This is a genomic window from Afipia sp. MLSD5-FHT05B12, from assembly GCF_058793355.1.
Genome location: NZ_JBXAFS010000020.1, coordinates 1 through 56,013 on the forward strand (window position 1 = coordinate 1; position 56,013 = coordinate 56,013).

General features: G+C 62.2%; 53 protein-coding genes and 1 pseudogene (1 of these 54 only partly in view). 29 read left to right on the top strand and 25 right to left on the bottom strand.

Annotated features, from left to right (window positions below):
• Nucleotides 1-126: 126 nt before the first annotated feature.
• Nucleotides 127-987, bottom strand: coding sequence for a methyltransferase domain-containing protein (locus AC1Q6J_RS19555; protein WP_492280851.1), 861 nt, complete (start codon nt 985-987; stop codon nt 127-129).
• A gap of 120 nt (nt 988-1,107) precedes the next feature.
• Here AC1Q6J_RS19555 and AC1Q6J_RS19560 point away from each other — a divergent pair, with 120 nt between their 5' ends.
• From AC1Q6J_RS19560 to AC1Q6J_RS19575, 4 genes are read left to right on the top strand one after another with little or no spacing between them, the layout of a single operon-like run.
• Nucleotides 1,108-1,908 carry a ComF family protein gene (locus AC1Q6J_RS19560; protein WP_492280852.1) on the top strand — a complete coding sequence of 267 codons (801 nt, stop codon included), beginning with the start codon at nt 1,108-1,110 and terminating at the stop codon, nt 1,906-1,908.
• Between the two features lie 45 nt (nt 1,909-1,953).
• On the top strand, nt 1,954-2,229 hold the full coding sequence (gene grxC / locus AC1Q6J_RS19565; RefSeq protein ID WP_492280853.1) for a glutaredoxin 3: 276 nt from the start codon (nt 1,954-1,956) through the stop codon (nt 2,227-2,229).
• Nucleotides 2,226-3,116 carry a carbon-nitrogen hydrolase family protein gene (locus tag AC1Q6J_RS19570; protein ID WP_492280854.1) on the top strand — a complete coding sequence of 297 codons (891 nt, stop codon included), beginning with the start codon at nt 2,226-2,228 and terminating at the stop codon, nt 3,114-3,116. The genes grxC and AC1Q6J_RS19570 overlap by 4 nt, the downstream gene beginning before the upstream one ends.
• Complete coding sequence (locus AC1Q6J_RS19575; RefSeq protein WP_492280855.1) at nt 3,113-3,580, top strand: DUF1178 family protein; 468 nt, start codon at nt 3,113-3,115, stop codon at nt 3,578-3,580. The genes AC1Q6J_RS19570 and AC1Q6J_RS19575 overlap by 4 nt, the downstream gene beginning before the upstream one ends.
• On the opposite strand, the gene AC1Q6J_RS19580 is transcribed toward AC1Q6J_RS19575, so the two are convergent.
• From AC1Q6J_RS19580 to AC1Q6J_RS19590, 3 genes are all read right to left on the bottom strand, one after another.
• Complete coding sequence (locus AC1Q6J_RS19580; RefSeq protein WP_492280856.1) at nt 3,577-4,476, bottom strand: EamA family transporter; 900 nt, start codon at nt 4,474-4,476, stop codon at nt 3,577-3,579. The two genes, AC1Q6J_RS19575 and AC1Q6J_RS19580, sit on opposite strands and share 4 nt — an antisense overlap.
• Nucleotides 4,477-4,576: 100 nt before the next feature.
• Nucleotides 4,577-5,326: a bifunctional 2-polyprenyl-6-hydroxyphenol methylase/3-demethylubiquinol 3-O-methyltransferase UbiG gene (gene ubiG, locus AC1Q6J_RS19585; RefSeq protein ID WP_492280857.1), complete on the bottom strand. Its 750-nt coding sequence runs from the start codon at nt 5,324-5,326 to the stop codon at nt 4,577-4,579.
• Nucleotides 5,327-5,367: 41 nt separating this feature from the next.
• The gene (locus AC1Q6J_RS19590) at nt 5,368-5,823 is read right to left on the bottom strand and encodes a PH domain-containing protein (RefSeq protein WP_492280917.1); all 456 of its coding nucleotides are present in this window, start codon (nt 5,821-5,823) and stop codon (nt 5,368-5,370) included.
• Between the two features lie 128 nt (nt 5,824-5,951).
• Here AC1Q6J_RS19590 and AC1Q6J_RS19595 point away from each other — a divergent pair, with 128 nt between their 5' ends.
• The 5 genes from AC1Q6J_RS19595 to AC1Q6J_RS19615 all read left to right on the top strand — a co-directional run bounded on the left by AC1Q6J_RS19595 (nt 5,952) and on the right by AC1Q6J_RS19615 (nt 12,933).
• Entirely contained in the window at nt 5,952-7,205 is a 1,254-nt protein-coding gene (locus AC1Q6J_RS19595) for an aspartate kinase (RefSeq protein ID WP_492280858.1), read from the top strand.
• A 281-nt stretch (nt 7,206-7,486) separates the two neighbouring features.
• Complete coding sequence (gene ptsP, locus AC1Q6J_RS19600) at nt 7,487-9,754, top strand: phosphoenolpyruvate--protein phosphotransferase (RefSeq protein ID WP_492280859.1); 2,268 nt, start codon at nt 7,487-7,489, stop codon at nt 9,752-9,754.
• 57 nt (nt 9,755-9,811) lie between these two features.
• A complete protein-coding gene (gene prfA / locus AC1Q6J_RS19605) occupies nt 9,812-10,897 on the top strand; it encodes a peptide chain release factor 1 (protein WP_492280860.1) in 1,086 nt (361 codons plus the stop codon).
• On the top strand, nt 10,894-11,781 hold the full coding sequence (gene prmC, locus AC1Q6J_RS19610) for a peptide chain release factor N(5)-glutamine methyltransferase (protein WP_492280861.1): 888 nt from the start codon (nt 10,894-10,896) through the stop codon (nt 11,779-11,781). Before prfA ends, prmC begins: the two co-directional genes overlap by 4 nt.
• A 444-nt stretch (nt 11,782-12,225) precedes the next feature.
• Nucleotides 12,226-12,933, top strand: coding sequence for a DUF4167 domain-containing protein (locus AC1Q6J_RS19615; RefSeq protein ID WP_492280918.1), 708 nt, complete (start codon nt 12,226-12,228; stop codon nt 12,931-12,933).
• A gap of 110 nt (nt 12,934-13,043) precedes the next feature.
• Here the strand turns inward: AC1Q6J_RS19615 and AC1Q6J_RS19620 are convergent, their stop codons facing one another.
• Nucleotides 13,044-13,799, bottom strand: coding sequence for a methyltransferase domain-containing protein (locus AC1Q6J_RS19620; protein WP_492280862.1), 756 nt, complete (start codon nt 13,797-13,799; stop codon nt 13,044-13,046).
• Between the two features lie 127 nt (nt 13,800-13,926).
• Between AC1Q6J_RS19620 and gloB the strand changes: the two genes are divergently transcribed.
• A complete protein-coding gene (gene gloB, locus AC1Q6J_RS19625) occupies nt 13,927-14,694 on the top strand; it encodes a hydroxyacylglutathione hydrolase (protein WP_492280863.1) in 768 nt (255 codons plus the stop codon).
• Entirely contained in the window at nt 14,694-15,131 is a 438-nt protein-coding gene (locus tag AC1Q6J_RS19630; RefSeq protein ID WP_492280919.1) for a cupin domain-containing protein, read from the top strand. Before gloB ends, AC1Q6J_RS19630 begins: the two co-directional genes overlap by 1 nt.
• Nucleotides 15,132-15,184: 53 nt before the next feature.
• Here the strand turns inward: AC1Q6J_RS19630 and yddG are convergent, their stop codons facing one another.
• The 3 genes from yddG to AC1Q6J_RS19645 form a co-directional block, all read right to left on the bottom strand.
• On the bottom strand, nt 15,185-16,060 hold the full coding sequence (gene yddG / locus AC1Q6J_RS19635; RefSeq protein WP_492280864.1) for an aromatic amino acid exporter YddG: 876 nt from the start codon (nt 16,058-16,060) through the stop codon (nt 15,185-15,187).
• A gap of 74 nt (nt 16,061-16,134) precedes the next feature.
• A complete protein-coding gene (gene phbB / locus AC1Q6J_RS19640; protein WP_492280865.1) occupies nt 16,135-16,860 on the bottom strand; it encodes an acetoacetyl-CoA reductase in 726 nt (241 codons plus the stop codon).
• A 160-nt stretch (nt 16,861-17,020) separates the two neighbouring features.
• Entirely contained in the window at nt 17,021-18,196 is a 1,176-nt protein-coding gene (locus AC1Q6J_RS19645) for an acetyl-CoA C-acetyltransferase (RefSeq protein WP_492280866.1), read from the bottom strand.
• Between the two features lie 288 nt (nt 18,197-18,484).
• On the opposite strand from AC1Q6J_RS19645, the gene phaR reads away from it, so the two are divergent.
• Nucleotides 18,485-19,084 carry a polyhydroxyalkanoate synthesis repressor PhaR gene (phaR, locus tag AC1Q6J_RS19650; RefSeq protein WP_492280867.1) on the top strand — a complete coding sequence of 200 codons (600 nt, stop codon included), beginning with the start codon at nt 18,485-18,487 and terminating at the stop codon, nt 19,082-19,084.
• A gap of 56 nt (nt 19,085-19,140) precedes the next feature.
• On the opposite strand, the gene AC1Q6J_RS19655 is transcribed toward phaR, so the two are convergent.
• Nucleotides 19,141-20,862: an EAL domain-containing protein gene (locus AC1Q6J_RS19655; RefSeq protein WP_492280868.1), complete on the bottom strand. Its 1,722-nt coding sequence runs from the start codon at nt 20,860-20,862 to the stop codon at nt 19,141-19,143.
• A gap of 435 nt (nt 20,863-21,297) precedes the next feature.
• Between AC1Q6J_RS19655 and AC1Q6J_RS19660 the strand changes: the two genes are divergently transcribed.
• Complete coding sequence (locus tag AC1Q6J_RS19660; RefSeq protein ID WP_492280869.1) at nt 21,298-21,444, top strand: hypothetical protein; 147 nt, start codon at nt 21,298-21,300, stop codon at nt 21,442-21,444.
• A gap of 6 nt (nt 21,445-21,450) precedes the next feature.
• On the opposite strand, the gene AC1Q6J_RS19665 is transcribed toward AC1Q6J_RS19660, so the two are convergent.
• The 4 genes from AC1Q6J_RS19665 to AC1Q6J_RS19680 form a co-directional block, all read right to left on the bottom strand.
• A complete protein-coding gene (locus AC1Q6J_RS19665) occupies nt 21,451-22,143 on the bottom strand; it encodes a hypothetical protein (RefSeq protein ID WP_492280920.1) in 693 nt (230 codons plus the stop codon).
• A gap of 147 nt (nt 22,144-22,290) precedes the next feature.
• The gene (rpmF, locus tag AC1Q6J_RS19670; RefSeq protein WP_002713690.1) at nt 22,291-22,473 is read right to left on the bottom strand and encodes a 50S ribosomal protein L32; all 183 of its coding nucleotides are present in this window, start codon (nt 22,471-22,473) and stop codon (nt 22,291-22,293) included.
• Between the two features lie 140 nt (nt 22,474-22,613).
• Nucleotides 22,614-23,288, bottom strand: coding sequence for a monofunctional biosynthetic peptidoglycan transglycosylase (gene mtgA, locus AC1Q6J_RS19675; protein WP_492280870.1), 675 nt, complete (start codon nt 23,286-23,288; stop codon nt 22,614-22,616).
• 5 nt (nt 23,289-23,293) lie between these two features.
• A complete protein-coding gene (locus AC1Q6J_RS19680) occupies nt 23,294-23,581 on the bottom strand; it encodes a DUF1330 domain-containing protein (protein ID WP_492280871.1) in 288 nt (95 codons plus the stop codon).
• Nucleotides 23,582-23,735: 154 nt separating this feature from the next.
• Between AC1Q6J_RS19680 and AC1Q6J_RS19685 the strand changes: the two genes are divergently transcribed.
• Genes AC1Q6J_RS19685 through AC1Q6J_RS19695 form a run of 3 tightly spaced genes read left to right on the top strand, consistent with a single transcriptional unit; the run spans nt 23,736 to nt 26,968 of the window.
• Nucleotides 23,736-24,662 (top strand): polyprenyl synthetase family protein, encoded by a 927-nt coding sequence (locus AC1Q6J_RS19685; protein WP_492280872.1) that lies wholly within the window; start codon nt 23,736-23,738, stop codon nt 24,660-24,662.
• Between the two features lie 13 nt (nt 24,663-24,675).
• On the top strand, nt 24,676-25,353 hold the full coding sequence (locus AC1Q6J_RS19690) for a DUF1345 domain-containing protein (protein ID WP_492280873.1): 678 nt from the start codon (nt 24,676-24,678) through the stop codon (nt 25,351-25,353).
• A gap of 7 nt (nt 25,354-25,360) precedes the next feature.
• Entirely contained in the window at nt 25,361-26,968 is a 1,608-nt protein-coding gene (locus AC1Q6J_RS19695) for a Na+/H+ antiporter (RefSeq protein ID WP_492280874.1), read from the top strand.
• A 37-nt stretch (nt 26,969-27,005) separates the two neighbouring features.
• Here the strand turns inward: AC1Q6J_RS19695 and ispG are convergent, their stop codons facing one another.
• The 3 genes from ispG to AC1Q6J_RS19710 are packed head-to-tail and all read right to left on the bottom strand — an operon-like array spanning nt 27,006 to nt 29,796.
• Complete coding sequence (gene ispG, locus AC1Q6J_RS19700) at nt 27,006-28,295, bottom strand: flavodoxin-dependent (E)-4-hydroxy-3-methylbut-2-enyl-diphosphate synthase (RefSeq protein WP_492280875.1); 1,290 nt, start codon at nt 28,293-28,295, stop codon at nt 27,006-27,008.
• A gap of 18 nt (nt 28,296-28,313) precedes the next feature.
• Nucleotides 28,314-29,267 carry a DMT family transporter gene (locus AC1Q6J_RS19705; protein WP_492280876.1) on the bottom strand — a complete coding sequence of 318 codons (954 nt, stop codon included), beginning with the start codon at nt 29,265-29,267 and terminating at the stop codon, nt 28,314-28,316.
• Nucleotides 29,268-29,304: 37 nt separating this feature from the next.
• The gene (locus AC1Q6J_RS19710) at nt 29,305-29,796 is read right to left on the bottom strand and encodes a Fur family transcriptional regulator (protein WP_492280921.1); all 492 of its coding nucleotides are present in this window, start codon (nt 29,794-29,796) and stop codon (nt 29,305-29,307) included.
• A gap of 189 nt (nt 29,797-29,985) precedes the next feature.
• Here AC1Q6J_RS19710 and AC1Q6J_RS19715 point away from each other — a divergent pair, with 189 nt between their 5' ends.
• Nucleotides 29,986-31,092 carry a patatin-like phospholipase family protein gene (locus AC1Q6J_RS19715; RefSeq protein WP_492280877.1) on the top strand — a complete coding sequence of 369 codons (1,107 nt, stop codon included), beginning with the start codon at nt 29,986-29,988 and terminating at the stop codon, nt 31,090-31,092.
• A gap of 139 nt (nt 31,093-31,231) precedes the next feature.
• Here the strand turns inward: AC1Q6J_RS19715 and pcaF are convergent, their stop codons facing one another.
• Nucleotides 31,232-32,440 carry a 3-oxoadipyl-CoA thiolase gene (gene pcaF / locus AC1Q6J_RS19720; protein WP_492280878.1) on the bottom strand — a complete coding sequence of 403 codons (1,209 nt, stop codon included), beginning with the start codon at nt 32,438-32,440 and terminating at the stop codon, nt 31,232-31,234.
• Between the two features lie 206 nt (nt 32,441-32,646).
• Between pcaF and mutS the strand changes: the two genes are divergently transcribed.
• Nucleotides 32,647-35,379, top strand: coding sequence for a DNA mismatch repair protein MutS (mutS, locus tag AC1Q6J_RS19725; protein WP_492280879.1), 2,733 nt, complete (start codon nt 32,647-32,649; stop codon nt 35,377-35,379).
• 6 nt (nt 35,380-35,385) lie between these two features.
• On the opposite strand, the gene AC1Q6J_RS19730 is transcribed toward mutS, so the two are convergent.
• Complete coding sequence (locus tag AC1Q6J_RS19730; protein ID WP_492280880.1) at nt 35,386-35,898, bottom strand: OsmC family protein; 513 nt, start codon at nt 35,896-35,898, stop codon at nt 35,386-35,388.
• Between the two features lie 215 nt (nt 35,899-36,113).
• Here AC1Q6J_RS19730 and AC1Q6J_RS19735 point away from each other — a divergent pair, with 215 nt between their 5' ends.
• Nucleotides 36,114-38,909, top strand: coding sequence for a [protein-PII] uridylyltransferase (locus AC1Q6J_RS19735; protein ID WP_492280881.1), 2,796 nt, complete (start codon nt 36,114-36,116; stop codon nt 38,907-38,909).
• Nucleotides 38,910-38,914: 5 nt separating this feature from the next.
• Here the strand turns inward: AC1Q6J_RS19735 and AC1Q6J_RS19740 are convergent, their stop codons facing one another.
• On the bottom strand, nt 38,915-39,445 hold the full coding sequence (locus AC1Q6J_RS19740) for a methylated-DNA--[protein]-cysteine S-methyltransferase (protein WP_492280882.1): 531 nt from the start codon (nt 39,443-39,445) through the stop codon (nt 38,915-38,917).
• Between the two features lie 138 nt (nt 39,446-39,583).
• On the opposite strand from AC1Q6J_RS19740, the gene AC1Q6J_RS19745 reads away from it, so the two are divergent.
• A complete protein-coding gene (locus AC1Q6J_RS19745) occupies nt 39,584-39,949 on the top strand; it encodes a DUF1304 domain-containing protein (protein WP_492280883.1) in 366 nt (121 codons plus the stop codon).
• 112 nt (nt 39,950-40,061) lie between these two features.
• Here the strand turns inward: AC1Q6J_RS19745 and AC1Q6J_RS19750 are convergent, their stop codons facing one another.
• Nucleotides 40,062-40,490: a DUF1330 domain-containing protein gene (locus AC1Q6J_RS19750; RefSeq protein WP_492280884.1), complete on the bottom strand. Its 429-nt coding sequence runs from the start codon at nt 40,488-40,490 to the stop codon at nt 40,062-40,064.
• Between the two features lie 113 nt (nt 40,491-40,603).
• Between AC1Q6J_RS19750 and AC1Q6J_RS19755 the strand changes: the two genes are divergently transcribed.
• Both AC1Q6J_RS19755 and AC1Q6J_RS19760 read left to right on the top strand, forming a co-directional pair.
• The gene (locus AC1Q6J_RS19755; protein WP_492280885.1) at nt 40,604-41,152 is read left to right on the top strand and encodes a TetR/AcrR family transcriptional regulator; all 549 of its coding nucleotides are present in this window, start codon (nt 40,604-40,606) and stop codon (nt 41,150-41,152) included.
• A gap of 124 nt (nt 41,153-41,276) precedes the next feature.
• Entirely contained in the window at nt 41,277-43,562 is a 2,286-nt protein-coding gene (locus AC1Q6J_RS19760) for a transglycosylase domain-containing protein (RefSeq protein WP_492280886.1), read from the top strand.
• Nucleotides 43,563-43,628: 66 nt separating this feature from the next.
• Here AC1Q6J_RS19760 and AC1Q6J_RS19765 read toward each other — a convergent pair whose 3' ends face one another.
• The 4 genes from AC1Q6J_RS19765 to AC1Q6J_RS19780 all read right to left on the bottom strand — a co-directional run bounded on the left by AC1Q6J_RS19765 (nt 43,629) and on the right by AC1Q6J_RS19780 (nt 47,801).
• Nucleotides 43,629-44,468 (bottom strand): M48 family metallopeptidase, encoded by an 840-nt coding sequence (locus AC1Q6J_RS19765; RefSeq protein WP_492280887.1) that lies wholly within the window; start codon nt 44,466-44,468, stop codon nt 43,629-43,631.
• A 253-nt stretch (nt 44,469-44,721) separates the two neighbouring features.
• Nucleotides 44,722-46,047 carry a polyhydroxyalkanoate depolymerase gene (locus AC1Q6J_RS19770; RefSeq protein ID WP_492280888.1) on the bottom strand — a complete coding sequence of 442 codons (1,326 nt, stop codon included), beginning with the start codon at nt 46,045-46,047 and terminating at the stop codon, nt 44,722-44,724.
• A gap of 132 nt (nt 46,048-46,179) precedes the next feature.
• Nucleotides 46,180-47,010: an ABC transporter permease gene (locus AC1Q6J_RS19775; protein WP_492280889.1), complete on the bottom strand. Its 831-nt coding sequence runs from the start codon at nt 47,008-47,010 to the stop codon at nt 46,180-46,182.
• Nucleotides 47,007-47,801: an ABC transporter ATP-binding protein gene (locus AC1Q6J_RS19780; RefSeq protein WP_492280890.1), complete on the bottom strand. Its 795-nt coding sequence runs from the start codon at nt 47,799-47,801 to the stop codon at nt 47,007-47,009. The genes AC1Q6J_RS19775 and AC1Q6J_RS19780 overlap by 4 nt, the downstream gene beginning before the upstream one ends.
• 95 nt (nt 47,802-47,896) lie before the next feature.
• Here AC1Q6J_RS19780 and AC1Q6J_RS19785 point away from each other — a divergent pair, with 95 nt between their 5' ends.
• From AC1Q6J_RS19785 to AC1Q6J_RS19795, 3 genes are all read left to right on the top strand, one after another.
• Complete coding sequence (locus AC1Q6J_RS19785) at nt 47,897-49,219, top strand: ActS/PrrB/RegB family redox-sensitive histidine kinase (protein WP_492280891.1); 1,323 nt, start codon at nt 47,897-47,899, stop codon at nt 49,217-49,219.
• Nucleotides 49,220-49,322: 103 nt separating this feature from the next.
• Complete coding sequence (locus AC1Q6J_RS19790; RefSeq protein WP_006022489.1) at nt 49,323-49,877, top strand: ActR/PrrA/RegA family redox response regulator transcription factor; 555 nt, start codon at nt 49,323-49,325, stop codon at nt 49,875-49,877.
• A 66-nt stretch (nt 49,878-49,943) separates the two neighbouring features.
• The gene (locus AC1Q6J_RS19795; RefSeq protein WP_492280892.1) at nt 49,944-50,531 is read left to right on the top strand and encodes a biliverdin-producing heme oxygenase; all 588 of its coding nucleotides are present in this window, start codon (nt 49,944-49,946) and stop codon (nt 50,529-50,531) included.
• Here the strand turns inward: AC1Q6J_RS19795 and AC1Q6J_RS19800 are convergent.
• On the bottom strand, nt 50,528-51,016 hold the full coding sequence (locus AC1Q6J_RS19800) for an MmcB family DNA repair protein (RefSeq protein WP_492280922.1): 489 nt from the start codon (nt 51,014-51,016) through the stop codon (nt 50,528-50,530). The genes AC1Q6J_RS19795 and AC1Q6J_RS19800 overlap by 4 nt on opposite strands.
• A gap of 150 nt (nt 51,017-51,166) precedes the next feature.
• Here AC1Q6J_RS19800 and AC1Q6J_RS19805 point away from each other — a divergent pair, with 150 nt between their 5' ends.
• The 4 genes and pseudogenes from AC1Q6J_RS19805 to AC1Q6J_RS19820 form a co-directional block, all read left to right on the top strand.
• Nucleotides 51,167-52,309, top strand: coding sequence for a vWA domain-containing protein (locus tag AC1Q6J_RS19805; RefSeq protein WP_492280893.1), 1,143 nt, complete (start codon nt 51,167-51,169; stop codon nt 52,307-52,309).
• Between the two features lie 342 nt (nt 52,310-52,651).
• On the top strand, nt 52,652-55,087 hold the full coding sequence (locus AC1Q6J_RS19810) for an EAL domain-containing protein (protein WP_492280894.1): 2,436 nt from the start codon (nt 52,652-52,654) through the stop codon (nt 55,085-55,087).
• A gap of 96 nt (nt 55,088-55,183) precedes the next feature.
• Entirely contained in the window at nt 55,184-55,855 is a 672-nt protein-coding gene (locus tag AC1Q6J_RS19815; RefSeq protein WP_492280895.1) for an MBL fold metallo-hydrolase, read from the top strand.
• A 104-nt stretch (nt 55,856-55,959) separates the two neighbouring features.
• Nucleotides 55,960-56,013: pseudogene (locus AC1Q6J_RS19820) on the top strand (GDCCVxC domain-containing (seleno)protein) (its annotated part continues 165 nt past the right edge of the window); the annotation flags it as partial.

The window sequence follows — 56,013 nt, forward strand, 5'->3', positions numbered from 1 at the left end:
CCACCCTCCCCACAAGGGGGAGGGATAAGAACCGCTTGCGCGGGGACGACATGGAGAAAAATCGCGAAGCCGGACCCGTAGGCGAAGCCAGACTCGCAGCGAGGACGACCCGCGCATTGTCACGCGCTAATCTTTCTGCTCACGCGCCTTGTTCACCGCATCCGCCAGCGACATTTTCGCCGAGCCGGGCTTCAGCGGCTTCTGCTGGCTTTCATGCGGCGCCCAGCCGGACAGCCAGACAACATCGAAGGTGGCGCGAATGCGTCCGTCCGGATCGGCAAACCGCTCGGCATAAATCCGCGCCATCTTCAGAAACGTGGCGCGGCGCGACGGCGCGCGGCGGCGCTCGTTCAGAATGTTGGTCGCGCCCATGCGCCGCAAATCCTGCATCAGCGCGAACGCGTTGTCGTAGCGCACGACGATGCGATCCACATCCGTCACAGGCAACGCGAAGCCGGCGCGCTGCAACAGCGCGCCCAGATCGCGCAGATCGGCGAACGGCGCCACACGCGGCGACACGCCACCTTCCACCTCGGATTCCGCGGCGGCAAACGACTGCCGCAGTTCGGTCAGGGTCTCGCCGCCAATCGTCGCCGCGAGAAACAGCCCGTCAGGCTTCAGCGCACGGCGGATCTGTGCCAGCACGCCCGGCAGGTCATTGACGAACTGCAATGCCAGCGCGGAGACCACGAGATCGCTGGAGGCCGGAGCAAGCGCCAGCGGCTCGGCGTCGGAGACCGGCAACGCCACCGCACGCAACTGCCTGACGTTGCCTCTCAACGCGTCGCGTACCTGATCTCCCGGCGTGCCGAGATCGATGCCGTCGGAGAATTCGCGCAGAACAGCCTGCTGCCGCTCTGCCATATCCTCCGCGACCCGATCGAGCAGGAATGGCGCGGACCCCTGCCGCATCGCGCGGAACTGCCGGGCGCGCAACAGGGCGCGATCGAACAGGCGGGGCGGCGTATGGTTCGGAGTCGACGTCATGGCCGGTAGGTACGCCTTCGCAGACTGGTCTGGCAATTCCCCATGAGTGGCGTGGATTTGACATTCGCGGCGCTTGTCACGATCCCGCGGCGGAACTAGCCTTTGTTCGCGGGGAAGATCATGTCGGGGCTCGATCAGGCATCGTCACATCGTTCGGGCCGGTTGCGCAGCCGGTTTCTCGGCACGCTCCGAGCCGCCCTCGCTTCGCTTCCACAGCTTGCCCTCGACATTGCCCTGCCGACGCTTTGCGTATCGTGCCGCGAGCCGGTCTCAGGCGAAGGCGTCTGCGCGGTTTGCTGGGCCAGGCTGTCGTTCATCGCGCCGCCGTTCTGCGCGCGGCTCGGAATCCCCTTTGTCTACGATCCGGGACCGGGCCTGTTGTCGATGCAGGCTATCGCCAATCCGCCGGCCTATCAGCGCGCCCGCGCCGCGGTCCGCTACGACGAGGTGGCGCGGACCATGGTCCACGCCCTGAAATATCAGGACCGCACCGATCTGGCGCCGGCCATGGGCCGCTGGATGGCGCGCGCCGGCCAGGAACTCCTGAGCGAAGCAGATGCGCTCGTCCCCGTGCCGCTGCATTGGCGGCGCGGATGGAGCCGCCGCTACAACCAGTCCGGCGCATTGGCGGCGGCGATCGGCAAATCCACTCATCTGCCGGTGATCGGCAATACCCTGCGCCGGGTGCGGCCGACACTGCAACAGGTCGGTCTTTCCAAAGCCGACCGCGCGCTCAACGTGCAAGGCGCGTTCAAGGTGCCCCCGGAGAACAAATCTGCCGTGCAGGGCCGCCGGATTGTGCTGATTGACGATGTTTTGACCTCCGGCGCGACAGCGGATGCCTGCGCGCGCGCGTTGTTGCGGGCCAGGGCTGCATCGGTGGATGTGCTGGTGTTCTCGCGGGTTGTGGACACGCTCTAGTGTCTCCATATAATTTGGGTTCTTCACGTTTCACAAAGGCAAGCCATGCCCGCAGTCGTCGAGATCTACACGCGCCCTGGATGCGGCTATTGCAGCGCTGCGAAGTCGCTGCTGAACCGCAAGAACGCGGCCTTCACCGAATTCGATGTCGCGGTCGATCCGAACTGGCGCTCGGAGATGGTCCAGCGCTCGAAGGGCGGCGCGACGTTCCCGCAAATCTTCATCGACGAGCAGCATGTCGGCGGCTGCGACGAGCTTTATGCGCTCGATCGTGAAGGCAGGCTCGATGGCCTGCTCACCGGCCAGAAGGTGTCTTCATGACAGCCAGCATTGAAAGCGGCGCTCCGTTCACCGCAGCCTTGGTGCAGATGCGCACCGCCATGCTGCCGGAGACGAGCCTCGCCCAGGGAATCGCGCTGATCCGCGAAGCCAGGGACAAGGGTGCGGACTATGTCCAGACGCCTGAGGTCACCAACATCATCCAGCAGAACCGCAAGGCGCTGTTCGAACTGCTCGCGAACGAAGAGGACGACCGTTCGCTCAAGGCCTATCGCGAACTGGCGCGCGAGCTGAAGATTTACCTGCATATCGGTTCGCTCGCGGTGCGCGCCAATCCCGAGCGCGCGGCAAACCGCTCCTTCCTGATCGCACCGGACGGCAACATCCTTGCCAGCTACGACAAGATTCACATGTTCGACATCGAACTCGACGGCGGCGAGAGCTACCGCGAGTCCGCCAACTATCAGCCGGGTGAAACCGCCGTGATCTCCGACCTGCCATGGGGCCGGATCGGACTGACGATCTGCTACGACGTGCGCTTTCCCGCGCTCTACCGTGCGCTCGCCGAAGCCGGCGCGTCGTTCATCACCGTGCCGTCCGCGTTCACGGTCAGGACCGGAGAGGCGCACTGGAGCACCCTGCTGCGTGCCCGCGCCATCGAGAACGGCTGCTTTATCTTCGCGGCTGCGCAGGCCGGCAAACACGAAAGCGGCCGCGAAACCTATGGCCATTCGCTGATCGTCGATCCATGGGGTGAAATCCTCGCCGAAGGCGGCACGGAGCCCGGCGTGGTGCTGGCGAAGATCGATCCGGCGAAAGTTCTCTCGGTTCGCAAGAGCATTCCATCGTTGCAGCATGGCCGCCGCTTCGGCCTCGCCGATCCGAAGGCCGGACCGGAGCATCTGCATCTCATACGGGGATCGGCATGATCCGCTATGCGCTGCGCTGTGAGCGCGGCCACGCATTCGACAGCTGGTTTCAGAGTTCCGCAGCTTACGACAGTCAGCACAAACGCGGACTCGTTGCCTGCCCCGTCTGTGAATCCACCAAGGTGGACAAGGCGATCATGGCGCCGCGCGTCGTGCGCAAGGGGAAATCCAGGTCCACGCCTGAACCCGTCGCAGCACCGGCCGAGGACGCCGCACCGACATCGCTGGTGATGGCGCCGCAGGAACGCGAGCTTGTGGCCAAACTGAGGGAGTTGCGCGACAACGTCCTCAAGAACGCGGACAATGTCGGCAACAAGTTTCCCGAGGAAGCCCGCAAGATGCACTACGGCGACATCGAGCACCGCGCGATCTACGGCGAGGCCACCACCGAGGAAGCCCGCGCGCTGATCGATGAAGGCGTCGAAGTGGCTCCTCTGCCCGTGCTGCCGGGCGACAGGAACTAGCCCGCCACCAGCATCGCGACGCCGATCAGGATCAGCGCGATGCCGGAGATTTCCCGCGCCGAGATCGGCTGCTTCATCGAGTAGCAGGCCGCGACCTGCGCGAACAGGACTTCGACCAGCGCCAGCGTCCGCACATTCGCGGCGGCGGTCAGCGCAAAGGCGAGAAACCAGAACAACGACGCGAACGAGCCCATGAAGCCCGCGAACATCGACGGTTTCCACAGCCGGAAAATCGCCGTCATGGTGCCCGGCGCGCGCACGATCAGCCAGCCTGACAGGACAACGGTCTGCATCAGCAATGTCGCCACCAGCGTCACACTCGCGGCGGTGACAAAGCTCACGCCGGTGACGTTCAGAATGGCGCCGCGATAGCCGACCGCCGATAATGCAAAGAACGACGCAGCCAGTAATCCGAGCGCGGTCGGCTTCAGGCTGCCGAAACCCTTCATGCCGCCGGGCCGCAGCGCGGTAATCACCACACCGATGGTGGCGATCAGAATGGCGGCGACCTTCAGCACCGTGAGATGATCCGCGAGGAACACAAAACCGAAGATCGCCGCCTGAATCGCCTCGGTCTTGAGATAGGCTGTAGTGACGACAAAAGACCGCTCGTTCATAGCCATCAGCATCAGGGCGGTGGCCAGAATCTGCGCCATGCCGCCGACCACGAGCCACGCCCAGAAGCCGGTCTCGGGCCATGACAGCCGGTCGCCACTGACGGCAAGAATCAACCCGAGAAAAACCAGCGAAAACGGAAATCCGAACAGAAATCGGATATGGGTCGCCCCTAACGTCCCGAGCTGGGCCGTCAGACCGCGCTGCATGGCATTGCGCACGACCTGCCCCGCCGCCGCGAGCAGGGTGAAAGGTATCCAGAGCCAAACGAACTGGGTCATGAAGGATTAAGGCCAGAGCGGCGGGAGCGCCGCATTCCACAGGCCATTGTCGGCGGCTCCTGGTCAACCGGCACGATCTCATGCCGGCGTTGCATCTATCCTAAATCGCCGCTTCCGCGATCACCATGTAGTTCACATCCATGTCTGACGACAGACTCCAGCGGTCGGCCAGCGGATTGTACACCACGCCCGCCTGATCGCTGATGGCGAGCTTGTTGCGCTCGAGATGATGCGTCAGTTCGGCGGGCGTGACGAACTTGTCCCACTGATGGGTACCGCGCGGCAGCCAGCGCAGAACATATTCCGCGCCGACAATGGCAAGCGCAAAGCTCTTCCAGGTCCGGTTGATGGTCGACGCCACCATCATGCTGGTCGGCTTGAGCAGCGCCGCGCAGCGGTCGAGAAACATCCCGACATTGGCAACGTGTTCGACGACCTCCATCGCCAGCACGATGTCGAACCGTTCACGCGGGTCCATTTCTTCGATGGTCGTGCAGCGATAGTCGATGCTGAGATGACCCCGTTCGGCATGAAGTCTGGCGACCGCGATGTTCGTATCCGACGGATCGACACCGATCACTTGCGCGCCAAGACGCGTCAGCGGCTCGCACAACAGGCCCGCCCCGCACCCGATGTCGAGGATGCGCAGGCCCGACAGACAGTTCAGACTCTTCGGATTGCGGTCGAACTTGCGGCATGCTGCGTCGCGAATATAGGCCAGCCGCAACGGGTTGATCTTGTGCAGCGGGGCCATCTTGCCCTTCGGATCCCACCACTGTTCGGACAGTTGCGAGAACCGCGCGACTTCGCCGGGATCGACCGTGGACGCAGATGGAGAATTCGTACTCATAACGAGCGTTTACCGGGTTATCGACAATGCCTGTCGAAAATTTAGCGTGCCGTGATGTGATTGCGGAATTCGATCGGCGCACCGATCATCTTTATCGTCTTCGTGCCCTCTCCGACACCGTTAACCCTGACATCTCCCCATCCAAAAATCCGGCCCGCGATACTCTGGCTGACATCGACACTTTCGATTTTATCCAAACTCATCTCAAAGGTCTGGCGCTTGATGAAGCCTTCCTTGTGGACCACCCGCAGCGACGTCACGTCGGTTTCCGTCGTCCAGCGCTGGAACCAGGCCCGAAACAGCAGGAAGCCGCCCAGAAGCGCCAGAAGGGCGCTCAACGCCAGCAGCGGAAAGATGACCCCGCCGCCCGAGCCGACCAGGCTGGCCGCGGAGGCCGCCAGGCAAACCAATCCCGGGAGATAGACGACCCCATGAATCGTGGTCGAATACAGAATCTTTTCGCCCGGCTGAAGGATATCGTCGATATAGCGGCCCATTCCCGTCCCGTGTTGCTTGCTCGCGACCTGATGGGTATGTATAGCCGCCTTTTCGGGGCCGTGCTGCCGTTTTGCGCGGAACTGGCTCCTTACTGACAACCAGCCTAACCGGGACCGCGCCATTTACCATGGGCCGCCTTGTGATGAAATTCGGCGGCACGTCCGTCGCCAACATCGACCGCATCCGCAACGTCGCGCAGCATGTGAAGCGCGAGGTTGATGCCGGTCATGACGTCGCCGTTGTCGTGTCCGCGATGTCCGGCAAGACCAATGAGCTTGTGGCCTGGGCCACCGAGGCCTCGCCGCTGCACGACGCGCGCGAATACGACGCCATCGTCGCCTCGGGCGAACAGGTGACGTCCGGTCTGCTCGCGATCGCGTTGCAAGCCCTCGGTATCCAGGCGCGCTCGTGGCAGGGCTGGCAGATTCCGATTCAGACCAGTGACGCGCATGCATCCGCCCGCATCACCGGCATCGACGGCAGCGAACTGATCAAGCGCTTCAAGGAGCGCAAGGAAGTCGCCGTGATCGCCGGCTTCCAGGGCATCCACGAACCGACCGGCCGCGTGACCACGCTTGGCCGCGGCGGTTCTGACACCTCGGCGGTTGCGATCGCTGCCGCGATCCATGCCGAGCGTTGCGATATCTATACCGACGTTGACGGCGTCTATACGACCGACCCGCGCGTCGTGCCGAAGGCACGGCGGCTCGAGAAGGTCGCGTTCGAGGAAATGCTGGAAATGGCGTCGCAAGGCGCCAAGGTGCTTCAGGTCCGCTCCGTGGAACTGGGCATGGTTCACAACGTGCCGGTTTTCGTGCGCTCGAGCTTCGACAAGCCGGAAGATATCGATCCCCACGGCACGCCGCCGGGAACGCTGATTTGCAGCGAGGAGGAAATCATGGAGAACCAAGTCGTCACCGGGATCGCGTTCTCAAAGGACGAAGCCCAGATCTCCGTGCGCCAGATCGACGACAAGCCCGGCGTCGCGGCAGCGATTTTCGGACCGCTGGCGGATGCCAGCATCAATGTCGACATGATCGTGCAGAACGTGTCCGAGGACGGCAAAACCACCGATCTCACCTTCACCGTGCCGGCCTCCGAGTACACCCGCGCCAAGGACACCATCGCCAAGGCGAAGGAGAAGATCGGCTACAAGGCGATGGACTCGGCCACCGACGTCGCCAAGGTTTCGGTGATCGGCATCGGCATGCGCAGCCACGCCGGGGTGGCCGCGCAGGCTTTCAAGGCGCTGTCGGAGCGCAACATCAACATCCGCGCCATCACCACATCCGAGATCAAGTTCTCGCTGCTGATCGACGCCGCCTATACCGAGCTGGCTGTCCGCACGCTCCATACGCTCTACGGTCTCGACCAGGCCTGAACTGCCCTGGCGCGGTGGACAGCTTCGGCCCGGCACCGAGGCATGCTGCTGGATCGGCTCTGATCTTTGGCAGGTGTTTTGCTTGGCAAAACGCGCCTCAATTCGATATAGCCTCAGGATAAGGCACTCGCGCTCGAACCCCTGGCTCCGGACCGTCAGGCACGTTCGGAAACCGGCAAAGGGGCCAGGGAGCGACCCGAAAAGTCGTTATTTTACTTTTGGTTAACGCTGTCGCAGCCAGTCGCGGGCCGCGCTGGAGTTGCAGGTAAGGATGTCAACGGATGCGGAGCGCGCTGGGAGGCCCCCGCGTCTTGTTGAGACGGCTCCGCGAAGTGATGGCCGAGCAGGTCAGCGCTCAGGAACGGCTCGACAAGATCGTGGTGCTGATCGCCGCCAACATGGTGGCGGAGGTCTGCTCGACCTACGTGCTGCGCGTCGACAACACCCTTGAGCTCTATGCCACCGAAGGTCTGAACCGGGACGCGGTCCACCAGACCGTGCTGAACGCGCACGAGGGCCTTGTCGGTCTCGTCGCCTCCGAGGCGACGCCGCTGAACCTGTCGAACGCGCAGTCGCATCCGGCATTCTCGTACCGTCCGGAAACCGGCGAAGAAATCTACCATTCGTTCCTTGGCGTGCCGATCCTGCGCTCGGGCAACACGCTCGGCGTGCTGGTGGTGCAGAACCGCGCGCACCGCACCTACGTCGAGGAAGAGGTCGAGGCGCTACAGACCACCGCCATGGTGGTCGCGGAGATGATCGCCTCGGGCGAGTTGTCGTCGATCGCGCGTCCCGGCGCCGAGCCAGCCGCACGTCATTCGCTGCACAAGACGGGCGCGATTCTATCGGACGGCATCGCGCTCGGTCATGTCGTGCTGCATGAGCCGCGCGTCGTCATCACCAACTACATCGCCGAAGATCTGCCGAAAGAACTCAAGCGGCTCGACACCGCGATCCTGAAGCTGCGCTCTGACCTCGACCGCATGCTGGAGCGCGGTGACGTCGCGGAGGGCGGGGAACACCGCGACGTGCTTGAAGCCTACCGCATGTTCGCCAACGATCAGGGCTGGCAGCACAAGCTGCATGAGGCCGTGGCCACCGGCCTCACCGCGGAAGCCGCCGTCGAGCGCGTGCAGTCGGATACGCGCGCCCGGATGCTGCGTTCGACCGATCCCTATCTGCGCGACCGTCTGCATGATCTGGAAGACCTCGGCCACCGCCTGATGCGGCAACTGGTCGGACAGGACCATGCGCCCTCGCGCGAGCAACTGCCGGACAACGCCATCCTGATCGCGCGTTCGATGGGCCCGGCGGCGTTGCTCGACTACGACCGCAAACGGCTGCGCGGCCTTGTGCTGGAAGAAGGCACTGCCAATTCGCATGTGTCGATCGTCGCACGCGCGCTCGGCATTCCTGCTGTCGGTGAAGTGGCGAACGCCGCGGGCATCGCCGATCCCGGCGACGCGATCATTGTCGACGGCACTTCGGGTTCGATCTACATCCGTCCGTCGCAGGAAATCCAATCCGCTTATGCCGAACGGGTTCGCTTCCGCGCGCGCCGGCAGGAACAGTACCGTGAGCTGCGGGACAAACCCTGCGTCACGAAGGATGGTCAGCCCGTCGATCTGATGATCAACGCCGGTCTCGTCATCGACCTGCCCCACATCGATGACACCGGCTCGTCCGGCATCGGATTGTTCCGCACCGAGTTGCAGTTCATGGTCGGCCAGAGCCTGCCGCGCACCAGCGAGCAGCTCGCGCTGTATCGCACCGTGCTGGATGCGGCCGGCGACAAGCCGGTGACCTTCCGCACCCTCGATATCGGCGGCGACAAGGCGCTGCCGTACATGGATACGATTGTAGAAGAGAACCCGGCGCTGGGCTGGCGCGCGATCCGGCTTGGATTGGACCGGCCGGGTCTGTTGCGCGGTCAGATTCGCGCGCTGCTGCGCGCGGCATCCGGTCGTTATCTGCGCGTGATGTTCCCGATGATCTCGCAGGTCGATGAATTCGATCAGGCCAAGCTCGTGATCGAGCGCGAACTGACCTATCTGCGCCAGCACGGGCACACACTGCCCGAGCGCGTCGATGTCGGAACGATGGTCGAGGTCCCGGCGCTGCTCTATCAAATGGACGAACTGCTCAAGCGGGTCGACTTCATTTCAGTCGGATCGAACGACCTGTTCCAGTTTCTGTTCGCGGTCGATCGCGGCAACTCGCGGGTCACCGACCGCTTCGATACGCTGTCGGCGCCGATCCTGCGCGCCTTGCGCGACATCGCGAAGAAGGCTAACGCGGCGGGCAAATCCGTTTCGCTGTGCGGCGAGATGGCTTCGCAACCGCTCGGCGCACTGGCGCTGATCGCACTCGGCTATCGCTCGCTGTCGCTGTCGGCGACGGCGCATGGTCCGGTAAAAGCCCTGATTCTCGATCTCGACGCCAAGAAAGCGGAAGCCATGATGACGCCGCTGCTGGACGCGCCGGCCGGAAGCGTATCGATCCGCGGCAAGCTGATGGAATTCGCCGAAGCCGAAGGGCTTTCGTTGTAGCGACGCTTCTGGACATTCCGAAGCTCGCCTCTGAACCATCCTGATCGATCGAGACCCATGACCACACTGCCCGAAATCAAGCTCGATGCCTTGCTGGCGCGTCATGCTTCGCTTGAAGCCGAACTGCTCGGCCAGGTGAATTCGGAAACCTACGTTCGCATCACCCGCGAACTGAGCGAACTGACGCCGGTGGCCGACGCCGTGAAGGCGTATCGTTCCGCAGTCGACGAAATCGCCGGCATCGATGCCCTGATCGCCGACCCGGCCACCGAGGCCGACATGCGGGCGATGGCGGAAGGCGAACGGCCGCAGCTTGAGGCTCGGCGCGACGAACTCGCGCAGGATATTCGCATTGCCCTGCTGCCCAAGGACGCAATGGACGAGCGCAACGTGGTGCTCGAAATCCGCGCCGGCACCGGCGGCGACGAAGCCTCGCTGTTCGCCGGCGATCTGTTCCGCATGTACGAGCGCTTCGCCTCGTTGCAGGGCTGGAAGGTGGATCTGATTTCGGCCTCCGAAGGCACCATGGGCGGGTACAAGGAAATTGTCGCCGAGGTGCAGGGCCGCGGCGCATTCGCCAAACTGAAATTCGAATCCGGCGTGCATCGCGTGCAGCGCGTGCCCGACACCGAAACCCAGGGCCGCATCCACACGTCCGCTGCGACGGTAGCCGTGCTTCCCGAGGCTGAGGATGTCGATGTCGCCATCAAGAACGACGATCTGCGAATCGAGACCATGCGCGCACAAGGCGCCGGCGGACAGCACGTTAACAAGACCGAATCCGCGATCCGCATCACCCACATTCCGACCGGCATCGTCGTCAACATGCAGGACAGCCGCTCGCAGCATAAGAACCGCGCCAGCGCGATGAACATTCTGCGCTCGCGCATCTACGACGCCGAACGGCAGCGCATCGACGCCGAGCGCTCCGCCGAGCGGAAGGGCCAGGTCGGCTCCGGCGACCGCTCCGAGCGCATCCGGACCTACAACTTTCCGCAAGGCCGCGTCACCGACCATCGCATCAACCTCACGCTCTACAAATTGCCACAGGTGATCGCGGGCGATGCTCTCGGCGAACTGGTCGATGCACTGACCACCGAGCATCAGGCAAAGCTGCTTGCGGAACAGGGCAACGCGCTGTGAGCGCAAACGATCCATTCGCTGGCTTGACGATTGAAGCGTGCCGACGCGCGCTGGCAGCTCAGTTCAAGGCTGGCAGTATCGAGACGCCCGAACTCGATGCGCGGCTGCTGATCGGGGCGGCGCTCGGCCTCGACCATACCGGCCTCGCTACGCAGGCGGCGCGCCTGATCACGAGCGATGAATCAAAGGCGATCGCAAGCTTGGCGCAGCGCCGGATGGCGCATGAACCGGTGGCGCGCATTCTCGGCCACAAGGAATTCTGGGGCCTTGATTTCCAGCTTTCCACGGCCACGCTGGTCCCGCGCCCCGACACCGAAACCGTTGTCGAGACCGCGCTTGAAATCCTCCGGAGCAACTCCGGGACCAGGGCACTCCGCATCGCAGACATCGGCACCGGCTCCGGCGCCATCCTGCTGGCGCTGTTGTCCGAATTTCCCGAAGCGACAGGCATCGGCACCGACATCAGCGCGGCAGCTCTGACAACCGCGGAGTTGAATGCACGGCGGCTCGGTCTAGCCACCCGGGCTTCGTTCGTTCAATGTGAATATGCGGCTGCGCTGTCCGGCCCATTCGATCTGATCGTCTCGAACCCGCCCTACATCCGCTCCTCGGACATCGCCGCGCTTGACCGCGACGTCCGCGATCACGACCCGCATCTGGCGCTGGACGGCGGCGCGGATGGCCTGGATGCCTATCGTGCAATCATACCTCAGGCGACCGCCCTGCTCGGCCCTGACGGGGTTTTGATTGTCGAGACCGGGTACGATCAAAGCACACCGGTGAGCGATCTGATGCGCGCCGCGGAACTAACTCTCCCGCGTCCGCCCGCAACCGATCTGGGCGGCATTCACCGCGCTGTCATGGGGCGAAAAGCGGTATTTTAAAGGGTGTCCGGGCCAGAAAAAACCTCTTGGAATATTGCCCCGGAGCGACTACGTTCCGGCCACAGCATCGGTTCAGGGTCGTGGCCCCCGTTCATACGGGCCGAGCCAGACGTCTCGAAAGGGACGCCCGCCGAGTGAAAGGTTCCTACAAAGGCAGGTCATGACGAGCGCGAAGGCTGAAAGAGCTGCGCTGCTTGAGACCTCGAAGCGAACGAAAGCCTGGTATTGCGCTTGAACAATCAACCGCTGAACGACACGCCTGAAGGCTCAGGCTGATCCGGCCCAGACGGCTCATTGCCTTCGGGCATTTGGAGAACGCGTCCTTGTTGAACGCGAAATACGGCAACTACGGTCTGACTATTCACGGTATCGCCGCCTGCGCGAATGCATTGCGCCGTGTCCGCACATCAATCATCACGATCCAGAATCGGTAAAAGGCACCACATGAGAAACGGCCCGAACAACAACAAGCGCATGCGCAGCCGGAACAATAATAACAACAACAATAACAACAACCGGCGCGGCCAGAACCCGATGACCCGGGTTTTCGAGTCCAACGGACCGGACATCAAAATTCGGGGCACCGCCTCTCATGTTGCGGAAAAGTACGTCCAGCTCGCGCGCGATGCGCGCTCGTCCGGTGATCCGGTCGCCGCTGAAAACTACTACCAGCACGCCGAACACTATTTCCGTCTGATCGCCGCGGCGCAGGAACAATTCCGCCAGAACCAGCCGCCGCAGCAGCAGCAGCCTATGCCGCGCCAGGACGGTGATGCTCTCGACGACAATGGCGATGACAGCTACTCCAACTTCGGCGCGGAACCTGGCTTTGTGCCGGCGCAACAGCAGCCGCAATTCCAGCCGCGCGAGTCCCAGCCGTATCCGCGCGAGCAGCATCAGCCGCGGGAGCAGAACTTCCGCGATCGCGATCAGCGTTCGCAGCCCTCTTCGGCACAGCCCGCGGAAGGCGATCAGGTTGATCGGCTTCCATCCTTCATCACCGGGGGCGCACAACCGCAACCGAATGGCAACAGTGCGGAAAGCAGCGGTAATCCGAGTGGCGAGCGCTTCGGTCATCGCCGCCGGCGCCGGCCGCCTGGGCCGCGTCCCGAAGGCGCCGCTCAGCCGCCGGTCGAATCGGCTGGCGAGTAACCCACGCGCCATCTGGCGCCATGCCCGTCAGGGCGTGGCTGTAACCATACATAACCCGTGTAACCATACATTGCCCGCCCGAGCGCTCCTCAGGCGGGCCGTTTTTTTGTTTAGCCGGCCGCGGGCCAATCGTCGCGCCGTGTCGGCGTCGGCAAGAGAACCGGCGGCATCGACGGAATCAGACGCGTGCGCTCGCGATGCGCCGGGATCGCGCGATAGACCTGCTTCGACGCTTCCACAATGTGAACGCCGGCGAACGGCGACGACACCGCAGCGCTCATCCGCTCCCATGCCATCGCCGAACGCAGAACCCATCCTCCCTGGAATGGCGGCACGAACAGCGCTTCACCCCAAGCCACCGGCGTGAACCATGTCTGCCTCAGCAACTGCGTGATCTGCGAGCGCGAATACGGACGGCCGTACCCGAACGGCGTATTGTCGGTCCGCGTCCACACACCGCGGCGGTTGGGGATGATCGCCATCATCCGTCCAGACGGCGCCAGCACGCGCCAGACTTCGCGCAGCAAGCCTTCCGGATCGTCGGATATTTCCAGCGCGTGAACCAGCAGGATGCGGTCGACAGCGGCATCCGCCAATGGCAGCGCGAATTCATCAACCAGTGCCGACAATGTCGGCCGTGCCGTGGGCCATTTGAGGACGCCCTGGGCGGCGGGCATCAGCGCGATGCACCGTTCCGCATCCTCACGAAACAGGCCGAGATACGGCGTCGGGTAACCGAGCCCGGCCACGCGCAAGCCATCCGCTCGCGGCCAGTGCCGCTGAATGCCGCGGCTGATCAAACGCCGCGCCACCGCACCGAGGCGCTGCGAATAGAAATTACGCAGATCGATCACGTCGATTGTCATGGTCCCAGTCTATCACGAGGAACAGCACCATGCAGCGGCCGCGAGGCGATCCACGGAACGGCGTTAACGTATTTCACCGCCGATATGGCCGTGTTAGCGTGGCCTATCCGCGACAAATGGAGCTGTCATGACTGCCGAGATTCGCCTGTTTCCCTGCCTGTCCGACAATTTCGGCTATCTCATTCACGATCCAGTCACCAAGGCCACCGCCTCGATCGACGCGCCGGAGGCAGGCCCCATCATCAAGGCGTTGCAACGCGAAGGCTGGACGCTGACCGACATCCTTGTCACCCATCATCACACGGACCATGTCGGCGGCATCGCCGATCTCAAGAAAAAGTATGATTGCCGCGTGGTGGCGCCATACGACAAGACCGCGGCGATTCCTCTTGTCGATGAACGCGTCAAGGAAGGCGCGACCGTCAAGGTGGGCAACCTCACCGCGCGCGTACTCGAAACTCCGGGTCACACGCTCGATCACGTCAGCTACGTGTTCGACGAGGTCCGCGCGTTGTTCTGCGCCGACACGCTGTTCTCGATCGGCTGCGGCCGCGTCTTCGAGGGCACCTATCCGATGATGTGGGACTCATTGCTGAAACTGCGCGCGCTGCCGAATGACATGAGAGTCTATTGCGGCCATGAATACACCGCCTCCAACGTCAAATTCGCGCTCGGCGTCGACCCGAACAATCCGGCGCTGAAGGCCCGCGCCGAAGAAGTGGCCAAACTGCGCGCCGCGAACCAGCCGACGGTTCCGACCCTGATCCGCGACGAGAAGGAAGCCAATACGTTCCTGCGCGCCGACGTTCCGGCTGTTGCAGCCGCTGTCGGTCTCGCAGGCAAGAGCCCGGCGGACGTTTTCGGCGAACTGCGCGAACGCAAGAACAAGGCATGATGCGCGAACGTCCCGTATTGACCGCTGATGACATCATCGCGCACCTCGGCCTGAAGCCGCATCCCGAAGGCGGTTACTATCGCGAGACGTTTCGCGATTCCCGCGCGGTCGGCGGCGGCCGGGCCGCGTCCACCGCGATCTACTTCCTGCTGACGCGAGGCCAGACATCGCATTGGCATCGCGTCGATGCCGTGGAGATCTGGCACTACCATGCCGGCGATCCGCTGACGCTGCGGATCGCTGATGACTGCGGCGAACGTGCAATCCGGCTTGGGCCCGATCTGAATGCCGGCGAACAGCCGCAGGCGGTTGTGCCGGCTCATGCCTGGCAGGCGGCCGAGAGCACCGGTGACTGGACGCTGGTCGGCTGCACGGTCGCGCCCGGATTCGATTTTGCGGCGTTCGAACTGGCGCCACCGGGATGGTCGCCGGCCTAGGCATTAATGATAGGGCATGATCTGGTCCGAAAACCGGCTTCCACTTTCCGGGATCATGCCCCTCGTTTGACGATCATGTCCTTCGCCGCGATCAAGCCACCGCCCGCGATCAATGCGGCCGCGATGGCGAGTGTTGCCGTTGGCTTCGCAAAACCGGCAACGATCAGGAACGCAGTCGACAGCAGCGGCGTGGCGTAGGACGCAGCCCCCAATACGCGAATATCGCCGCGCTTCATGCCGATGTCCCACACAAAGAATGCGATACCGACTGGCCCGATCCCGAGCGCCAGGATGGCAAGCCACTGCACCGTCGTCTCCGGCCAGACCGTCGTCTCAAGAGCGAAATGACATACCGCCGCCAGCAGCGCGGTGGCGAGGCAAAATCCGGCAACCGCGTCCGTCGGCACCGCCGCCAGTTTGCGCGACATCACTGAATAGCCGGCCCAGACAAACGCTGCGATAAACGCTGCGATAAAACCGGGAATGTGGGCCGGATCGGGTGACGATCCGGTGTTGCCCGTGAACAGCAGAATCGTCCCGGCGAAGCCCAGAAGCGCGCCGACGATGTGATGCGGCGCCAGCCGCTCGCCCGGCAACAGCGACGAGAGCAGCACGATCAGCAGCGGCCAGAGATAATTCAGCAGCCCCGCTTCAGCCGGTGGCGCGAGGCGCAGCGCCAGAAAGTACAGCGCGTGATAGCCGAACAACCCGCCAATGCCGACCAGCCACACCAGCAGCGGTTGCCGCAAAGCGCGAATGGCTGATGGCCGCCACAACCAGGTCAAAGGACCGACGCAGGCGCCGATGGCGAATGTCATCCCCAGCAATTGGAACGGCGGAACACGGCCCGTCGCCACGGTGAGCGCGGCGAGCAGCGACCACATCACAATGGCAGCGAGGCCGACAAGAGTGGCGGTTGAAGACGTCATCGCGGATCAATGCCATTCAATCCGCGATAACGCCATATCCGAAAAGCCAATCCCGCTATTCCGGGATCGTTCTCTTATTGCAGGTATTGTCCGCCGTTGATGGTCATCGTTGACCCTGTGACGAAACCCGAGTCGTCGGAGGCGAGAAATACCACCGCACGCGCGATTTCTTCCGGTTCGCCGAGGCGGTTGACGGGAATTTGCGGAATCACGTTCTTCTCAAGAACATCCTTCGGCACCGCCTGCACCATCTCGGTATTGATGTAGCCGGGACAGATCGCGTTGACCGTGACTCCGCCACGCGCATTCTCGAGCGCCAGCGCCTTGGTGAACCCGATATCGCCGGCCTTCGCCGCGGAATAATTGACCTGACCGAACTGGCCCTTCTGACCGTTAATCGACGAGATGTTAATGATGCGTCCGAACTTACGGCCACGCATGCCCTCGATCACCTGCCGCGTCATGTTGAACAATGAACCGAGATTGGTGTTCATCACTGCATTCCACTGATCGAGCGTCATCTTGTGAAACGGCACGTCGCGCGTGATCCCGGCATTGTTGACGAGTACGTCGATCGGCCCGATATCGGTCTCAACTTTCTTCACACCGTCCGCGCACGCATCGAACGCACCGACATCCCATTTGTAAACGGGGATTCCCGTCTCGGCCTTGAATTTCGCCGCGGCGTCATCGTTGCCGGCATAACTCGCCGCAACCTTGTAACCCGCAGCTTTCAACGCCTTGCTGATCGCAGCGCCAATGCCGCGCGTTCCGCCTGTTACCAATGCCACGCGTGCCATATCAGATATCCCCTCCGCAATTCACTGAAGTGTTTTTGGAAGACAAGTATTCAGATCAATTACGATAACAGCAAGAAAAAATGCCCGGCAAATCGCCGGGCATTTTGATCTTGTATTGTGCAGTGCGTTCAGAGAATTTTCTAGTGATCCGGTTCTGACACTAGCGTTCAACGCACAGTGCAATGCCCATGCCGCCGCCGATGCAAAGCGTTGCAAGGCCCTTCTTGACATCGCGCTTCTGCATTTCATGCAGCAGCGTCACAAGCACGCGCGCACCCGAAGCACCGATCGGATGACCGATCGCAATCGCGCCGCCGTTGACATTGACCTTGGCGGGATCCCAGCCGATTTCCTTGTTCACGGCGGAGGCCTGCGCGGCGAACGCCTCATTGGCCTCGATCAGATCAAGATCGCTGGCCTTCCAGCCCGCCTTCTTCAGCGCGGCGCGCGAGGCCGGGATCGGCCCGGTGCCCATGATCGACGGATCGACGCCCGCCTGCGCCCACGAAACAATGCGCGCAAGGGGGGTCTTGCCTTCCTTGGCAGCCTGCTTCGCGGTCATCAGCACCAGCGCCGCGGCGCCGTCATTGATGCCTGACGCGTTACCGGCGGTCACCGTGCCTTCCTTTTCGAAGGCCGGCTTGAGCTTGGCCATCGAATCCATCGACGCGCCATGACGCGGACCTTCATCCGCGTCCACGACAATGTCGCCCTTGCGGGTCTTGACCGTGAACGGGACGATTTCATCCTTGAACCTGCCGGCCTTCTGAGCGGCCTCGGCCTTGTTCTGTGAACCGACGGCGAACTCATCCTGTTGCTGCCGGGTAATCTGAAACTGCCGCGCGACGTTCTCGGCGGTGTTGCCCATGTGGTAGCCGTTGAAGGCGTCCCACAGGCCGTCCTTGATCATGGTGTCGACGAAATCGAGAGCGCCCATCTTCACGCCACCGCGCAAATGCTGTGCATGCGGCGACATGCTCATGGATTCCTGGCCACCGGCGACCACGATCTCGGAATCGCCGTTGACCAGCGCCTGATAACCCAGCGCCACCGTGCGCAATCCCGAACCGCACAGCATGTTGACGCCCCAGGACGGGCTTTCCACGGGAATACCGGCCTTCATCGCGGCCTGCCGGGCGGGGTTCTGCCCCTGAGCGGCGGTCAGTATCTGGCCCATGATGACTTCAGAAACGCGCGCTGGCTCAATACCGGCCCGCTCGAGGGCAGCCTTGATGGCGACCGCGCCGAGCTCGTGGGCCGGGGTATTGGCGAACGCGCCGTTGAACGTGCCGACCGGGGTGCGGGCAGCGCTGACGATGACGACATCGTCGGACATGGGCATCTCCTGCTTTTTTGAAGTCGAAAGACGAGGGCGCGAGGAAAGCCGCCGCTTGGGCCGCCTCTCACGCTATCCTGTTAACCTAGCCTTTTCGTGTCAACCAGCCAAAGACATTCTGGCGGTTTACTGGGCGGTTCCGCCGTCCCGCCGTGCCCTGACATTAACCGTCCTGCACAAAACGGTAGCCGTACCCGCCTGAAAGTGCTTAGTTTATTGCGATGCATTGTTTGCACTGCCCTCGGCGCCGTTCGCCGGTTCCTCTTTATGCTAGGTATGTGTGAGTCCATGGCAAAATCCGATCAGCCAATTACCATCAAGAAGTACGCCAATCGGCGCCTCTACAACACCGGCACCAGCACCTATGTGACGCTTGAAGACCTCGCGACCATGGTGAAGGAGGGCGAGGACTTCCTCGTCTACGATGCAAAGACCGGTGACGACATCACCCGTTCAGTGCTGGCCCAGATTATCTTCGAGCAGGAAAACAAGGCTGGTCAGAACCTGCTGCCGACCACGTTCCTGCGCCAGTTGATCCGCTTCTACGGCGACAGCATGCAGATGGTGGTGCCGAAGTATCTCGAACAATCCATCGACACGCTGACGCGCGAACAGGAAAAATTCCGCAAGCAGATGACGAACACGTTCAGCAACACGCCGTTCGCGCCGCTTGAGGAACACGTCCGCCGCAACATGGAAATGTTCGAGCGCACGTTCGCGATGTTCAAGCCGTTCGGCGCGCCGGCGCGGAATCAAACCCCGTCCGCCGAATCCCCCCCGACCGCGAACGAGGCTCCGGAGGCCGACATCGACGATCTCAAACGTCAGATGAAAGAGATGCAGGATCGTCTCGAGCGGATGTCGAAAGAATCAGAGAACAAGGGCTGATCGAATCAGCCCTGTAGCTCGTAGCGGCGGCAGGTTCTGCCGCCGCTGCGGTGAAATCAGTCAGCGCCGATTGCTATGGCGGGCTTGCTGTCCATGGTCCATGGCCTCGTCAGTGACGCCAGTCCCGTCAGCCGCCCCTGAATGTAGTCGCAGCCCCAGCCCTGCAATAGCCTGGCCGCCTCTTCATCCTGCACCCATTCGGCGACCGTCTCGATACCGAGCCGGTGGGCGAGATCGATCAGGGTCTGCACGAAGGCGCGGTCATCCGACGATCGCGCAATGTTCTGCACGAAGGCACCGTCGATCTTCACAATGTCCACGCCAAGTTTACGCAGGTTGCGGAACGACGTGTAACCCGCGCCGAAATCGTCGATCGCAATCCGGCTGCCGAAATTCTTCAGCCGTGTGACGAACCCGCGAACGTCATCCAGATCCTGGATCGCAACGGTTTCGGTGATCTCGACGATCAGCCGCTCGGCGACGCCGGGATGCGCCCGCATCAGCGATTCGATGCTGGCCCACCAGTCCGGATCCATGGTCGTGTCGGGCGAAATGTTGAGACTGAACTGCGCGTGAGGCGCGTCCGCCAGTTCGGCGACGACGAGCTCGAGCACCCGGTGATCGACAAGCCGGATCAGGCCAAGTTTCTCGGCAACCGGAACGATGTCCGGCGACAGCGAATACTCGCCGTCCTCCTGGCGCATCCGCACCAGGCATTCGTGGAATGCAGGCTGCCGCGAGACCGTGGCCACAACCGGTTCGTAAGCCATCACAATACGGCGTTCGTTCAGCGCCGTGACGATTTCATCGGTGACGCGGATGTTGACCCGGCGCTGGGCATCGCGCTCGACGTTCGGACGCCAGACCATCAGCGAACCCCGGCGCCGCACCTTGGCAAGATCCAACGCCTCCTGGGTCCGGCTCATCGCCTCCTCGACGGTGCCGGCGTGCCGGAGCGCATTGATCGCGCCAATCGACGCGGTCAATGCCACCGGGCCGGAGCGCGTCGGCACGACTTCATCGCGCACTCCCGCGAGAAAACGCTCGGCTGCGACATGCATATCGTCGACGGAGCAGTTCTTCAGGATCAGGCCGAACTTGTTGCCGGAAAACCGGCCGAGCACGTCGCCGCCCCGCAGCCGCGCGCGAATGCGCTTCGCGACTTCGACAATTACTTCATCGGCAACCTCATGGCCGAAGGCATCGTTGATCTGCGCGAGATGATCGATGCCGACCAGCATGAACGCAAAGGACGACCGGAATCGGCCAGCCTCTTCGATCGCCTCGGCCAACGCGGCGATCAGACGCGTGCGGTTGAATTCGCCGGTCAGCGGATCGTCCTGCGAAAGCTTCAGCAACTGCTCGTCCCGGGCGTGGCGCTCGTTGTTGATGCGAATGATCCCCCGCGCATGGGACGGTCTTCCATCCGCACCGGCAAACCAGCGGCCGCATTCATCGATCCAGAGTACCGGCGACGACGTGCTGGCGCGCAGCCCGTACTCGATCTGGTAGGGCACGCCCTCGCCGCTGTCGGCAGCCGTCGAATTCAGCACCGCGTCGTTGCGGATGGCGCGCATCGGCTCGATCAGTTTCGAGTACTCACCGGCCCTCGACAATGACTGTTGCGGAATATTGCGAAGCACGGCCGCGACATTGTCGCTCCAGTGCAGCGTGTCGCCCGCGATGTCCCAGGAAAAACTCGCCTGCCCAAGGGCGGCGAGAAGATCCGCACCGGCAGCCGGAAGAACGCTGTGCAGAAAGGGGGGATCACCGGGCACAACAGCAGGTCCGGGATTCCGCGAGGCCTGAAACGTCGTAGCTTTCAAAGGTGCCTCGTTCCGGGACGGCGAGGTGATTCGATGATCAAGAGTAAATCGTCCGACGCCCATCAGCCTAGGCCAACTTCCTGAATAATCCGGCAAACCGCTTGATTATCTATGCTCACAGGCAGGTAACCCCCTGCCAACCACATCCGGCATGGCCCTTGCGATGTCTTATGAAGGAGGCGCTTTGCGTCCCAAAATGAGACAGGCAGCCAGGCTATGATCGTATCCAGGATCACATCGACGGCGGGACCAAGCTCGCAGGCGAGACAAGCTGCGGCGGCCGTGAACCCCGCCTCCCCGGAGCCTGTTTCGAGCCGGGCTCTGGTGCCGCTTGAGCCTCCGGCCCGGATACCTCGGCTCAGCCAGCCGCGCCCGGACGCTTCGTTCGTGACCCACCTGATTGCCATGGCCGAGCAGACGCCTCAGACCCGCACCCTGCGGCGCGCAACTGCGGCGGACGCGCGCGCGGTGTATGACCGTGTCGCAGCGCCGCGTGCAAATCGTTACGGGAAAGCGTTGTCGCAGATCGCCTGAGGCCGATCAGGGCTTCGGCGGCGTTTTAACCGTGCCATCCGGCGCGCCGTCCGACACAAGGTCGCTGACATTCCAGTCTGAAACCTTGCGATCCGCAGCAGGCGTTACGCCGTTGGTATTGCGGACCACGGCCAGCGTCGGCACCGGCTTCTGCGCAGGTTCAGCATCCGCATGCTGCGACGGCGGGAATACCGGTTCAGCCGGCTTCACATCCTGATGCGGACGATCGAAAGACGGCTCTGCCGGCGCGAGATTGGCCGGCGCAGGACTGGCCGGCACGGGCGCAGGTTCGCGCCCGGCGCCGGCAGGCGCCGCAGCCGGCGCGCGCCGTTGCCGGTTGCGGAAGCCGATCGAGACACCTGCGAGAAACTCCACGACCATCAGCACAGTCAGCAGAAAGAAGGTCGATGTGCCGAACGGCACAAGCAGCAGAAACTCCGCCACCGCAGCTCCCGATACAATCAGCGACAGCAAATGATCGGTCAGATAGCGCGCGCCGGGACGCGCGGCCTTGATGACTTCGAACATCAGGAGAAGCGCGGCAAGCGCCAGCAGCGCATCGCCGAATGTCGGCGCCCACTGCACACCCGACATCAGCGTCACGCTCGCGACCGGCGCGGTGAACGCCACGCCCGGCATCAGGAAGACGAAGATGTTGTAGATCGCGAACGGAATCAGAAGCAGCGGAAAACCGATCATCGTCGGCAAGCTCTCTCTGAAGAAGTATCCTGTGATGCGCTGGTCATCACATGCGTCTGTGGCGTTCTTGTGAAGCCGCGTTCGCGCGCCTCCGCCAGCATCGCGGGCAAGCGCGCTGCCTGATAGCAGCGCGCCGCGATCCGGACGTTAGTCCTTCTTGACCTTCAGGACCTGACGGCCCTTGTACATGCCGGTCTTGAGATCGAGATGATGCGGACGGCGCAGTTCGCCCGAATCCTTGTCCTCGACATACGTCGGCTTCTTGAGCGCGTCCGCCGAGCGGCGCATGCCGCGGCGTGACGGCGAGGTTTTCCTGCGTGGAACGGCCATGGGATCGTCGTCCTCTAAATCAAGGCTCACCCGCCGGGCGGGGGCTCTCCAGAATTCGGATTGAGGCCGCGCTTATAGAGGAAGGCCGCTGCGAAAGCTAGACCAGAGGGGCCAGGAAAATGGGTCAAAAAGGCCCAAAATCAGCGATTTCGCTCCCAGCAGTCGGAGATTTCGGCGGACTGGGCCCGGATCACATAGGTCCCTGCCATCCGCCGTACACCCGGCCCCGGATTCCGGGCACTTCGGGTGACCGGATTGGGCAGGATCGAGGCCAAAAGGGCCGCCTCGCGGGCCGAAAGCGCCGCCGCCGGGCGGCCAAACGCATAATTTGCGCCCGCCTCAGCACCGAACCGGCCGTCCGGGCCGAGCTCGGCCACGTTCAGATAAAGCTCCAGAATGCGCTTTTTCGACAGCACCAGATCGATCCACATCGCCAGCGGGAACTCGAGCGCCTTGCGGACCACACTGCGGCCCGGCCAAAGGAACAGGTTTTTTGCCACCTGCTGTGTAATGGTCGAGCCCCCGCGCGCAACCTCGCCGTCCTGTGCGTCCTCAATGATGTTCCGAACCGAAGCCCAGTCGATGCCGTGATGAAAACAGAATTTAGCGTCCTCGGCGGCGACCACGGAGCGCGGCAGCGCCTCGGACATCTCGTCGAGATCGACCCATTTGCGGGTGACGGTTTCGCCTGTGAGATATCGCCCTATCATCAGCGTGGAGACGGGATGACCGCTGCTGTAGAGCGGGGTCAGCGCATAGGGCAAAAGCACCAGCGCCAGCACCACCAGCACAACCATGCGGATCAATCGCCGCATTCAGGCTACAGCCCTTCGACGCTGACGAGACGGGCTGAGCTGCATTCATCCCGAATATGCTTGAGGCCCTGATAGACCGGACCTTCATAGAAGCTCTCGAACGCGGCCACGGACGGAAATTCGAGAATCACAATGCGGCGTGGGCTCCAATCCCCTTCATGAACCTTGTGCATACCGCCGCGGGCCAGATACCGACCTCCCGCGGCCTCAAGTGCCGGCTTCACCTGACTCATGAAGCTCTGGTATCGCTCGCCGTCGCGAATTTCGACGTCGAAAATCACATAGGCAGGCATGGGCGCTCCCGTCGGGCGATTGGGCCCGCTTAGCTAACAGAAACCAGCAGCCGTGCTCTAGCCAAATCCCGGGTGGGATCAGGCTTTGCGGAATTGACGCGGGCGCTGCCATAACCGATTGTCCGCCGAAATTTGCGTTCGTTTGGAGCTTTTGATGACCACCGGCACTTCACCACAGGATTTCATGAAACGGCTCGACACCACGGCGGCCGACACCGAGGCGCTGTTGACGCGCCTTTTGTCTAACCAGCCGTTGTCCAGCGAGATCGTGCGCCCGCACCGGCTGATGGAGGCGATGCGTTATTCGAGCCTCAATGGCGGCAAGCGGCTGCGTCCGTTTCTGGTGGTGGAAAGTGCCGCGGTGTTCGGCGTGCCGCGCGATGCTGCGCTGATGGCCGGCGCCGCGCTGGAATGCATCCACTGCTATTCGCTGATCCATGATGACCTGCCGTCGATGGACAACAGTGATCTGCGGCGCGGACGGCCGACCTCGCACAAGAAGTTCGATGACGCCACCGCGATCCTCGCGGGCGACGGGCTTCTGACCATTGCCTTCGACATCATCACCCGTGACGAAGTTCACAAGGACCCGACAGTGCGCCTGCTGCTGACCCGCGCGCTTGCGCGCGCCGCCGGCGTCGGCGGCATGGTGGGCGGGCAGATCATGGATCTCGCCGGCGAAGGCCGTTTCGGAGATCCAGAGCCGCCGGATGTCGCCAAGCTGCAGCAGATGAAGACCGGCGCGCTGCTCAAGTACGGCTGCATCGCGGGCGCACTGCTCGGTCAGGCGCCGACGGACCAGTACGACGCGCTCGATGCCTATGGTCACGCGCTCGGCGAAGCATTCCAGATCGCCGACGATCTTCTGGACGTCGAAGGCGACGCCGCTGCGCTCGGCAAGCCTGCCGGGCAGGATGCGGCAGCGGGAAAAACCACCTTCGTCACGCTCCTGGGAATCGATGGCGCCAAGGCGCGCGTGCGCGATCTTCTGAAGCACGCCGATGCGGCGCTCGCACCATTCGGCGCGAAGGGCGACGTCCTGCGCGCGACCTCGCGTTTCGTCGCCGAGCGGCAAAACTAGAAGGCGCATCAGGATGCCAGGCAAGAAGGACGGCGATCCGTATCTTCTCCGCCTCAAAGGCATGCCCAAGCCGCTCCGCGTTATCTATGGGCGCCCGCGCACGTTCATCGCGCTGGCAATCGGTCTTGTATCGCTTCTGGTGCTGCCAATGCCGTGGCGGCCTGCGAGCCGCCTTCTCGTTGCGTGGGATATCTTTGTCGCAGTCTATATGGTTCTCGCCTACGTAACGGTGTTCACTTGCGACACCGCTCATATCCGCCGGCAGGCGGCGATCCAGGACGACGGGCGCTTCTTTATTCTCGCCATGACGGGCCTTGGCGCCTTTGCGAGTATTGCCGCCATCGTCATGGAGCTTGCCCTCAAACCGCAGGGAACTCCGCAACTCGTGCTTGCAGTCGTAACCATCGTGCTGTCATGGGCGATGATCCACACGACATTTGCGCTGCATTACGCCCACGACTTTTATCGCAACGCCAAAGCTGGCGGACTTTCGTTTCCAGGCGGAGGCGATCCTGACTACTGGGACTTCGTTTATTTCTCTTTCGTGATCGGCATGACAGCGCAGGTCTCGGATGTCGGCGTCACCGACAAGATCATCCGCCGGACTGCGACGGCCCACGGCATCGTGTCATTTATCTTCAATACCGCGCTGGTGGCCTTGATGGTCAATATCGCGGCCAGCGCAATATGACCGCTTCATGGTAACGACGTTCCTCACCTTTCTCCTTGTACTCACAACACTCGCGGCCTCCGCAACACTCGCGAAGCGGCTCGCGGTCGCGCCGGCCATTGTTTTCCTGATCGTCGGAATCATCCTGGCCTTCCTGCCGGGATTCCCGCGCATCGAGATGAAGCCGGAAGGCATTCTGCTGCTGGTGCTGCCGCCGCTGATCTATTCGTCCGGCGTGTCGATGAGCTGGCGCGAATTCAAGGACAATCTGCGCCCGATCGGCCTGCTGGCAATCGGCTGCGTGATCTTCACCACGGTGCTGGTCGCCACTGCTGCCCACTATGCGCTTGGGCTACCCTGGGGCATAGGGTTCGTCCTCGGTGCGATCGTGTCACCGCCGGATGTCGTGGCGCCGCTCGCCATCGCCAGGCGGTTGAAGCTCCCCCATCGCATTCTCGTCATTCTCGAAGGCGAGGGACTTGCGAATGATGCCACCGCGCTGATCCTCTACCGGTTCGCGGTTCTTGCCGTCAGCACAGGCGCATTCTCGCTCCCTCCCGCCGCCGGAACGTTCGTTGCGATCATTGTCGGCGAAGTTCTTTTTGGTATCGCCGTGGGCTGGCTCAGCCTGCGTTTGCGGCAATGGGCGCACGATCCACGCGTCGAGATTTCACTGTCACTGCTGACGCCCTATCTCGCCTTCTGGGTCCCGGAGCATTTTCATGGATCGGGCGTGATCGCGACCGTCGTGACCGGCCTTTACGTGAGCTGGAATGGACCGCTGCTGATCTCGTCGAAAACCCGATTGCAGGGCATCTTCTTCTGGGACGTCGTGATCTGGCTGATCGAGGGCGTACTGTTCCTGATGATCGGCTTCCAGTTGCGGCTTTTGATGGAAAAATCGAAGGCGCTTCCGGTATCCGAGATACTTACGGCCATAGCGATTATCTCCGCAATCGTCGTCATCGCGCGTTTCTTGTGGGTCTTTCCCGGCACGTACCTGCCGCGTCTCCTGAGCAAGCGGGTCGCCGCGCGGGATGCGAAGCCACCGTGGCGGCATATTGTCGTCATCGGCTTCACCGGCATTCGCGGCGTTGTATCCCTTGCCGTCGCGCTGGCACTGCCCCTGACGCTGCCGAACGGACAGGACTTCCCGCACCGAGATCTCATCCTGCTCGTGACCTTCGGCGTCATCATCTTCACGCTCGTCGGCATCGGACTGACGCTTCCGATTCTGGTCAGGCTGCTCGGCCTGTCCCGGCATGGACGGCTCGAAGCGATTCATGAGCGCGAGGCGGAAATCGCGGCGCGACGCGAGATTCTGGAAGCAGCGCGAGGTTCACTCGACCGGATCATCGCGGAGCGCAATCTGCCGGAGGGTCTGGCCAGATTTCTCGAGGCCCGTCACGAAACCCGCATGCGCGCTCTTCCGGAACCTCCGAGAGAAGAAGGTGAGTTCACGCCGGCGACGCAGGGCGCATCCCTGGTGCGCGAGATCATCACGATCGAGCGCACCTATCTGCACAAGCTGCTGCGCGATGGAAAGATCACCGACGAAACACGCCGGCGCATCGAGCGCGATCTCGATCTTGAGGAAGCCGTGGTGGACAACCGCGAAAAGAACGGCCCGCTGTAACAGCGGGCCGCCATGCATCGTGCAATGCGCGCTAAAGCTATTCGGCCGCGGTCACGGCGGACGCCTTGGCTCCGGTGCCGCCGTAACGCTGCTCGATATAATCGATCACCAGCGCCTTGAAGTCGGTCGCGATGGTCGGCCCGCGCAGTGTGCGGAACTTCTGGCCATCGACGAACACCGGCGCGGCAGGGGTTTCGCCCGTTCCTGGCAGCGAGATGCCGATGTCGGCATGCTTGGATTCGCCGGGTCCGTTAACGATGCACCCCATCACCGCGACGTTGAGTTGTTCGACGCCCGGATAGCGCGTCTTCCAGCTCGGCATTTCATCGCGGATGAAGTCCTGAATGTCGCGCGCCAGTTCCTGGAACACCGTCGAGGTGGTGCGGCCGCAGCCGGGGCATGCCGCCACAAGCGGCACAAAGGTGCGGAAGCCCATGGTCTGGAGAATTTCCTGACCGACCTTCACCTCAACCGTGCGGTCGCCGCCTGGCTCCGGCGTCAATGAGACGCGGATGGTGTCGCCGATGCCATCCTGCAGCAGAATGCCCAGCGCCGCCGACGACGCCACGATGCCCTTCGAACCCATGCCGGCCTCGGTCAGCCCGAGATGGATGGCGTAATCCGAGCGTGAAGCCAGTTCGCGATAGACCGCGATCAGATCCTGCACGTTCGATACCTTGGCCGACAGGATCATCCGGTTCTTCGGCAGACCGATTTCCTCGGCACGAGCCGCCGACAACAGTGCCGACTGCACCATTGCCTCGCGTGTCACCGCGCGGGCATCGATAGGATCGGGCGACGTGGCGTTCTCTTCCATCAGCTTCGTCAGCAATTCCTGATCGAGCGATCCCCAGTTCGCGCCGATGCGAATGGTCTTGCCGTGCTTGAGCGCCATTTCGACGATGTCGGTGAATTGCGTGTCGCGCTTGTTCTTGAAGCCGACGTTGCCGGGATTAATGCGGTACTTCGACAGCGCCGCGGCGCAGGCGGGATGATCCGCCAGCAGCTTGTGGCCGATGTAGTGAAAATCGCCGATCAGCGGCACATCGACGCCGAGCTTGTCGAGCTTCTCACGGATATGCGGAACGGCGGCGGCCGCCTCGTCGCGATCGACCGTGATGCGGACCATTTCGGAGCCGGCGCGCGCAAGCGCCGCAACCTGCTTCACGGTGCCCTCGATGTCCGCGGTGTCGGTGTTGGTCATCGACTGCACCACGATCGGCGCGCCGCCACCAACCCTGACGTTGCCGACGACGACCTGAACCGTCCGGTGGCGCCCCTTGGGGCCGGCCTGGATTTCCTTGGTCCGCTCTTTCAGATCGCTCACGTCAGAATCTCTTTGCGCTCAGGTGTCGTTTTCGGTGGCCGGAAGCAGGGGGTTCCCCGCCGGTTCGCCGGGGCGGTTTACCAGATATAGGCCCGCCATGACCAGAAGGGCAGCCCCTGCAAAGGCCAATGTCAGGGTGTCATGCATCACGAAATAGCCCCCAATGACCCCAAACAGGGGTGTCATGAAGGTAAATGACGACAGTTTGCTGGCTGAGTAGTTCTTTATGAGAAAGACCCAGATCAGGAATGTCGTCCCAACGATCCAGACCGTCTGGTAGATCATCAGCCCCCAGGCGAGAGATCCCGGCATCTGGGTGATGCTCTCGCCGGAGACAGCCGCCCCCAGAGCCAAAATCGGGATCGAGACCGCGACCTGATACGCCAGCGTCTTTTCGGCAGGCGCATGCAGCAGCGGGGACGCCTTTACGATCAGCGTGGTCACCGCCCACAGAATGCCGCCGGCCATCACAAGGAGATCTCCCATGATGACCCTGGCATCCACCGACGGCTGCGGCACGCCGATCGCCAGCGCGACGCCTGCGAAGGACAGCGCCAGACCGCTCCATTGCAACGGACTCAACTGTTCGCCGAGAAATCGCTTCGAGCCGAGCGCCACGACAAATGGTGCGATGTAGAGAAACACCACCGCCCGTGACGCCGTGGTGTAGACCAGTCCGCGATAGATCAGAATGAACTCGACCCCAAAGAAAAATCCGGCGAGCAGGCCCGCGCCGAGCGTGCCGTCACGCCGGAACAACCGCACGCCGCGCAACCAGGCGACCATCAGAATGATAACCAATCCGCCGGTCGAGCGGATCGTGGCCTGCAACAGCGGCGGAATCTCCGGAAGCGCCAGTTTGACCGTGATCTGATTGAAGCCCCAGCTCAGACACAACATCACCATCAGGGCGATGGCCGTCGCGCTCAACGGACGCCCCGCTGGCGCGACCTTCAAATTGTCTGATGGCATGGTACCCCGTATCCGGCTTCACGCCGTGTTGTTCTGATTATGCAGCTCGTTGACAATGCGCGCAGGTGCCGGTGATTTCCACCACCGACAATTTCGGCGCGAACCCCGTACCGCGCGCCGCTTCATTGAAACTCTGCGCCAGAGGTGCGGCCGGAATCTCGCCGACAGACCCGCATGTCTCACAAATGAGGAATGCCACCACCGCCGTCTCATCGTGATTATGCGCGCAGGCCAGAAACGCGTTGCGGCTTTCGATCCGGTGAACGAGACCGTTCTCCATCAGAAAATCCAGCGCGCGATATACCGTGATCGGCGCAGGACGCGGCATGGTCTTGGCGAGTTCGTCGATCACTTCATACGCGCCGAGCGGCCGATGGCTCGACAGCAACGCACCCAAAACCTGCCGCCGAATCGGCGTGAACTTCTGACCGCGTCCCCTGCAAACCTTTTCGGCATGCGAGAACGCATCCTCGGCGCAGCGGCCGTGGTCATGGCTTGGGTCAGGAAAAACCGGCTTAGCTTGTTTCATCGGTCCAATATGTAGTGCGGTTAATGTGATTCCGCTCATAATTTCAGCGGCATAAGTTGATGCAATATTTTGCGGCGCGTCATTTTTATTGCATTGCATCATAAAAACCCCAAATCATCGGCATACAAATGAACGCTGCGGGTCTCCAGGGAACCCGATAACTGTATCATTTCAGAGAGAAAGCAGCTGATGGCGACCACTCTCAAGACCTATCTCGACAACCTGACGCCCTGGAATTTCTCCGGCGTGCGCAAGGCAAGCGCCGCCAAGAAGATCAATCTGGCGCTTCAGGGCGGGGGATCTCATGGCGCCTTTACCTGGGGCGTGCTGGATCAGCTTCTTGCCGATGGACGACTGGAGATCACCGGCATATCCGGGGCGTCCGCAGGTGCCCTGAATGCCGTGATGGTTGCGGATGGTCTCACCCGTGGCGGTCCGGAAGAGGCACGCAAGCGCCTGGCCGAATTCTGGCGCGCAACCAGCACCGGCGGCGATCTCCCTCCGGTCCAGCGCGCCATGACCGACCGGATATTTTCATTGATGCCGTTTGCAGCCACGCCGCTGCAAAACTGGTTCGAGGCGATGGCGCATTATTTCTCGCCCTACGAACTGAACCCGCTCAACATCAATCCGCTCAGTCAGCTCATTGAGCGTTTCGTCGATTTCGATGCGCTGCGCGCCAACACCGACCTCGCGCTCTACATCTCGGCGACCAACGTCCATACGGGCCGATTGCGCATTTTCGCGAACGAGAAGATCACCGCCGACGTGGTGATGGCCTCCGCGGCGCTGCCTTTCATGTTTCGCGCGGTCGAGATCGACGGCGTGCCGTACTGGGATGGCGGCTACATGGGCAATCCCGCGATCTTTCCCTTCCTGCAGGCGACGGACGCCGAAGACGTGCTGGTGGTGCAGATCAACCCGGTGTCGCGCACCACGACGCCGCGAACCTCCGGCGAGATCATCAACCGGCTGAACGAAATCACTTTCAACTCGGCGCTGATCTCCGAACTGCGCACGATGGATTTCGTCAATCAGTTGATCGACGACGGCCGGTTGCCGCGCGGCACCGGCAAGGACCAGTACCGCCGGCTCAACATCCACCGCATCGATCTTGGCGGTCTCGGCACGCGCCTCGCCGCCTCCAGCAAGATGAAAACCGACTACGACTTCTTCGAATTGCTGCACCGGGCGGGCATGCGCGCCGCCAAGAAATTCCTCGACAGTCATTTCGACGATATCGGCCGCCGGAGTACGATCGACCTCGCCGCCGAATCCGGCGTCGAATGGGCGTGACAATCCAGCGTTCTGATACAGCTCAATGATTGTCGGGCCGGGGATATAGCGCGCCAACCCAGGCCGGAGTTATTGGACGAGGTTCTCAAAATCGAACGGGAGGCCAGAGGCCTCCCGTTTCTTCTCCGATAGCGAAAGATCAGTTCAATTTTTCGATAGCCGCCGCGGCACCCTGCCCGACGCCAACACACATGGTGGCCAGCGCATACTTGCCGCCGCGCTTTTCAAGGCCGTGGACGGCGGTCAGCACCAGCCGCGCGCCGCTCATGCCGAGCGGATGGCCGAGCGCGATCGCGCCGCCATGCGGGTTCACAAAGTCGGCATCCTCCTGGACGCCGAGTTGGCGCAGCACGGCGATGCCCTGCGACGCGAAGGCCTCGTTGAGTTCGATCAGATCGATATCACCGATCTTGAGACCGAGACGTTCCAGCAGCTTGCGCACTGCCGGGACCGGGCCCATGCCCATCACGCGCGGCGCGACACCGGCGGAGGCGTGACCGAGAAGTTTCGCGCGCGGCGTCAGACCATGTTTCTTCACGGCTTCTTCCGAAGCGAGGATCAGCGCAGCCGCACCGTCGTTGATGCCCGAGGCATTTCCGGCAGTCACCGTGCCATCGGGACGCACGACAGGCTTCAGCTTCGCCAAACCTTCGATCGTCGTCTCGGGGCGCGGATGCTCGTCCTTGTTGACGATGACAGGCCCGGCCTTGCCGCCGGCGATCGTGATCGGCGTGATTTCCTCGGCGAAATAACCCGCCGCGATCGCCTTGCCCGCGCGCTGCTGCGAACGGATCGCGAAGGCGTCCTGATCGGCGCGCGCGATCTGATAATCAGTCGCCACATTCTCACCGGTTTCCGGCATGGAATCGACGCCGTACATCTTCTTCATCAGCGGATTGACAAAGCGCCAGCCGATGGTGGTGTCGTAGGTCTCGACCGCACGCGCATAAGCCTCGCTCGCCTTGCCGGTCACGAACGGCGCACGCGTCATGGATTCCACGCCGCCTGCGATGGCGAAATCGATCTCTCCCGCGCGGATCGCCCGCGCCATACCGCCGACCGCATCGAGACCCGACGCGCAGAGCCGATTGACGGTCATGCCCGGCACTGTTTCCGGCAAACCCGCCAGCAGCAGCGCCATGCGGGCGACATTGCGGTTGTCCTCACCGGCCTGATTGGCGCAGCCGTAGGATACTTCATCCAAAGCACCCCAATCCGCCTTGGGATTGCGCTCCATCAGCGCCTTGATGGGCGCCGCCGCCAGATCGTCCGCGCGTACCTTGGCCAGCGATCCGCCGAACCGGCCGATAGGCGTCCGCACCGCATCGCAAATGAAAACATCACGCATGGTACCTCTCCTTGAAAGTCCTGCGGGCGTTGACACGTCCGCTTCCCGTTGGCCGAGTTTTAGGAAGCACCATCCATCACGTCAAATGATGTATGGCCCGAACAGCACCTTGGCCCGGCAGAGCGGCCATGCACCGGCCCTCTCAAGGCGTGGAAAACATCGCCTGCAATTCCACCATGCGAAAGAACTTTGCTAATGTTCGCTCCATGACCATCCATTCCTCGCCCCCCGCATCGCCAAATGCCGAAACTACCTCACCAGAGGTAGCCGGACGCGTCACGCCGATGATGGAACAGTACCTTGAAATAAAGGCCGCCAATCCCGGCCTGCTGCTGTTCTACCGGATGGGCGATTTCTACGAGTTGTTTTTTGAGGACGCCGAAACCGCCTCGCGCGCGCTCGGCATCACACTGACCAAACGCGGCAAGCACATGGGCGAAGATATCCCGATGTGCGGCGTGCCGGTGGAACGGTCCGACGACTACTTGCACAGGCTGATCGCGCTCGGCCATCGCGTCGCGGTCTGCGAACAGACCGAAAATCCCGCCGAGGCCAGGAAGCGCGGCAACAAGAGCGTGGTGCGGCGCGACGTGGTGCGGCTGGTGACGCCGGGCACCCTGACAGAAGACACGCTGCTCGACGCCAAGACCAACAACTATCTCCTGGCGATCGCGCGCGCGCGCGCGTCGTCCCATGCGGGCGACCGCGTCGGGCTGGCATGGATCGACATCTCGACAGCGGAATTCAGCGTCACCGAGTGCGGCGCAGGCGAGCTTGGCGCAACGCTGGCCCGCATCAATCCCAACGAAGTGATCATCACCGACGCGCTGTATTCCGATCCGGAACTGTCTGCGCTGTTCCGCACTCTCGCCGCCGTTACGCCGGTGACGCGCGACATCTTCGATGGTGCCACCGCCGAACGGCGGCTGTGCGACTATTTTGCTGTCGCAACCATGGACGGCTTCGGTGCGATGTCGCGGCTGGAAGCCACCGCTGCCGCCGCCGCAGTGACATATGTCGACCGCACGCAGGTTGGCCAGCACCTGCCGCTGTCGCCACCGGCGCGCGAGGCAGCGGGGACGACGATGGCGATCGATCCCGCCACTCGCGCCAATCTCGAACTGACACGAACGCTGGCGGGCGAGCGGCGCGGATCGCTGCTCGACGCCATCGACTGCACGGTGACCGCAGCCGGATCGCGGCTGCTGGCGCAACGCCTCTCCGCGCCGCTGACAGACAGCACAACCATCTCGCATCGGCTCGACGCCGCTGCGTTATTCGCAAACGACAGCGCCGCACGGGACGATCTGCGCGGCATCCTGCGCGCGGCACCGGACATTTCACGCGCACTGGCGCGGCTATCCGTCGGCCGAGGCGGCCCCCGCGATCTTGCCGCCCTGCGCGACGGCATTCTCGCCGCCGACAAGGCCGTCGAGCGGCTGGCGCGAATCGAGAAATTGCCGCGCGACATCACGCTCGCTATCGATGCCCTGCGCCGCCCGTCTCGCGATATTGCACGGGAATTCGCACGCGGCCTCGCCGACGAACTGCCGCTGTTCAAACGCGACGGCGGCTTCGTGCGCGCGGGTTATGAAGCCGCGCTCGATGAAACACGCAACCTGCGCGACGCCTCGCGCCTCGTGGTTGCAGCGATGCAGGCACGCTACGCCGACGATACCGGCATCAAGGGCCTCAAGATCCGTCACAACAACGTGCTCGGCTATTTCGTTGAGGTGACGGCGCAGCACGGCGACAAGCTGATGGCTGCGCCGCTCAACGCGACCTTCATTCATCGCCAGACCCTCGCGGGACAGGTTCGTTTCACCACCACCGAACTGGGCGAGGTCGAGGCCAAGATCGCCAATGCCGGCGACCGTGCCCTTGGACTTGAGCTTGAGATTTTCGACAAGCTGTGCGCGATGGCGGTTGCGGCAGGTGATGACCTGCGCGCCGCCGCGCATGCGTTTGCGCTGCTCGATGTGACCTCCGCGCTGGCGAAGCTTGCGGTCGACGAGAACTATGTGCGGCCTGTGGTGGACAACTCTCTGAAGTTTTCCATCGAAGGCGGCCGCCACCCCGTTGTCGAGCAGGCACTGAAGCGCGACGGCCAGCCTTTCATTGCCAACGCCTGCGATCTGTCGCCGGGACCGGCGCAGTCGTCGGGACAGATCTGGCTGCTGACCGGCCCGAACATGGCGGGTAAATCGACCTTCCTGCGGCAGAACGCACTGATCGCGCTGATGGCGCAGATCGGCAGCTTCGTGCCTGCGAAGCTTGCGCATATCGGCATCGTCGACCGTCTGTTCTCCCGCGTCGGCGCGGCGGACGATCTCGCGCGCGGGCGTTCAACATTCATGGTCGAGATGGTCGAGACGGCGGCGATCCTTAATCAGGCGGGCGAGCGTGCGCTGGTGATCCTCGACGAGATCGGACGCGGCACCTCGACCTTCGACGGGCTCTCGATCGCGTGGGCGTCGATCGAACATCTGCATGAGAGCAATCGATGCCGCGCTTTGTTCGCGACGCATTATCACGAACTGACCGCGCTCTCGGCCAACCTGCCGCGCCTGTTCAACGCCACCGTGCGCGTCAAGGAATGGCAGGGCGACGTGGTGTTCCTGCACGAGGTGCTGCCGGGATCGGCGGACCGTTCCTACGGCATCCAGGTGGCCAAGCTCGCCGGTCTGCCGGCCGCGGTGGTCGCACGTGCAAAGTCGGTGCTGGCGAAGCTCGAGGCGCAGGATCGCGGCACCACGGCACGCGCGCTGGCTGACGATCTGCCACTGTTTGCAGTGCCATCACGCGCGGCCGCCGAGCCGCAACCGCCGAGCGCAGCCGATCAGGTTGCCGAAGCATTGAGTGCGTTGCATCCCGACGAGATGTCGCCGCGCGAGGCGCTGGACGCACTCTATGCGTTGAAGGCGAAGCTGCCGAAGTAACGACTGTCAGATGCGATTCAGCGACACCGCCGTCTTCGGGCCGTTCTTGATGGTCTGGTAGACCACGCAGTAACGCTCGGTCAGCTTCAGCAGCTGATCGAGCTTGTCCTGCGGGGCGTCGGTGTCGACATCGAACCGCAGACGAATTTCCGCGAATCCAACCGGCGCATCCTTGTCGACGCCAAGCGTGCCGCGAAAATCGAGATCACCCTCAGCGGTGACGTTGCCGGACTTCAGCGGCGCGTCGATGGCGGTGGCGACGGATTTCAGCGTCACGCCGGCGCAGGCCACCAGGGCTTCCAGCAGCATGTCGCCCGAACAGAGTTCAAGTCCGGAACCGCCGGTCGCCGGATGCAATCCCGCGATCGCGGCAGCCGCCTTGCCGGTCTCGACCTTGCAGGACAGGCCTTCGCTGTCCAGCGAACCCTTCGCCTTCAATGTGATGAACGCTGTCTTGGGATCGGATTTGTAGCGATCCTTGATCGGCGCCTGCATGGCGCGGAGTGCGGCTGAATCCATTCTCTCGTTCTCCGTTTCCATCGGCATCAACAACGCCGCGTGCAGCTTATTCCGTATTTGGCTTGATCTACTCTAAAAAATATCATTATTATTCAATGACTTAAGAAATCAAAGAAACTCGCCCATACTCAAACCACCGTTTCTATCGAGATGAAACAGACCGTCCGCCGCAATACGCTGATGACACCGTTGCCGCCGTCCGTTATCCGAATGGAATGGACAGCGTGACGGCCAAACTCCCCCCGGAAGACGACGTGATGTTCGACAGCGCACGTATCGCAGGCGAAATCGACGCGCTCGCGCAAAAGCACGCCGGAAAAGACGACCTGCTTCGGGCGGCCATTACACAATTGCTGAAAGGCGAACTGGCGCTGGCCCGCGAGGCCGCGCAGACGGAATTGCTGAAGGACCGGCATGGGCGGCGATGCGCCGAGCGGCTTTGCTTCGTCCAGGACGAGATCATCCGCATTCTGTTCAACGCCGCGACCAAGCACCTTTATCACTCGCCGACCCCGTCAGACTCCGAACGCATGGCCGTCATCGCCACCGGCGGCTATGGCCGCGGCTTGATGGCGCCGGAGTCCGACATCGATCTCTTGTTCATCCTTCCTTACAAGCAGACCGCCTGGGGCGAGCAGGTCGCGGAAGCGATCCTCTATTGCCTGTGGGACATGGGGCTGAAGGTCGGCCACGCCACCCGCTCCATCGACGAATCGATCCGGCAGGCGCGGGGCGACATGACGATCCGCACCTCGGTGCTGGAAACGAGATTCCTCACCGGAGACACCGCCCTCTACGACGAGCTCGTCACACGTTTCGACAAGGACGTCGTGCAAGGGACGGCTACCGAGTTCGTCGCCGCGAAACTCGCGGAACGCGAGGAACGGCACCGGCGCGCGGGCCAGTCGCGCTATCTGGTCGAGCCCAACGTCAAGGACGGCAAGGGCGGCCTTCGCGACCTTCATACGCTGTTCTGGATCGCCAAATACGTCTACCGAGTCAGCAACACCGAAGACCTTGTGCAACGCGGCGTGTTCGATCCGCAGGAATACCGCACCTTCCGCCGCTGCGAGGACTTTCTGTGGTCGGTCCGCTGCAACATGCACTTCTTCACCGGCCGCCCCGAAGAGCGGCTGTCGTTCGAGATGCAGCGCGAGATCGCGCAGCGGCTCGGCTACACCTCGCATCCCGGCATGCAGGATGTCGAGCGCTTCATGAAGCACTACTTCCTGATTGCCAAGGAAGTCGGCGACCTCACCGCCATCCTGTGCGCCAAGCTGGAGGATCAGGAGGCCAAGCCCGCGCCGGTGCTGAGCCGGATGATGGCGAGGCTCCGGCCCGGCCGCAAACGCGGCCGCGTTCCCGGCGGCGAAGATTTTGTCATCGACAACAACCGCATCAACCTTGCGGCGCCCGACGTGTTCAAGACCGATCCGGTCAACCTGATCCGTATTTTCCGGCTCGCACAGAAGAACAATCTGGCATTCCATCCCGACGCCATGCGCGCGGCAACGCGCTCGCTCGGCCTGATCACACCGAAGCTTCGCGAAAACCCCGAAGCCAACAAGCTGTTCATGGAAATTCTGACGTCGAACGACGCGGAAACGGTGCTGCGGCGGATGAACGAGGCCGGTGTGCTTGGCCGCTTTATCCGCGCGTTCGGGCGGATCGTGTCGATGATGCAGTTCAACATGTATCATCACTATACTGTCGATGAGCATCTGCTGCGCTGCATCGGCATTCTTCAGGACATCGAGCGCGGCGGGAACGACGAATTCGTTGTCGCCAGCGACCTGATGCGGAAAATCCATCCTGAGCATCGCGCCGTGATCTACATGGCGGTGTTCCTGCACGACATCGCCAAGGGCCGCCCTGAGGATCACTCCATCGCGGGCGCGAAGGTGGCGCGGCGGCTTTGCCCGCGCTTCGGATTCAATGCCGCCGACACCGAGCTGATCGCGTGGCTGATCGAGGAACACCTCACCATGTCCACGGTGGCGCAATCGCGCGACCTGTCGGACCGCAAGACCATCGAGAACTTCGCAGCGGTCGTACAATCGGTCGAGCAGATGAAGCTGCTGACCATTCTGACCACGGCCGACATTCGCGGCGTCGGCCCGGGCGTCTGGAACGGCTGGAAAGCGCAGTTGATCCGCACGCTGTATTACGAAACCGAACCGGTGCTGACCGGCGGCTTCTCCGAGGTCAACCGGGCCCAGCGTATCGACGCCGCGCAGGCCGAATTCCGCGCCACCTTTACCGAGTGGCCGGACAGCGAACTCGAGGCCTATATCGCGCGGCACTATCCCGCGTACTGGCTCAAGGTCGAATTGCCGCGCAAAATTCGCCACGCGCGCTTCGTCAAGGCGAGTGAGGCCGGCGGCCACAAGCTGGCGGTCAATGTCGGCTTCGATGAGGGACGCGGCGTCACCGAACTGACGATCATGGCGCCCGATCATCCCTGGCTGCTGTCGATCATCGCAGGTGCCTGCGCCTCGGCCGGCGCCAACATCGTCGACGCGCAGATTTACACCACCACCGACGGCATCGCGCTCGATACCATCGCGATTACCCGCGAATACGACCGCGACGATGACGAGGGACGGCGCGCAACCCGCATCGGCGACACCATCGAGCAGGTGCTGGAAGGCAAGTTGCGACTGCCGGACATGATGGCGCGCCGCGCGGCGTCCAAGACGCGGCTCAAACCGTTCAGTGTGGAGCCGGAAGTCAGCATCAACAACCAGTGGTCGGATCGCTACACCGTGATCGAGGTCTCCGGCCTCGATCGTCCGGGCCTGCTGTTCCAGCTCACGACCGCGATCTCCAAACTGAACCTCAACATCGCATCGGCCCACGTCGCAACCTTCGGCGAACGGGCCCGCGACGTATTCTATGTCACGGATCTGCTCGGCGCGCAGATCACCGCGCCCACGCGGCAGGCCGCGATCAAACGCGCGCTGATCCATCTGCTCGCCAACGGCGACGCCGCGGAAAAGCCGGCGGCCTAACTGCGTTATCGTTTGTTGAGCGCCGCGCCTTCATGTGCGAGCAGCCATTCCTTGCGTGCGAGCCCGCCACCATAACCGGTCAGTGATCCATCAGCGCCGATCAGCCGGTGACACGGCACGACCACGCTGACCGGATTTGAGCCGTTGGCGAGACCCACCGCGCGGGCCGCATTGGGCACGTTCAGGCGAGCGGCGAACGCACCGTAACTCGAGGTTTTACCCGCGCGGATTTTCGGTAGCTCCGACCACACCTTGCGCTGGAATGCCGTGCCATTGGTCCGCCATTTTATCTTTTTCAGTTCGCCCAGATCGCCGGCAAAATAGCGGGTCAGCGCGGTCGTGATGCTTCTGGGAGCCGGCGCCTTCTTCAAAGCATAATCGCCGTAGTGCCGCCGCAGCAGGCGATGCAGCCGGGCTTCGTAATCGCTCCAGTCGAGCGCCCGCAGGAAGCCATGATCGTCGGTGACGAGCAAGGCGATACCGATCGGTGTTTCGAGCCGGCCGAGATGAAATCGTTCAGGTTGTTTTGCAGTCATGTTCAATTTCCGTCGTCACGAGTTTCAGCCATCCTGGCCGAGGCGACACGGGAAGTCTTTCCGTTTTCCGATAACATCGGGCTCTCGGCAATCGCAGCGCTTGCTGCTAGGTTCCCGCCCCTACAGGGGGGAATTGCCATGAATTTGATTGCCAATGGTCTCGTCGCGCTGGTCGCGGCGCTGCACATCTATTTCCTGGTGCTGGAGATGTTTCTCTGGACCAAGCCGAAGGGTCTCGCGACATTCGGTAATACAATCGAGAAGGCGCAAGCCTCCGCGGTACTCGCTGCCAATCAGGGACTCTATAACGGCTTCCTGGCTGCCGGGCTGATCTGGGGGCTGCTCCACCCGAGCCTGGCGTTCGGCTTCCAGATCAAGGTGTTCTTCCTGCTGTGCGTGATCGTGGCTGGACTGTATGGCGGCTACTCGGTCAGCAAGAAGATCATCATGGTGCAGGCGCTTCCCGCCGCAGTCGCATTGGTCCTGCTCTGGCTGGCGCGTTGAACTATTCAGCCAGACATTGGATCAGCCGGCTTGTCGGTTAGCTCCCCTCTCCCGTGGGGAGAGGGGGAGTGCATCGCGAATGCAGCTATAGCTCCGTTAAAAACGCAGCATTCTAATCCGGAATTTCGCCAAAGGTTTTGCCGGCCTGCATGGGGGCGGTGCGGATCAGCCGCGAGTCTTCGACCGCCGCCTGCCGATGCTTGACGGCTTCGCGATAAGCCGGATCGCGGATCATTTCCACGAACGCCGCGACGCTTGGATACTCGGCAATGAAGCAGTGGTCCCAGCGCTCTTCCGACGGGCCGATCAGCATCAGTTCGAATTTGCCTTGCCAGACGATCCGGCCGCCTAGCCGCGTGAACACCGGGCCGCTTTCGCGGCCGTAGCTGGCATAGGCTTCCGCTCCAGTGGCCTTGCAGCCATCAGGATACTTCGCCTGCGCATGCAGCCGCACCAGATTCAGCATATGGATCGGGCCGGAACGATCATTGGCGCGGAACGCTGCGAAGACTTCCTTGGTCGGGTCGATATGGCCGGTCATTTTGCTTCTCCCAGGGATGCGATTTCTCCAACGCTAGGTCATTCTTGACACAACTGTCAAGAATGACCTAGCGTTGGCACATGGTTGGAACGCGGCAGTTCGATGAAGATGAGATGCTGGCCGATGCGCTGGATATGTTCTGGCGCAAAGGATTTACCGGCACGTCGATGATCGACCTTGCACAGGCGACCGGAATTCAGCGCGGGAGCCTCTACAACGCCTACGGCGACAAGGAACAACTGTTCCTGCTCGCATTCGACAGATACGCGGAGCGCTTTCTCGATTCTGCCCGACACGCCCTTGCCGCGCCCGATCCTCGAATGGCCCTCACCGCATTCTTCGAGGCGGCGATTGCCAATATGACCAGCGGCTCGCCTTCGCGAGGATGTCTCACCACAAAAACCGCCCTGGAGATGGATGGGTTAGGGCCGGCTATCGAGGTTCGCGTCAAACATCTTATCGGCAACCTGACATCGCTCATTACCACGGCACTCTCGGGCCCCCGGGCCGAGTTGACCCTGGCCATCGAGCCGAGAGCCGCGGCGGACCTGGTCGTCACATTCACGCGCGGACTGGCCGTCATGGAACGGGTCCATCACAACCGGAAGCGGCTGAAGCAGACGGCCGCGCAGCTTGTTCAAGTTCTGTGCCGGCCCAAGTGACCGGGCAGTGACCTGACCCGGACGCGGAACATCTAATCCCTCGTTAACCTTTGCGTAACGCGCCTTTAAACCGCCATCGCTAGCCTGCACGCCTTGCATAATCAGCATCTCGGCACGGGTTTGGATGGCGTTGGGACGTAAAAAAAACAGCGGTCGCAAGGAGCCGAAATTCGATGGCGCCGCATCGCTGGACGGCGTTCGCCTCAATCCGTGGGATCGCGTCGGCGGCCCCGGGGACGACGAGGACGTGAGGCCAAAGCGGCGCGCGGCAAAAAGCCGTCCCATTGATGACGACGAGGACGACGCTCCGCGCGAACCTCGCCCACGCAAGACACGTGCGGCAGCCCGCAAGGAACACAAGGCCAAGGCAAAGGAACGCTCGCGCTCCGGCCTCGGCCGTCTTGTGTATTGGGGGGCCGTGCTCGGCTTGTGGGCGATCATCGCCGGCGCCGGTGTCGTCATCTGGGTCGGCGCGCATCTGCCCGCGATCCAGTCGCTGGAAATTCCCAAGCGTCCGCCCACCATCCAGATCACCGGCATGGACGGCAGCGTGATTGCGACGCGCGGTGAAATGCCGGGCGCCAATGTCTCGGTCAAGGATCTGCCGCCTTATCTGCCGAAGGCGTTTATCGCCATCGAAGACCGCCGCTTCTACTCCCATTTCGGTGTCGATCCGACCGGCATCATGCGCGCCGCCGTCACCAACCTTCTGCATCGTGGCGTCTCGCAGGGCGGCTCGACCCTGAGCCAGCAGCTCGCCAAGAACCTGTTCCTGACCCAGGAGCGCACCTTCCAGCGCAAGCTCCAGGAAGTCGAGCTGGCGCTCTGGCTGGAGCGAAAGTACTCGAAGAACGAAATTCTGGAGCTGTATCTCAACCGGGTCTATTTCGGTTCCGGCGCTTATGGCGTCGAAGCGGCGGCGCAAAAGTATTTTGGCAAATCGGCGAAGAACGTCTCGCTATCGGAAGCCGCGATGCTCGCCGGTCTCGTCAAGTCCCCGTCGCGGCTCGCGCCCAACCGCAACCCGGAAGGCGCAGAGAAGCGCGCGCAAATCGTGCTGAGCGCGATGGCCGACGTGAACTTCATCACCGACGCGCAGGCCAAGGCCGCGATCGAGAAGCCATCCTATGCCGTCAGGCCGGTTGGCGCCGGAACCATCAACTACGTCGCCGACTGGATCGGCGAAGTGCTCGACGATCTGGTTGGCCAGATCGACCAGAACATCGTGGTGGAAACCTCGATCGATCCCAAGCTGCAAAGCGTCGCCGAGGCTGCGATCATCGACGAGCTCGCCACCAAGAGCGTCAAGTTCAACGTCACGCAGGGCGCGCTGGTGGCGATGACACCGAGCGGCGCGGTGCGCGCCATGGTCGGCGGGCGCAACTACGCCGAAAGCCAGTTCAACCGCGCGGTGACCGCGAAACGCCAGCCCGGCTCGGCCTTCAAGCCATTCGTTTATCTCACCGCCGTCGAAGCCGGCATGACACCCGACACGATGCGTCAGGATGCGCCGCTCGACGTCAAGGGCTGGCGGCCGGAAAACTACAGCCGCGAATATTTCGGCCCGGTGACGCTGACGCAGGCGCTGTCGATGTCGCTGAACACCGTCGCGGTCCGGCTCGGCCTCGAAGTCGGCCCGGCCAATGTTGTGCGGACCGCGCACCGTCTCGGCATCGCCTCAAAGCTCGAACCTAACGCGACGATTTCGCTCGGCACGTCGGAAGTCTCGCTCAACGAACTGGTGGGCGCCTACGCACCATTCGCCAATGGCGGTTTCACCGCCTCGCCTCATGTCGTGAACAGGATTCGCACCCCCGAGGGAAAGGTGCTGTATGCACGCCGAACCGATCCTCCCGCGCGGGTGATCGATGCGAACGTGGTGGGCATGATGAATGTCATGATGCACGAGACGCTGGTCACCGGCACCGCGAAGAAGGCAGACATTCCCGGCTGGTCAGCCGCAGGCAAGACCGGCACCAGCCAGGATTTCCGCGACGCCTGGTTCATCGGCTATACCGCCAACCTCGTCACCGGCATCTGGCTCGGCAACGACGACAACTCGCCGACCAGAAAAGCAACCGGCGGCGGATTGCCGGTCGAAGTCTGGACCCGGTTCATGAAAGCTGCGCACCAGAACGTCGCGCCTGCGCCGCTGCCAGGCTCAACGCAATCGCCGGGCGGCTTCCTGTCAAATCTGTTTCCCGGAAATCCGCGGACACCCGCGCGCGAGCCCTATCCTGCGCAGCCCTATCCGCAGTCGTCGAACAATCAGGAATATCCGAACGCGCCTGCGCCCTACCCGCAGCAGCAGCAAAACCGTCCGCCAGTCACGCAAACATCGGCACGTCCGGAAGCGGCGGCGGGTCTCGATGGCTGGCTGATCGATCGGGTTTTCGGCGGCCGACGCTAAAGGCGCGGCTGAAGTCTGATTCAGCTCTACTGAATCAGACGCAGAAATCTCTCCTGGAAAATGTGGCTACTCTTCGATGCCGTAGCGATGCAAATCATTGCCGTGGGTGTCGAGCCATCGCTTGGCGCGTTCGGTCGCCGGACAAATCCTTGCCACGACCTTCCAGAAGCGCGGCGAGTGGTTCATCTCGACGAGATGCGCAACCTCATGCGCCGCAAGATAATCCAGCACATAAGGCGGCGCGAGAATGAGCCGCCACGAGAACGACAGCGAGCCCGCGGAGGTGCATGATCCCCACCGGCTCGACTGATCGCGGATGGTGATCCGCTTCACCTTGACGCCGAGCTCCTCCGCATAGCGATGGGAAGCTTCAGTGAGTGCGCGGCGAGCTTCGCGCTTGAGGAAATCATGGACGCGGCGATCGATGAATTCAGAATCACCCGCGACACACAGGATTTTGTCGCCGCTGTCGCGCATCTCCGGCCACACGGTTCCACGCACGCACGCGCGATGCACGATCCGATGCGGAACGCCGCGCAACGGGACCGACGTGCCTGGCGAGAACGGCGCGGCTTTCGGCAAACCACCGAGACGCGCAGCGATCCAGGCGCCGTGACGCTGCGCGAAGTCCTTGGCTTCATACAGATTTCCGCGCGGAGGCATGGTGAGAATGGCTTCGCGCCTGCTCGGATGAATGCGCAGCGTGTATCGGCGCGCGCGCCGGTGACGCCGCAACTGAATTGTGTAAATCGATGAGCCAATTTTGACCGCGAGCGTGCGCGGTTCGGTCGGGCGGCGATAAAGGAGAGCGCGAAAGGCCATGTCAGCGGGTCCGGACAGCAGGAATTCGCCGGGATTCTGCCATATCCGCCGCCAGTGAAATTCATCGGCGCAAAAACAAATCATTTGCCCAATATATCGTAGTTTTAGGGACTTAGCCTCCCATATCCGGGGGGATGAAACCTGAAATTAAGATTCATTTCTAGGTCAAGGCCTCAACCAGAAACGGCTCGCGAAATTCACTCCTCTGCCTCAATTGGTGAGGGCTAAATCGGATGCGAATCCAAATAGTTACCGAAATTGCTGCGGACTCGGGAGCGCAAAGCTCCGGAATCCCGTATAAAATGGGCTTTTCCAGCCCAAAGGGGCCGAAAAAAGCCTATTCGGCAGCGGCCAGAGCCCGCTTGCCATGGGCCGACGAGTGCATGAAATCGGAGATTCGCGGCACGATTTCCGACTTGAAGCGAGAGCCGTTGAACACGCCGTAATGGCCGACGCCCTTCTGCACATAGTGTATCCGCCGCGCATCCGGAATCGAGCTGCATAGCCCATGGGTCGCTTCGGTCTGACCCAAACCTGAGATGTCGTCGTTCTCGCCTTCCACCGTCATCAGCGCAACGCGCTGAATCTTCGACGGATCGACCGGCTTGCCGCGATGCTTCATCTCGCCCTTCGGCAAAGCGTGCTTCACGAACACCAGATCGACGGTCTGCAAATAGAATTCAGCGGTGAGATCCATCACCGCCAGATACTCGTCGTAGAATTCGACATGCTTGTCGACGAGGTCGCCGTCGCCTTTGACGAGATTGCTGAACAGCCGCTTGTGCGCATCGACATGGCGATCGAGATTCATGCTCACAAAGCCTGTGAGCTGAAGGAAACCTGGATAGACGTCGCGCATGAAACCCGGATGCGGGAACGGCACCTTGGTGATGACATTGTTGCGGAACCAGTCGATGCCCTTCTGCTCGGCAAGATCGTTCACGCCGGTCGGATTGCGCCGGGTGTCGATCGGACCGCCCATCAGCGTCATCGATGTCGGGAAGTAGGGATCCTTCTCGGCCTCCATGATGGAAACCGCGGCTAGGACAGGCACGGACGGCTGGCACACAGCGACAACATGCACGTCGCCTTTGAGCGCATGGATCATCTCGATGACGTAATCGACATAATCGTCGAGATCGAAACGGCCCTGCGCCACCGGGACCATGCGGGCGTCGGCCCAGTCGGTGATGTAGACATCATGCCCCGGCAGAAAGGCTTCCACTGTGCCGCGCAGCAGCGTCGCATAGTGTCCTGACATCGGCGCGACGATCAGCACGCGCGGCTGCGGCGTGCGCAGCGGCTGGGTGAGCATGCGTTCGAAGTGCAGCAGCCGGCAGAACGGCTTTTCCCAGACCGTCTTGACCTCGACTGGAACCCGCATGCCGTTGACTTCGGTATCGTTCAGACCCCATTCGGGCTTGCCGTAACGGCGGGTGGTACGCTCGAACAGTTCGCAGCCGGCGGCAATGGATTTACCGAACTCGGTGCTGGCAACTGGATTGAAGGGGTTCTCGAACCACAGCTTCATCATATCCGCCATCGCCCGCGCCGGATTAAGCGAGGCCTGGCCCATCTCGTACATCCAGTACATGGGCGTGGTCAGCGCAGGGCTGACCTCGGACGGCAAGCCAGGCGGCCTGCCAAATTCGCCAATCGGCATAGTAGTTCTCGCTCCTGGTGTCCCGTACCGACATTTTCGCGGCGCAGCATACTGTCGGGCCTGCGACAAAGCGTCAATCCGCCCATTTTATAGAATAGATGATTAATTAACGGGCGGAGGCCGCGAGCAGGGTTATTCACCGCTTTGGACCAGCGATCCGTGTTTTCTGGCGCTCTTCAGCAGCAGCAAAAAGGCAACAGTCGAGACGGCAAACAAAGCCGCATTGATCGCCAGGGCCTCAATCATCAGGTCCGCCCGATAGACATGATCGATCAGCAGCGCCCGCATCCCCTCAAACACATAGGTCGGCGGCAGCATCCACGCCACCACCTGAAGCCAGTCCGGCAGCACCGAGACCGGGTAGTACACGCATGACAGTGGCAACAGCGCGAACATCAGCGTCCACGCCAGTCCCTCCGCGCCCATGCCGTTACGCAGCACCAGCCCCGACGAGATCAGGCCGAACGACCAGCTCGTGAAGATCAGATTGCAGAAGAACGCGACCAGCGCGAGACCGAACCCGAACAGGTTGAAACCGAAGAACGCAATGGCGAGTACCGTCATCGGAATCACGCCGATAGCCAGCCGCACCACGCTCATCACCATCAGCGAGATCAGGTACTCGCTGACCTTGAGCGGGCTCATCAGCAGGTTGCCGAGATTCTTCGACCACATCTCTTCGAGGAACGACATCGAGAAACCGAGCTGACCGCGGAACAGAATGTCCCACAGGATCACCGCGCCGATGAAAGTGCCGCCGGCCTTGGCGAAGAAACCCGCGTTCTGCGAGATATAGGCTTGGGAAAAACCCCACGTGATTAATTGCAGAACCGGCCAGTAGATCAGCTCCAGCAGCCGTGGCCATGACGATGTGAGAAGATACCAGTGGCGCAGGATCATCGCGCCGATGCGATGCGGGGCGATCATCTGCGGATTGCCGGGACGAAGTTCGATCCCGCTCATGACGCCGCCTGCACACGGCCGCGCGCCACATCAAGAAACACTTCTTCCAGCGTGGTGCGATTGTAACGCGCCAGAATGCCGGCCGGGCTGTCATCGTCCTCAATGCGCCCGCGCTTCATGATGATAACCCGGTCGCACAGCCGCTCGACTTCAAGCATATTGTGCGATGCCAGCAGGATCGTGGCGCCACGTTCCTTACGGTAGGTTTCGAGATGGCTCCTGATCCAGTCCGCGGTATCCGGATCGAGCGACGCGGTCGGTTCGTCCAGCAATAACAGTTCCGGCTCATTGATCAGAGCCTTCGCCAGCGCCACGCGTGTTTTCTGGCCCGCGGAGAGCTTTCCGCTCGGGCGATCGAGAAACTCGCCGAGATCGAGATCCGCGGCAAGCGAAACGATCCGGTCCTTCAGATGCGTTACCCCGTAGAGCCGGCCGAACACGGTGAGATTCTGCCGCACCGTGAGACGGCCCGGCATATCGACATAGGGGCTCTCGAAATTCATCCGGCCGAGCACCTCGGAGCTTTGCTCGGGCATGGCGCAGCCAAGCACGCTGACGCGGCCCGAGGTCGGCGACACGAGCCCCATGATCATGGAAATGGTCGTGGTCTTGCCGGCGCCATTGCCCCCAAGCAGCCCGGTCACGGAGCCGCGCGAAATCGTGAACGAGATGTCATCCACGGCGCGGGTGGTCTTGTAGACCTTCACCAGCCGCTCGAGCTCGATCGCCGTGTCGGGCGATGCCGGACCGGAATGCGACGTGGCACGGGAGGGCGAGAGCTGCACGGTCATAGTATGCGTTCATTGAGCCAACAGGAGGCCCTCCGCAAGAGCCGGATACGCAGGGCCGGTTTGTGATCGGCGTTGCCGGACGCTAAAGATACGGCATGAGCGATATCGCGACCTCCGATTTCCGCCACCCGCGCCGTTATGTGCGCCTCGACACCATCCTTCGGCTGCGCTGGCTGGCCGCACTCGGACAGCTGGCGACGATTTTCATCGTCTCGGAGGGGCTCGACTTCGAAGTCCTGGTGATCCCCTGCGTGGTCATCATCGGGCTGTCGTCGCTTCTCAATCTGGTGCTGCAGATCAGGTTCAACCCGGTCCACCGCCTCGCCCCCCGTTACGCCGCGGCCCTTCTTGCCATGAACATCGCGGAGCTTGCCGCCCTGTTGTTCCTGACCGGCGGTCTACAGAATCCGTTTTCATTTCTTTTCCTTGCGCCGGTTCTGATCTCGGCAACCGCTCTGCCGACGCGGATCACGCTCGCGCTTGGCATCTTCGCGGCCGCCTGTGCCACGGCCCTCGGGTTTTTCCACCTGCCGCTGCCGTGGAATGGCGAAGAGCCGCTTGTGCTGCCGCGCACTTACATGATCGCGGTCTGGATTTCGATCGTGCTGGCGATCGGCGTCACCAGCCTTTACGCGTTCCAGGTCACGGAGGAAGCCCGCAAGCTCTCCGACGCGCTGGCCGCCACCGAACTTGTGCTGACGCGGGAACAGCACCTGACGCAAATCGACGGCCTCGCCGCAGCCGCCGCACATGAACTGGGAACACCGCTCTCCACCATCTTCCTGATCTCACGCGAACTGGAGCAGGCCATTCAGACCAACGGTCTCGACGATCATGCCCGCGGCGATCTGAAGACGCTGCGCGAACAGGCGCAGCGCTGCCGCGAGATTCTCGCAAAGATCACGCAACTGTCGTCGCAGGGCGCACCATTCGACCGGATGCCGCTGTCAACGCTGATCGAAGAAACGGTCGCTCCGCATCGCGACTTCGGCATCGCCATCAAGGTGCGTATCGCGCTGGCACAGGACGAGCCTGTCGGCATGCGCAATCCTGCGATTCTCTACGGTGTCGGCAATATTCTGGAGAACGCTGTCGATTTCGCACGCGAGCGCGTTGAGGTGAATGCCTGGTGGAATGCGAGTACCGTCGAAATCGTCATTTCCGACGATGGGCCCGGCATTGCGCCGGACATTCTCAAGCGGATCGGCGAACCCTACCTGACGCGGCGGCGCACTGGCGACGCGCCCGGTGGCGGGCTCGGCCTTGGCGTTTTCATCGCCCGCACCTTGCTGGAGCGCACCGGCGCACGCGTGTCTTTCACCAACCGGACCTTCCCCGATCATGGCGCGATTGTCACGATTGTCTGGCCACGCAGCAGTTTCGAAACCGAGGAAGTTCCGTCAGGGGCACTGTCTTGACGCCTTGCGCAACTGCCGCGTCGAGGCGGGAAAAGTTACCGGCCTTGGCATTGCCCGATTAAGAGGCCATATCTGTAGAAGGAATATCAGGAGGCGCCAAACCGTGACCGCAACTGCCGATTTGACCGAGATTGCCGACCGTTCCTTGCTGATTGTGGAGGATGACAAGGCATTCCTGGAGCGGCTGGCGCGGGCGATGGAGACTCGCGGGTTTGCTGTGAGTACCTGCGACAATGTGTCCGACGGCCTCCATCACATCGACCAGACACCTCCGGCTTTTGCGGTGGTCGATCTGCGGCTCGGCGATGGCAACGGTCTCGACGTGGTGTCGGCGCTGAAACGGCAGCGGCCTGATGCGCGCGCCATCGTGCTCACCGGCTACGGCAATATCGCGACCGCAGTCACAGCGGTGAAGATGGGTGCGGTTGACTATCTCTCGAAGCCGGCCGATGCCGACGACGTGGTTGCCGCGCTGCTTGCGAGCGGCAACGACAAGTCGCAGCTTCCGCAGAACCCCATGTCCGCCGACCGCGTCCGTTGGGAACACATCCAGCGCATCTATGAAATGTGCAATCGCAATGTTTCGGAGACGGCGCGCCGCCTGAACATGCATCGCCGGACATTGCAGCGTATCCTGGCCAAGCGCGCGCCGCGCTAAGCGGCTGGTCCGGCGTGGAACCTTTATGAGCGAGGCTGCGTTATCTGCTCGGGAGGCGAAACCGTCATGGGCGCCGCAATCTGGGACATGATCCGCGAGGCGACACGGACGTCACACAGCCGTCTCGACGTCGCGCTGTCCAGACTTGATATCGCGATCCCCCTTTATTACGAGGCCTTTCTGCGAAGCCAGGCCGAGGCGCTATTTCCCATCGAAGCCGCTCTGGAAGCCGGCGGAATTGAAAATCTCATTCCCGATTGGACGCTGCGCGTCCGCACGCCTGCGCTGGAACGCGATCTCGCGACATTGGGCATCGTCAGCAAGCCGCTGCCCACACCCGATTTCAAATCCGCCGCGGAAATGCTGGGCGCGGTCTACGTCCTTGAAGCGTCACGGATGAGCGAACGGGTCATGCTTGCGCGTCTTGCCGAGAATCCGGACTCCGATATGATGAATGCGACGGCCTATCTTCGTCACGGTTTCGGCAAGCGGTTCTGGCCGAGCTTTCTCACGCTGCTGGAAAATCATCCCGAGGCGCTGGCCGATCCGGCAGGCGTCGTGCGCGGTGCGGAGATTGCGTTTGCAATGTTCGAGGATGCCTTGATCCCGGTGGCGAACGTCGCCACGACCCCATTCACACAGGCAAATCTCTAGCTCTCGTTCGCATGTCCCTGCGGATCGACAAGCCGGCTGATGCGCTGCGCCGCCAGCAATCCAAAACTCACGATCATCGATTTACGCGTCGCCGCCGGCAACCGGTGTTCAGGCGCGTCGCAGTGCAGATGCGCGCCGTAAGCGTCGGCGACGATGAGGCCCGTGTCCGCCGGAAACAGTTCGCACGGCATGTCCTGGGTGAATGCAAAGAACAGCCGATCGCAATGCACGCGGTAGTCCTGCCATTTTTGATCGGCGCGCAGATCCTCGACCGACGATTTTATCTCGACAATCCAGATGTCACCGCGCGCGTTCATCGCGACCAGATCGGCGCGGCGGCCTGACGGCAGGGTCAATTCGCTGACGCAGGAAAATCCCAGCGATTTCAAAAGCCTGGAGGTGCCACGCGCAATCGCCAGCGCGGTGTCGGACTGGCGGCGATCCGGCGGCAAACTCGGCTCGATATGGCGAAACGGTGAATGCATCATTCCGGCAAGCGTAGCAGAAAAGCAAATCCCCCTCAGCCTCAAAAGCGTACCTGCCCTGACACAATTCGGACCCCGAGCCGTCGCGAAGCATGGGAACCATCGGTTCCGCTGGGAGCGGAACATGATTTCAGCCCTTGGAGGGGGAAAATGGACTCACGCATCACCGACAGATTCAAATTCGGCGGCACTGCATTCGCACTTGCCGCTCTCTTGTTGCCGATCACGTCGGCATTCTCGCAGGCCATGGCCAAGCCCACTGTCGAGGTCGCGTTCGTTCTTGATACAACGGGCTCGATGGGCGGTCTGCTTGAAGGCGCCAAGCAAAAAATCTGGTCGATCGCAACGAGCGTCGTCGACACCAATCCCGACGCCGACATCCGGATCGGCCTCGTCGCTTATCGCGACATCGGCGACGAATACGTCACCAGGACGTTCGATCTCACCACCGACATTCAGGACATCTATGCCAACCTGCTTGAACTGAAAGCGCGCGGCGGCGGCGACTGGCCCGAGAGCGTCAACGAAGCGCTCGATGTGGCGGTCAACAAGCTGCAATGGACCAAAGGCAGCGATGCGAAACGCATCGTGTTTCTCGTCGGCGACGCACCGCCGCACATGGACTACGCGCAGGACACCAAATATCCGAAGACGCTCGCGGCCGCCAAACAGCGCGACATCGTGGTCAACGCCGTGCTGGCCGGAGGCGCCCGCGACACCGAGCGGGTCTGGCAGGATATCGCACAGCTCGGCGACGGCCGCTTCATTCCGATCCCGCAGGATGGCGGCGAGGTCGTGGTGATCGAAACACCTTTTGACGACGACATCATCATCCTGCAACGGGACATCAACGGCACCGTGATTCCCTACGGGCCGCAAAAGCAGCAGAAACGCGTCGAGGAAAAAACCCGGCAGTTGTCGCAGGTCGCGGCGGCGGCGCCAGTGCAGGCATCCGACATGGCGAGCTATCTGAACAAGCGCTCCAGGATATCCTCTGAGGCTGTCACCGGCGACGGCGATCTGGTCAGCGCTGTTGCTTCCGGACGCGCCACACTCGGCAGCGTCAAGGACGACGAGCTTCCCGACGATTTGCGCAAGCTTTCCCCCGGAGAGCGCAAGGCCGAGCTCGAGCGGCAGACCCGGAAGCGAAAGGAGCTCAACGAAAAGCTCGCAACCCTGGTGCAAAAGCGCGATGCGTTCGTGGCCGAGAAGAAACGCAGCGCCGCGCCCGCCAAAGCCTCATCATTCGATCGTGTGGTCGAAGACACGCTGAAAGCCCAGACCAGGCGGTAATTAAGCCGCTCCGTGCGGAGCGAAGATCCGGCGTAAAGCCGCCCCGAATGGCCGGTCCAGGACCGGGGCCGGCCATTCGGGGTCCGGAAAGGCCTGTTCCGATTAGGTTCCTCCCTGCCCGCAGAAAATTACCTGCAAACCTTATCTGATTGTTTACCCGCGATTCACGCAACTCTCCAGTTGTGCAATCGGGGGGCGCAACGTTGGCGCGCCTTTAATCAGATGCCGTCAGTGTTGGACTGCGCACCATGGCCGGCCTCAACGGCAACCAGGCTGCGCCGGTACCAGGACTTGGAAGCAGAGAATTCGCGTCGAACAGCAGGCAGGGGGCGCACGCGTCCGATGAAGCTTAATCTAGTGTCCGTGAATATGCGCTTGCTGCGGCTGGTCTCGCCCTTCATTGCCATTGTCTTGCTGCAAGCCTTTCTTGCCGGACTAAGCCTCACTATCCTCTCGTCAGTTCGCGCCTATGTCGGCGGCGAAAGCCTGTGGTCAAAAGGACAGAAGGACGCCATCCATTATCTTTATCTCTACGGCGAAACCGGCGAAGAACGGCTTTATGAGCAATTCCGGCGCGCAGTCGCGGTGCCGCTCGGTGATCGCGACGCGCGACGCGCGCTCGAGTTGAAAAAGCCAGACATCGCGGCAGCTCGCGCCGGCTTTATGCAAGGCGGCATCCATCCCGACGACATCGACGGGCTGATTTGGCTCCATCGCTATTTCCGCCAGTTGCCGTCTTTCAAGAAAGCCATCATCCACTGGATCAACACCGATCCGATGCTCGATGAACTTGCAAATCTCGCCCAGACGGTTCGTATCGGAAATATTGACGGCCCGGTTTCGCGCAAGCAGATCGAAGAGCTGCGCAGCCAGATCAGTGAATTCAACGCGCGCTTCGCGCCGGAAGCGACGGCGTTTGCCGAAAGCCTCGGCAACGGCTCGCGGCAGGTCAAGTTCGTGCTCGCGATCGCCAACCTGTTCACTGCCGGTTTGCTGGGATTATTGCTGATGATGCTGACCCGCTACTTCCTGGCGCAGCGCCGCAGATTCGTGCATGCGCTGCAGGCCGAGAAAGAGCGCGCACAGATTACACTGACGTCAATCGGCGATGCCGTGATCAGCACCGACGCACAAGGCCGCGTGGATTACATGAATCCGGCCGCAGAAAAGCTGATCGCCTGCCGGGCTTCGGCAGCCAGGGGTCAGCCGCTGACATCGCTGTTCCGGATTCTCGATGAAGAAAGCGGTCAGGCGCGCGAGGGTCAGATCAAGCAGATTCTGGATGGATGCGATCTCGCCGCCAACACCCGTCCTCAACGGCTGCAACGGCCCGACTCTACGTCAGTAGCGATCTCCATGGTCGGCACGCCGGTCTACAAGGGTGGAGCCGTCGCGGGGGCCGTGCTGGTGCTGCACGACATGACCAGCGAAAAGAAATACATCGCCCGCCTGTCATGGCAGGCGTCGCACGACAGCCTCACCAAGCTGGCCAACCGCCGCGAATTCGAACACCGGCTGGAGAAGGCGCTGCAGCGGATGGACCGCGATCAGGACGGCCCGCACGCGCTGATGTTCCTCGACCTCGACCAGTTCAAGATCATCAACGACACCTGCGGCCACGCCGCCGGCGACAAGCTGCTCTGCGAAGTCTCGGATTCACTGCAACAGCATCTGCGCGTGGACGACCTGCTGGCGCGGCTCGGAGGCGATGAATTCGCGATTCTGCTCGAAAACGGCGGCCTTGAGCGTGCTGCGATCGTTGCCGAACGGTTGCGGCAGGCGGTTCACGACCTCAACTTCGTCTGGAACGGACGTCCGTTCACGATCACCACAAGCATCGGCCTGGTCCAGATCCGCGGCGGTGCAACCAAGGACGAGACCCTGCGCACGGCTGACCTCGCCTGCTATCTCGCCAAGGAGAAGGGACGCAACCGCATCCAGATCCACAATCCGAGCGACAGCGAACTGCTGCACCGGTTCGGCGAAATGGCTTGGGTGCAACGGATTCACGATGCCCTGGAAGAACACCGTTTCTGCCTGTACGCGCAACGCATCGTCTCATTGCAGGGTCCGAGCCAGACCGGCGCGCATATCGAGCTTCTGCTGCGGCTGCGCGACAAGGACGGCAATCTCGTGCCGCCCGGCGATTTCATTCCCGCCGCCGAACGTTACGGCCTGATGCCGCTGATCGACCGCTGGGTGGTGCGTCATGCTTTCGAGACCATCGCGACGCGGCTTGGCCGCGCGGCCTCGGCGACCATCGCCACCTGCGCGATCAACCTGTCCGGTGCGACCTTCAGCGACGAGGGCTTTATCGACTATGTTCGTGAACAACTCGAGCTTCACAACATTCCGCCAGAGATGATCTGCTTCGAGATCACCGAGACCAGCGCGATCGGCAATCTCGACAATGCCGCCCGCTTCATCAAAGTGTTGCAACGGCTGGGCTGCCGGTTCTCGCTCGACGATTTCGGCAGCGGCATGTCGTCGTTCGGCTATCTGAAGAATCTTCCGGTGAATTACCTCAAGATCGATGGCGGGTTCGTCAAGGACATGCTCGACGATCCGATCGACCGCGCCATGGTCGAGATGATCTGCCGCATCGGCAAGGTCATGGGCAAACAGACGATTGCCGAGTTCGTTGAGAACGACGCGACCGTGCAGGCGTTGCGCGAGATCGGTGTCGATTATGCTCAAGGCTACGGCGTCGGCCGGCCCGAACCGTTCGAGATTGCAGGCCCTGCCATCGGCGGCCAACCCAGCCTCCGGGTGGCCTGACCGCGGAGCGAAATCCGCCGCGGCGTGCAGCCCCTGTTCTCGGGAACATTGTCGGAATCCGCTTGGCGCGGCGCAAAAAATCAGCATTGTGGCCGCATGACAGATGAATCGAAGCAAGCCGCCAAAGCGGGCGCCCTGATCGTGCCGGTTTCCCCGTTTCAGCAGAATTGCACGCTGCTGTGGAACGCCGCGACCATGCATGGGGTCGTAATCGATCCCGGCGGGGACGTTCCGGACATCCTCGCGGGGATCAAACAGGCCGGCATCACGGTCGACGAAATCTGGATCACCCATGGCCATATCGATCACGTCGGCGGCGCGGCGGAACTGCGCGATGCATTGAACGTCCCGATCGTGGGGCCACATGCCGCTGACAAATATCTGCTCGACAACGTCGTCACGAGCGGCGCCAATTTCGGCATGACCGGCGTGCGCAACTTCGCACCGGACCGCTGGCTGAACGAAGGCGATCAGCTCAAGATCGGCGACCTCATATTCGACGTCTACCATTGCCCCGGCCACTCGCCGGGCAGCGTCGCGTTCTTCAACAAGGATATGCGCTTTGCGATCGTCGGCGACGTGCTGTTCAACGGCTCGGTCGGGCGCACAGATCTGCCCGGCGGCGATCACGCAGCCCTGATCCACTCTATCAACGACAAGCTGCTGCCGCTCGGCGATGATGTCGGCTTCATCTGCGGCCATGGCCCCGGCTCGAACTTCGGCCACGAGCGCACAACCAATCCGTTCCTCAATGGCGGGCTGGGCTGACCAGGGCAGGCCGCCCAAGCCGATGCGTATCGGCTGTCCGCGGGTCACGGTTATGTGTGAGTCTTATGACAAACGGGTTGTGCCGAAGCATGTAGGATGAATCCATGCAGCTTGAGGCAGCCATCACATGTCCGGACTGCGGTCATCGCGCGCTGGAA

Coding starts and splice junctions, on each gene's coding strand:
- AC1Q6J_RS19555 (WP_492280851.1), bottom strand. CDS start 987: ATGACGTCGACTCCGAACCATACGCCGCCCCGCCTGTTCGATCGCGCC.
- AC1Q6J_RS19560 (WP_492280852.1), top strand. CDS start 1,108: ATGTCGGGGCTCGATCAGGCATCGTCACATCGTTCGGGCCGGTTGCGC.
- grxC (WP_492280853.1), top strand. CDS start 1,954: ATGCCCGCAGTCGTCGAGATCTACACGCGCCCTGGATGCGGCTATTGC.
- AC1Q6J_RS19570 (WP_492280854.1), top strand. CDS start 2,226: ATGACAGCCAGCATTGAAAGCGGCGCTCCGTTCACCGCAGCCTTGGTG.
- AC1Q6J_RS19575 (WP_492280855.1), top strand. CDS start 3,113: ATGATCCGCTATGCGCTGCGCTGTGAGCGCGGCCACGCATTCGACAGC.
- AC1Q6J_RS19580 (WP_492280856.1), bottom strand. CDS start 4,476: ATGACCCAGTTCGTTTGGCTCTGGATACCTTTCACCCTGCTCGCGGCG.
- ubiG (WP_492280857.1), bottom strand. CDS start 5,326: ATGAGTACGAATTCTCCATCTGCGTCCACGGTCGATCCCGGCGAAGTC.
- AC1Q6J_RS19590 (WP_492280917.1), bottom strand. CDS start 5,823: ATGGGCCGCTATATCGACGATATCCTTCAGCCGGGCGAAAAGATTCTG.
- AC1Q6J_RS19595 (WP_492280858.1), top strand. CDS start 5,952: ATGGGCCGCCTTGTGATGAAATTCGGCGGCACGTCCGTCGCCAACATC.
- ptsP (WP_492280859.1), top strand. CDS start 7,487: ATGCGGAGCGCGCTGGGAGGCCCCCGCGTCTTGTTGAGACGGCTCCGC.
- prfA (WP_492280860.1), top strand. CDS start 9,812: ATGACCACACTGCCCGAAATCAAGCTCGATGCCTTGCTGGCGCGTCAT.
- AC1Q6J_RS19615 (WP_492280918.1), top strand. CDS start 12,226: ATGAGAAACGGCCCGAACAACAACAAGCGCATGCGCAGCCGGAACAAT.
- AC1Q6J_RS19620 (WP_492280862.1), bottom strand. CDS start 13,799: ATGACAATCGACGTGATCGATCTGCGTAATTTCTATTCGCAGCGCCTC.
- gloB (WP_492280863.1), top strand. CDS start 13,927: ATGACTGCCGAGATTCGCCTGTTTCCCTGCCTGTCCGACAATTTCGGC.
- AC1Q6J_RS19630 (WP_492280919.1), top strand. CDS start 14,694: ATGCGCGAACGTCCCGTATTGACCGCTGATGACATCATCGCGCACCTC.
- yddG (WP_492280864.1), bottom strand. CDS start 16,060: ATGACGTCTTCAACCGCCACTCTTGTCGGCCTCGCTGCCATTGTGATG.
- phbB (WP_492280865.1), bottom strand. CDS start 16,860: ATGGCACGCGTGGCATTGGTAACAGGCGGAACGCGCGGCATTGGCGCT.
- AC1Q6J_RS19645 (WP_492280866.1), bottom strand. CDS start 18,196: ATGTCCGACGATGTCGTCATCGTCAGCGCTGCCCGCACCCCGGTCGGC.
- phaR (WP_492280867.1), top strand. CDS start 18,485: ATGGCAAAATCCGATCAGCCAATTACCATCAAGAAGTACGCCAATCGG.
- AC1Q6J_RS19665 (WP_492280920.1), bottom strand. CDS start 22,143: ATGATCGGTTTTCCGCTGCTTCTGATTCCGTTCGCGATCTACAACATC.
- rpmF (WP_002713690.1), bottom strand. CDS start 22,473: ATGGCCGTTCCACGCAGGAAAACCTCGCCGTCACGCCGCGGCATGCGC.
- mtgA (WP_492280870.1), bottom strand. CDS start 23,288: ATGCGGCGATTGATCCGCATGGTTGTGCTGGTGGTGCTGGCGCTGGTG.
- AC1Q6J_RS19680 (WP_492280871.1), bottom strand. CDS start 23,581: ATGCCTGCCTATGTGATTTTCGACGTCGAAATTCGCGACGGCGAGCGA.
- AC1Q6J_RS19685 (WP_492280872.1), top strand. CDS start 23,736: ATGACCACCGGCACTTCACCACAGGATTTCATGAAACGGCTCGACACC.
- AC1Q6J_RS19690 (WP_492280873.1), top strand. CDS start 24,676: ATGCCAGGCAAGAAGGACGGCGATCCGTATCTTCTCCGCCTCAAAGGC.
- AC1Q6J_RS19695 (WP_492280874.1), top strand. CDS start 25,361: ATGGTAACGACGTTCCTCACCTTTCTCCTTGTACTCACAACACTCGCG.
- AC1Q6J_RS19705 (WP_492280876.1), bottom strand. CDS start 29,267: ATGCCATCAGACAATTTGAAGGTCGCGCCAGCGGGGCGTCCGTTGAGC.
- AC1Q6J_RS19710 (WP_492280921.1), bottom strand. CDS start 29,796: ATGAAACAAGCTAAGCCGGTTTTTCCTGACCCAAGCCATGACCACGGC.
- AC1Q6J_RS19715 (WP_492280877.1), top strand. CDS start 29,986: ATGGCGACCACTCTCAAGACCTATCTCGACAACCTGACGCCCTGGAAT.
- pcaF (WP_492280878.1), bottom strand. CDS start 32,440: ATGCGTGATGTTTTCATTTGCGATGCGGTGCGGACGCCTATCGGCCGG.
- mutS (WP_492280879.1), top strand. CDS start 32,647: ATGACCATCCATTCCTCGCCCCCCGCATCGCCAAATGCCGAAACTACC.
- AC1Q6J_RS19730 (WP_492280880.1), bottom strand. CDS start 35,898: ATGGATTCAGCCGCACTCCGCGCCATGCAGGCGCCGATCAAGGATCGC.
- AC1Q6J_RS19735 (WP_492280881.1), top strand. CDS start 36,114: ATGGACAGCGTGACGGCCAAACTCCCCCCGGAAGACGACGTGATGTTC.
- AC1Q6J_RS19740 (WP_492280882.1), bottom strand. CDS start 39,445: ATGACTGCAAAACAACCTGAACGATTTCATCTCGGCCGGCTCGAAACA.
- AC1Q6J_RS19745 (WP_492280883.1), top strand. CDS start 39,584: ATGAATTTGATTGCCAATGGTCTCGTCGCGCTGGTCGCGGCGCTGCAC.
- AC1Q6J_RS19750 (WP_492280884.1), bottom strand. CDS start 40,490: ATGACCGGCCATATCGACCCGACCAAGGAAGTCTTCGCAGCGTTCCGC.
- AC1Q6J_RS19755 (WP_492280885.1), top strand. CDS start 40,604: ATGCTGGCCGATGCGCTGGATATGTTCTGGCGCAAAGGATTTACCGGC.
- AC1Q6J_RS19760 (WP_492280886.1), top strand. CDS start 41,277: ATGGCGTTGGGACGTAAAAAAAACAGCGGTCGCAAGGAGCCGAAATTC.
- AC1Q6J_RS19765 (WP_492280887.1), bottom strand. CDS start 44,468: ATGATTTGTTTTTGCGCCGATGAATTTCACTGGCGGCGGATATGGCAG.
- AC1Q6J_RS19770 (WP_492280888.1), bottom strand. CDS start 46,047: ATGCCGATTGGCGAATTTGGCAGGCCGCCTGGCTTGCCGTCCGAGGTC.
- AC1Q6J_RS19775 (WP_492280889.1), bottom strand. CDS start 47,010: ATGAGCGGGATCGAACTTCGTCCCGGCAATCCGCAGATGATCGCCCCG.
- AC1Q6J_RS19780 (WP_492280890.1), bottom strand. CDS start 47,801: ATGACCGTGCAGCTCTCGCCCTCCCGTGCCACGTCGCATTCCGGTCCG.
- AC1Q6J_RS19785 (WP_492280891.1), top strand. CDS start 47,897: ATGAGCGATATCGCGACCTCCGATTTCCGCCACCCGCGCCGTTATGTG.
- AC1Q6J_RS19795 (WP_492280892.1), top strand. CDS start 49,944: ATGGGCGCCGCAATCTGGGACATGATCCGCGAGGCGACACGGACGTCA.
- AC1Q6J_RS19800 (WP_492280922.1), bottom strand. CDS start 51,016: ATGCATTCACCGTTTCGCCATATCGAGCCGAGTTTGCCGCCGGATCGC.
- AC1Q6J_RS19805 (WP_492280893.1), top strand. CDS start 51,167: ATGGACTCACGCATCACCGACAGATTCAAATTCGGCGGCACTGCATTC.
- AC1Q6J_RS19810 (WP_492280894.1), top strand. CDS start 52,652: ATGAAGCTTAATCTAGTGTCCGTGAATATGCGCTTGCTGCGGCTGGTC.
- AC1Q6J_RS19815 (WP_492280895.1), top strand. CDS start 55,184: ATGACAGATGAATCGAAGCAAGCCGCCAAAGCGGGCGCCCTGATCGTG.